The 57,671-nt window shown below is 35.5% G+C and carries 45 protein-coding genes, 1 other RNA gene, 1 pseudogene and 1 other annotated feature (1 of these 48 only partly in view); of the genes and pseudogenes, 22 read left to right on the plus strand and 25 right to left on the minus strand.

Annotated features, from left to right (window positions below; translation table 11 throughout):
* Nucleotides 1-44 precede the first annotated feature (44 nt).
* From gndA to JDW14_04705, 3 genes are all read left to right on the plus strand, one after another.
* Nucleotides 45-1,490: an NADP-dependent phosphogluconate dehydrogenase gene (gene gndA / locus JDW14_04695; protein QQD66399.1), complete on the plus strand. Its 1,446-nt coding sequence runs from the start codon at nt 45-47 to the stop codon at nt 1,488-1,490.
* Between the two features lie 212 nt (nt 1,491-1,702).
* Entirely contained in the window at nt 1,703-2,404 is a 702-nt protein-coding gene (locus JDW14_04700; GenBank protein ID QQD66400.1) for a response regulator transcription factor, read from the plus strand.
* A 2-nt stretch (nt 2,405-2,406) separates the two neighbouring features.
* Nucleotides 2,407-3,915, plus strand: coding sequence for a HAMP domain-containing histidine kinase (locus tag JDW14_04705; protein QQD66502.1), 1,509 nt, complete (start codon nt 2,407-2,409; stop codon nt 3,913-3,915).
* A gap of 49 nt (nt 3,916-3,964) precedes the next feature.
* Here the strand turns inward: JDW14_04705 and JDW14_04710 are convergent, their stop codons facing one another.
* Complete coding sequence (locus JDW14_04710) at nt 3,965-4,372, minus strand: DUF2871 family protein (protein QQD66401.1); 408 nt, start codon at nt 4,370-4,372, stop codon at nt 3,965-3,967.
* 262 nt (nt 4,373-4,634) lie between these two features.
* Between JDW14_04710 and JDW14_04715 the strand changes: the two genes are divergently transcribed.
* Both JDW14_04715 and JDW14_04720 read left to right on the plus strand, forming a co-directional pair.
* A complete protein-coding gene (locus JDW14_04715) occupies nt 4,635-7,088 on the plus strand; it encodes an ATP-dependent RecD-like DNA helicase (GenBank protein QQD66402.1) in 2,454 nt (817 codons plus the stop codon).
* A 248-nt stretch (nt 7,089-7,336) separates the two neighbouring features.
* A complete protein-coding gene (locus tag JDW14_04720) occupies nt 7,337-8,398 on the plus strand; it encodes a zinc-dependent alcohol dehydrogenase family protein (GenBank protein QQD66403.1) in 1,062 nt (353 codons plus the stop codon).
* A gap of 57 nt (nt 8,399-8,455) precedes the next feature.
* Here the strand turns inward: JDW14_04720 and JDW14_04725 are convergent, their stop codons facing one another.
* Nucleotides 8,456-9,406: a YegS/Rv2252/BmrU family lipid kinase gene (locus tag JDW14_04725; GenBank protein ID QQD66404.1), complete on the minus strand. Its 951-nt coding sequence runs from the start codon at nt 9,404-9,406 to the stop codon at nt 8,456-8,458.
* A gap of 264 nt (nt 9,407-9,670) precedes the next feature.
* Here JDW14_04725 and JDW14_04730 point away from each other — a divergent pair, with 264 nt between their 5' ends.
* The 11 genes from JDW14_04730 to pyrR all read left to right on the plus strand — a co-directional run bounded on the left by JDW14_04730 (nt 9,671) and on the right by pyrR (nt 22,609).
* Nucleotides 9,671-9,832, plus strand: a complete 162-nt coding sequence (locus JDW14_04730; protein QQD66405.1) for a hypothetical protein — start codon at nt 9,671-9,673, stop codon at nt 9,830-9,832.
* Between the two features lie 375 nt (nt 9,833-10,207).
* Nucleotides 10,208-13,762, plus strand: a complete 3,555-nt coding sequence (gene smc / locus JDW14_04735; GenBank protein QQD66406.1) for a chromosome segregation protein SMC — start codon at nt 10,208-10,210, stop codon at nt 13,760-13,762.
* A 99-nt stretch (nt 13,763-13,861) separates the two neighbouring features.
* On the plus strand, nt 13,862-15,265 hold the full coding sequence (rlmD, locus tag JDW14_04740; GenBank protein QQD66407.1) for a 23S rRNA (uracil(1939)-C(5))-methyltransferase RlmD: 1,404 nt from the start codon (nt 13,862-13,864) through the stop codon (nt 15,263-15,265).
* 1,010 nt (nt 15,266-16,275) lie between these two features.
* The gene (locus tag JDW14_04745; protein ID QQD66408.1) at nt 16,276-18,066 is read left to right on the plus strand and encodes a DUF262 domain-containing protein; all 1,791 of its coding nucleotides are present in this window, start codon (nt 16,276-16,278) and stop codon (nt 18,064-18,066) included.
* Nucleotides 18,067-18,211: 145 nt separating this feature from the next.
* Nucleotides 18,212-18,592, plus strand: a complete 381-nt coding sequence (locus tag JDW14_04750; protein ID QQD66503.1) for an SH3 domain-containing protein — start codon at nt 18,212-18,214, stop codon at nt 18,590-18,592.
* A gap of 375 nt (nt 18,593-18,967) precedes the next feature.
* Nucleotides 18,968-19,534 (plus strand): 5-formyltetrahydrofolate cyclo-ligase, encoded by a 567-nt coding sequence (locus tag JDW14_04755; protein QQD66409.1) that lies wholly within the window; start codon nt 18,968-18,970, stop codon nt 19,532-19,534.
* A 12-nt stretch (nt 19,535-19,546) separates the two neighbouring features.
* Nucleotides 19,547-20,248 (plus strand): rhomboid family intramembrane serine protease, encoded by a 702-nt coding sequence (locus JDW14_04760; protein QQD66410.1) that lies wholly within the window; start codon nt 19,547-19,549, stop codon nt 20,246-20,248.
* A gap of 21 nt (nt 20,249-20,269) precedes the next feature.
* Entirely contained in the window at nt 20,270-21,232 is a 963-nt protein-coding gene (locus tag JDW14_04765; protein QQD66411.1) for an ROK family glucokinase, read from the plus strand.
* Between the two features lie 21 nt (nt 21,233-21,253).
* A complete protein-coding gene (locus JDW14_04770; protein QQD66412.1) occupies nt 21,254-21,649 on the plus strand; it encodes a rhodanese-like domain-containing protein in 396 nt (131 codons plus the stop codon).
* 21 nt (nt 21,650-21,670) lie between these two features.
* Nucleotides 21,671-21,982, plus strand: a complete 312-nt coding sequence (locus tag JDW14_04775; protein QQD66413.1) for a DUF1904 family protein — start codon at nt 21,671-21,673, stop codon at nt 21,980-21,982.
* 84 nt (nt 21,983-22,066) lie between these two features.
* Nucleotides 22,067-22,609 carry a bifunctional pyr operon transcriptional regulator/uracil phosphoribosyltransferase PyrR gene (gene pyrR, locus JDW14_04780; protein QQD66414.1) on the plus strand — a complete coding sequence of 181 codons (543 nt, stop codon included), beginning with the start codon at nt 22,067-22,069 and terminating at the stop codon, nt 22,607-22,609.
* 75 nt (nt 22,610-22,684) lie between these two features.
* On the opposite strand, the gene JDW14_04785 is transcribed toward pyrR, so the two are convergent.
* Nucleotides 22,685-24,379, minus strand: a complete 1,695-nt coding sequence (locus JDW14_04785) for an NFACT family protein (protein QQD66415.1) — start codon at nt 24,377-24,379, stop codon at nt 22,685-22,687.
* A gap of 204 nt (nt 24,380-24,583) precedes the next feature.
* On the opposite strand from JDW14_04785, the gene JDW14_04790 reads away from it, so the two are divergent.
* The 4 genes from JDW14_04790 to JDW14_04805 all read left to right on the plus strand — a co-directional run bounded on the left by JDW14_04790 (nt 24,584) and on the right by JDW14_04805 (nt 28,002).
* The gene (locus tag JDW14_04790; protein QQD66416.1) at nt 24,584-25,768 is read left to right on the plus strand and encodes an MFS transporter; all 1,185 of its coding nucleotides are present in this window, start codon (nt 24,584-24,586) and stop codon (nt 25,766-25,768) included.
* On the plus strand, nt 25,740-26,282 hold the full coding sequence (rimM, locus tag JDW14_04795) for a ribosome maturation factor RimM (protein ID QQD66417.1): 543 nt from the start codon (nt 25,740-25,742) through the stop codon (nt 26,280-26,282). Before JDW14_04790 ends, rimM begins: the two co-directional genes overlap by 29 nt.
* Nucleotides 26,272-27,003 (plus strand): tRNA (guanosine(37)-N1)-methyltransferase TrmD, encoded by a 732-nt coding sequence (trmD, locus tag JDW14_04800; protein ID QQD66504.1) that lies wholly within the window; start codon nt 26,272-26,274, stop codon nt 27,001-27,003. The genes rimM and trmD overlap by 11 nt, the downstream gene beginning before the upstream one ends.
* A 66-nt stretch (nt 27,004-27,069) precedes the next feature.
* Nucleotides 27,070-28,002 (plus strand): manganese-dependent inorganic pyrophosphatase, encoded by a 933-nt coding sequence (locus JDW14_04805; GenBank protein ID QQD66418.1) that lies wholly within the window; start codon nt 27,070-27,072, stop codon nt 28,000-28,002.
* Nucleotides 28,003-28,400: 398 nt separating this feature from the next.
* Here JDW14_04805 and JDW14_04810 read toward each other — a convergent pair whose 3' ends face one another.
* From JDW14_04810 to JDW14_04905, 20 genes are all read right to left on the minus strand, one after another.
* Nucleotides 28,401-28,736: a type II toxin-antitoxin system PemK/MazF family toxin gene (locus JDW14_04810; GenBank protein ID QQD66419.1), complete on the minus strand. Its 336-nt coding sequence runs from the start codon at nt 28,734-28,736 to the stop codon at nt 28,401-28,403.
* Nucleotides 28,730-28,996, minus strand: a complete 267-nt coding sequence (locus tag JDW14_04815) for an AbrB/MazE/SpoVT family DNA-binding domain-containing protein (protein QQD66420.1) — start codon at nt 28,994-28,996, stop codon at nt 28,730-28,732. The genes JDW14_04810 and JDW14_04815 overlap by 7 nt, the downstream gene beginning before the upstream one ends.
* 163 nt (nt 28,997-29,159) lie before the next feature.
* Complete coding sequence (gene pflA, locus JDW14_04820) at nt 29,160-29,930, minus strand: pyruvate formate lyase-activating protein (protein QQD66421.1); 771 nt, start codon at nt 29,928-29,930, stop codon at nt 29,160-29,162.
* A 182-nt stretch (nt 29,931-30,112) separates the two neighbouring features.
* Nucleotides 30,113-30,625: a GNAT family N-acetyltransferase gene (locus JDW14_04825; GenBank protein ID QQD66422.1), complete on the minus strand. Its 513-nt coding sequence runs from the start codon at nt 30,623-30,625 to the stop codon at nt 30,113-30,115.
* A 1-nt stretch (nt 30,626) separates the two neighbouring features.
* Nucleotides 30,627-32,369, minus strand: a complete 1,743-nt coding sequence (locus JDW14_04830) for a M3 family oligoendopeptidase (GenBank protein ID QQD66423.1) — start codon at nt 32,367-32,369, stop codon at nt 30,627-30,629.
* Nucleotides 32,370-32,598: 229 nt separating this feature from the next.
* Entirely contained in the window at nt 32,599-36,483 is a 3,885-nt protein-coding gene (addA, locus tag JDW14_04835) for a helicase-exonuclease AddAB subunit AddA (protein ID QQD66424.1), read from the minus strand.
* The gene (locus tag JDW14_04840) at nt 36,476-40,015 is read right to left on the minus strand and encodes a PD-(D/E)XK nuclease family protein (GenBank protein QQD66425.1); all 3,540 of its coding nucleotides are present in this window, start codon (nt 40,013-40,015) and stop codon (nt 36,476-36,478) included. The genes addA and JDW14_04840 overlap by 8 nt, the downstream gene beginning before the upstream one ends.
* Nucleotides 40,016-40,211: 196 nt before the next feature.
* The gene (locus JDW14_04845; protein ID QQD66426.1) at nt 40,212-42,176 is read right to left on the minus strand and encodes a PTS sugar transporter subunit IIA; all 1,965 of its coding nucleotides are present in this window, start codon (nt 42,174-42,176) and stop codon (nt 40,212-40,214) included.
* A complete protein-coding gene (gene pfkB / locus JDW14_04850) occupies nt 42,173-43,084 on the minus strand; it encodes a 1-phosphofructokinase (GenBank protein ID QQD66427.1) in 912 nt (303 codons plus the stop codon). The genes JDW14_04845 and pfkB overlap by 4 nt, the downstream gene beginning before the upstream one ends.
* Nucleotides 43,081-43,893 carry a DeoR/GlpR transcriptional regulator gene (locus JDW14_04855; protein QQD66428.1) on the minus strand — a complete coding sequence of 271 codons (813 nt, stop codon included), beginning with the start codon at nt 43,891-43,893 and terminating at the stop codon, nt 43,081-43,083. The genes pfkB and JDW14_04855 overlap by 4 nt, the downstream gene beginning before the upstream one ends.
* A gap of 108 nt (nt 43,894-44,001) precedes the next feature.
* Nucleotides 44,002-45,162: a 5-methyltetrahydropteroyltriglutamate--homocysteine S-methyltransferase gene (locus JDW14_04860; GenBank protein QQD66429.1), complete on the minus strand. Its 1,161-nt coding sequence runs from the start codon at nt 45,160-45,162 to the stop codon at nt 44,002-44,004.
* Nucleotides 45,163-45,412: 250 nt separating this feature from the next.
* Entirely contained in the window at nt 45,413-46,573 is a 1,161-nt protein-coding gene (locus JDW14_04865; GenBank protein QQD66430.1) for a 5-methyltetrahydropteroyltriglutamate--homocysteine S-methyltransferase, read from the minus strand.
* Between the two features lie 178 nt (nt 46,574-46,751).
* Nucleotides 46,752-47,369 carry a DUF937 domain-containing protein gene (locus JDW14_04870; GenBank protein ID QQD66431.1) on the minus strand — a complete coding sequence of 206 codons (618 nt, stop codon included), beginning with the start codon at nt 47,367-47,369 and terminating at the stop codon, nt 46,752-46,754.
* A gap of 185 nt (nt 47,370-47,554) precedes the next feature.
* Complete coding sequence (locus tag JDW14_04875; protein ID QQD66432.1) at nt 47,555-49,300, minus strand: ABC transporter ATP-binding protein; 1,746 nt, start codon at nt 49,298-49,300, stop codon at nt 47,555-47,557.
* The gene (locus JDW14_04880) at nt 49,297-51,027 is read right to left on the minus strand and encodes an ABC transporter ATP-binding protein (protein QQD66433.1); all 1,731 of its coding nucleotides are present in this window, start codon (nt 51,025-51,027) and stop codon (nt 49,297-49,299) included. The genes JDW14_04875 and JDW14_04880 overlap by 4 nt, the downstream gene beginning before the upstream one ends.
* A gap of 312 nt (nt 51,028-51,339) precedes the next feature.
* Nucleotides 51,340-52,041, minus strand: coding sequence for a ribonuclease III (gene rnc / locus JDW14_04885; protein QQD66434.1), 702 nt, complete (start codon nt 52,039-52,041; stop codon nt 51,340-51,342).
* Between the two features lie 214 nt (nt 52,042-52,255).
* Complete coding sequence (locus tag JDW14_04890) at nt 52,256-53,437, minus strand: M20 family metallopeptidase (protein ID QQD66435.1); 1,182 nt, start codon at nt 53,435-53,437, stop codon at nt 52,256-52,258.
* Between the two features lie 62 nt (nt 53,438-53,499).
* The gene (locus tag JDW14_04895) at nt 53,500-54,354 is read right to left on the minus strand and encodes a transporter substrate-binding domain-containing protein (protein QQD66436.1); all 855 of its coding nucleotides are present in this window, start codon (nt 54,352-54,354) and stop codon (nt 53,500-53,502) included.
* 23 nt (nt 54,355-54,377) lie between these two features.
* A complete protein-coding gene (locus tag JDW14_04900) occupies nt 54,378-55,112 on the minus strand; it encodes an amino acid ABC transporter ATP-binding protein (protein QQD66437.1) in 735 nt (244 codons plus the stop codon).
* On the minus strand, nt 55,105-55,815 hold the full coding sequence (locus JDW14_04905) for an amino acid ABC transporter permease (protein QQD66438.1): 711 nt from the start codon (nt 55,813-55,815) through the stop codon (nt 55,105-55,107). Before JDW14_04905 ends, JDW14_04900 begins: the two co-directional genes overlap by 8 nt.
* A 69-nt stretch (nt 55,816-55,884) precedes the next feature.
* Nucleotides 55,885-56,121 (minus strand) — a binding site (T-box leader).
* Between the two features lie 229 nt (nt 56,122-56,350).
* On the opposite strand from JDW14_04905, the gene JDW14_04910 reads away from it, so the two are divergent.
* Both JDW14_04910 and JDW14_04915 read left to right on the plus strand, forming a co-directional pair.
* The gene (locus JDW14_04910; protein ID QQD66439.1) at nt 56,351-56,638 is read left to right on the plus strand and encodes a type II toxin-antitoxin system RelB/DinJ family antitoxin; all 288 of its coding nucleotides are present in this window, start codon (nt 56,351-56,353) and stop codon (nt 56,636-56,638) included.
* Between the two features lies 1 nt (nt 56,639).
* Nucleotides 56,640-56,913 (plus strand): annotated as a pseudogene (locus JDW14_04915) (type II toxin-antitoxin system YafQ family toxin).
* Between the two features lie 227 nt (nt 56,914-57,140).
* Here the strand turns inward: JDW14_04915 and ssrA are convergent.
* Both ssrA and recO read right to left on the minus strand, forming a co-directional pair.
* Nucleotides 57,141-57,507, minus strand: a transfer-messenger RNA (tmRNA) gene (ssrA, locus tag JDW14_04920).
* 80 nt (nt 57,508-57,587) lie between these two features.
* Nucleotides 57,588-57,671, minus strand: partial view of a DNA repair protein RecO gene (gene recO, locus JDW14_04925; GenBank protein ID QQD66440.1) — the final stretch only. The gene runs 735 nt beyond the window's last position; only the last 84 of its 819 coding nucleotides appear in the window; its start codon lies beyond the right edge, outside the window; it ends in the stop codon at nt 57,588-57,590.

Here is a 57,671-nt window from a genome sequence, read left to right on the forward strand (position 1 = left end):
AGTAGGGGATTAGAAAATCCTTAAAAATTAGGAGGCTTATCATCATGTCAAAACAACAGATTGGTGTTGTCGGAATGGCTGTAATGGGACGCAATATTGCGTTAAATATTGAAAGTCGTGGTTATTCAGTTGCATTGTATAACCGTACTGGTTCAAAAACAACATCAGTAATCGAAGAAAATCCAGGTAAAAATTTAAAAGCGACGTATTCAGTAGAAGAGTTTGTTGATTCATTGGAAGTACCACGCAAAATTTTATTAATGGTACAAGCTGGTAAAGGAACAGATTTGACGATTGAAGCGTTATTGCCACATTTAGACAAGGGCGATATTTTAATTGACGGTGGAAATACTTTTTATAAAGATACCATTCGTCGTAGCGAATATTTAGCAAACTCAGGTATTAACTTCATCGGTACAGGTGTTTCTGGTGGTGAAGAGGGAGCTTTATTAGGGCCGTCAATTATGCCAGGTGGGCAAAAAGAAGCGTATGAATTAGTAGCACCAATTTTAGAACAAATTGCTGCTAAAGCAAGTGAAGACGGTAAACCATGTGTGACTTACATTGGACCTAATGGTGCAGGACACTATGTTAAAATGGTTCACAATGGAATTGAGTATGGCGATATGCAATTAATCGCTGAATCTTATGATATTTTACATCGTGGTTTAGGTTTATCAGCACAAGAAATCGGTGAAATTTTCACTGAGTGGAATAATGGTGAGTTAGATAGTTTCTTAATGGAAATCTCTGCTCAAATTTTAAAAACAAATGACCCTGAAACAGGTAAACCAATGGTTGAAGTGATTATGGACCGTGCTGGTAATAAAGGGACAGGTAAATGGACTTCTCAAAGTGCGTTAGACTTAGGTGAACCATTGTCATTAATTACAGAATCAGTATTTGCACGTTATATTTCAAGTCAAAAAGAGCAACGTGTTAAAGCAAGTGAAGTAATTCCAAATGTTGATGCTAAAGTAACGGTTGAGGGCGAAGAACGTACACAACTTATCGAAGCAATTCGTCAAGCATTATACTTCAGTAAAATTATGAGTTATGCTCAAGGATTTGCGCAAATGCGTGAAGCAAGTGATGTCTATGGTTGGGATTTACCGTATGGTGAAATTGCAAGTATTTTCCGTGCAGGTTGTATCATTCGTGCGAAATTCTTACAAAAAATTACCGATGCGTATGAAAAAGATGCGAATTTAGCAAACTTAATGTTAGATGATTATTTCTTAGACATCGTATCAACGCATCATCAAGCTGTTCGACACGTTGTATCAGTTGCGATTGCGGCAGGTATTCCAGTACCAACATTCTCAGCTGCGATTGCTTACTACGATTCTTATCGTTCAGCAGTCTTACCAGCTAATTTAATTCAAGCACAACGTGACTTCTTTGGTGCTCACACTTATAATCGTGTTGACAAACCAGGAACATTCCACTTCCACTGGAATGATGTTCGTGAAGAGCAATTAGAAGATTAATCAAGCAATAAAAACGGGGTGAGAGCCTCGTTTTTTCGTTTCTAATTAAAGAATCATATTTTTATGCAAATATTTTATTGAAAATAGCCTAAATTAAGCAATTATGGTAGCTTTCTCATTAAAAATTGTGTAATATAAGAATGAAAGCATTTAAAGTTTAATGAAACAATTAAGTTTGTCGGTTTTAAATCATTTTATGGAGGGTACATTCAATGAATGAAAATAAAAATTATCGTGTATTGATTATCGAAGATGAGAAAAATTTAGCACGATTCGTTGATTTAGAATTACAACATGAAGGCTATGAAACCCATATTTGTAATGACGGTCGCAGTGGCTTAGAAGCTGCATTAAATCACAATTGGGATGTTATTTTATTAGATTTAATGTTACCAGAGTTAAATGGACTTGAAGTGTGTCGCCGTATTCGTCCAATTAAAGATACACCAATTATTATTATGACAGCACGTGATTCGGTAATGGATCGTGTATCAGGATTAGATCAAGGTGCAGATGACTACATTGTTAAGCCTTTTGCAATTGAAGAATTATTAGCTCGTTTACGTGCTTTATTCCGTCGTATTGAGACAGAAGAGGAGCAACGAACACCGCAACAGCCAATCGTTAAATATCGTGATTTAGTCGTGGAAAAAGCTAGTCGTATTGTGCGTCGTAATGATGAAGTGATAGATTTAACCAAGCGTGAATACGAATTATTACTTTACTTAATGGAAAACTTAAATAAAGTGATGTCTCGTGAAGTATTATTAGACGAAGTATGGGAATATAAATCTGAAGTTGAAACAAATGTTGTCGATGTTTATATTCGTTATTTACGCAATAAAATTGATTTACCAAATCAAGAAAGCTATATCCAAACAGTTCGTGGTACTGGATATGTAATGAGAACGTAATGATGAAGATGCAATGGTTTAAAAGAGAACAACCCATTTCCCTAAAATGGAAATGGGGAGTTTTGTTATTTACAGTATTTTTTGTTGTTGGTGTCGGTGGGCTGTTATTATATCATAACCATTTACGCAATGCACAACGTGAAGCATTGATGAGTGTGTATCAAGAACAATTTGATGCCGTAGTGGATTATCTTGAAAGTTTTGATACTTTACATCAATTTAATTCGAGCGATATTGAATTGGAGCAGTTGCCGGAAGAAATTTTATTGACGATGAACAATGATGTGTTGAAATTTTTAGAATCTCAAACACATGATGAAGTGATTTTTCGTATTTTCAATCGCAATAATCGTTTAATTTATTTTACGAAACATATTCAATTACCTAAAATTGAAATGACCCAGCCATTGAAATTGATTGAAATTGATAAGGTAGTGCATTTAGTTGCGTCTGCACCGATTATGTCTAAACAATCCAATCGTCATGAGGGAACAATTCAGTTCATCATTCAAGCAACGTCACTAATGAATCGTGAACACAATCAAGTGCGTGTCTTTTTAATTGCACTAAGTATCTTACTTGTTGTGTCAATTTTGTTAGCGATTATTGTGACATCACAATTTTTACGGCCTTTGAATTACTTAAACAATGCTTTAGATTTAGTAGAAGAAGAGAGTTTATCGGAGCTACGTATGCGTAAACCACGCTCAGTTGATGAGTGGAGTGATTTAACCTTACATATTAATCGAATGCTAGATAAAATTGATTTGTACGTTAAAAACCAAAAACAATTCGTCGAAGATGTTTCGCATGAATTACGTACTCCCGTTGCGATTGTCGAGGGACATTTGACCATGTTAAATCGCTGGGGAAAAAATGACCCAGAAGTGCTAGAAGAATCTATTTCTGCGTCATTACAAGAGATTAGTCGTATGAAAGGTTTAGTTCAAGAAATGCTTGATTTAATGCGAGCCGACCATGCTGAAGTTGATTATAAAGATGAAATTACGAATGTTTATAGTACAACACGTCAAGTTTATAATAATTTCGTTATGCTGTATCCAGAGTTTCAGTTTTATTTAGATGCTGATAAAAAGGAAGATGAATTGTATATTCGAATGTTCCGTAATCATTTTGAGCAAGTGCTAATTATTTTGCTGGATAATGCGGTGAAATATAGTACTGACCGTAAAGAAATTCATTTATCGGTCAGCACGACACTTTCCGAAATTGAAATTGCGATTCAAGATTTTGGTGAGGGAATGACAGAAGAAGATAAGGAACGTGTCTTTGGACGTTTCTATCGAGTGGATAAAGCTCGTTCACGAGATAAGGGTGGTAATGGGCTTGGACTAAGTATTGCACAACAACTAGTTCAAAGCTATAAAGGTGCTATTCGTGTCGAAAGTGTCTTGAATCATGGCTCAATCTTTTATATTAGCTTTCCAATATTGGATAATTCTCGCCAAATTTATAAGAGTAAACAAAAGGCGATTAAGAAAAATCTATAATGATGCAAAAAACGCTCTGAGAAATGTGGAATCTCAGAGCGTTTATTTTTTAGTTTTCTTTTGTCATTAATTGATTGATGATGAGGAAGAATAATACACCGGCTACTAAGGTAACAGTGTGACTCATACCTGTCATCGCAGCTAATAAACTACTTCTTTGACCACCTGTTACAGTAATCATGCCTTTGCCTAACATAACTAATGAAGATAAAATAATGCCACAGTTCAAAATCCAATAAAAAATATTAAATAATTTGTGTTGAGATAATGTAAATAATTTCTCTAATACTGCTAATAATAAATGGAAAACTGTTCCTAAAGCAAAAATAAATAAATAAAGAGATGACAATAATGAAGTGCCCTCAAAATGATGTTGTTTAGTAAATGCCAAATAGAAGACAGCTGCAGCTGTTCCTAGTACGGCATAGACTGTTGATGTTCTAACTAATTTTTTCACAAATAATTCCCCCTATTGTTTACGTTTGGCAGCCACAATGTCCACTTTAAAAAATTCTATGTGCGATACTCGTACTTCGATATTTTCTTCCAGTGGGTTGGGACTAAACGCCTTGCTCACACTATGTTTTAATTGTTGTTAATTTTTGAACAACGTGATAATTATAGCAAAATATTTCATTAATTGCGAGTGATTTGTGCTATAATAGACGCAAGAAATGGACGTCAAGGCAATTCGGACGAACCATAGGAGGTGAACGTTTTTGAGTGAAGTGCTTATTGTAGGACAGTTAGATGCGATTTATTTTGAAAATCCGACCAACTTATATAAGGTAATTCGTGTCATGGTTGATGATGAGTTGACGGAAGTTTTAACTCATTCGGAAATTGTTTGTACAGGGCAATTTGCCACCTTGCATTATGATACAATGTATGAATTTTATGGCAATTTTACAACACATCCTAAATTTGGTGAGCAATTTTCAGTGACACGCTATCAACAAATGGCTCCCACTTCTGAAAAAGGTTTAGTCGATTATTTATCAAGTGACCGTTTTAAAGGGATTGGGGGAGTCTTAGCACAACGTATCGTTGACCAATTAGGAATGGACGCAATTGAACTGATTATTCAAGACGGCGATGTATTAAAGTCGATAAAAGGTATAACCAGTCAAAAGCAACAGGATTTACGTGAGGCTCTACTGAAGTTTCAAGGAACTGAACGTGTTTTTATGCAGTTGAGCGAATGGGGATTCACTCCAAAGTTTGCTGATAAAATTTATCAAAAGTATAAGAGTGCGGCGATTGAGAAAATTAAAGAAAATCCATATCAATTAATTGAAGACGTAGAGGGGATTGGTTTTTCTAAGGCAGATTTGTTAGCAGAAATGCTAGGCATTGAACCGGATTCACTCGACCGTATAGTAGCAGCTTATTATACGGTGATTTTAGAGCATTGTTATCAAAATGGTGATACTTATTTATTGGAATCTATTAGTCGTCAGCAAACACAAAAATTATTAGAGAGTGCACGACCGTATTTGATTAGTGATGAGTTGATGAATTTGGCTTTGGATAAGGCGATTATGGAGAAGAAACTCGTTCGGATACTCGAGGGTTTGATGATTCCAAGTCTATATTTCGCTGAAATTGGGATTGCAGAACGTTTATATAAGCACATTCAATACGCACAAATTGAACAATTTGAAGAAAGTGTTATCGATGAGGCAATTCAAGAAGTTATCGAAACCACAGGTATTCAATATGACCAACAACAGCAGCAGGCATTGAAATTTGCAATGCAGTCACCTTGTTCGATTATTACTGGTGGACCAGGTACAGGGAAGACTACTTTAGTAAAAGGATTAATTGCCTTACACTCGATTTTACATGAATATGAGCTATCTTCTATAACGAAATATGGCGATTTTCAGCCGATATTATTGGCTGCACCTACTGGACGAGCAGCAAAACGTATGAATGAGATGACTGATTTACCAGCTCAGACGATTCATCGAATGTTAGGCTATACTCGAGATAGTAATGTGGAAGAATTTTCTAGCAGTGTTGAACTTGAGGGAAATTTATTAATTGTCGATGAGATGTCAATGGTCGATACTTGGTTAATGAACTGGTTAATTCAAGCGATTCCGTATCAAATGCAAGTGGTATTTGTAGGCGACCGAGACCAATTGCCGTCAGTTGGCCCAGGAAAAGTGTTTAATGATTTAATTGCCAGTCAAAGTATTCCGACGATTAAATTGGAGAAAGTCTATCGTCAGGGACAAGATAGTTCCATTATTTCCTTAGCACACGAAATCCGACAAGGAAAAATTCCAGCTGACTTATTAGACAAACAAATAGACCGTAGCTTTATTCCTTGTGCACCGAACCAAGTAGTTGATGTCGTGCGTCAAATTGTGGAGCAAGCTAAAAAGAAACAATATGACAGCACTAATATGCAAGTGTTAGCACCGATGTATAAAGGCCCTGCTGGGATTAATCAGCTGAATGAGCAGTTACAAGTTATTATGAATCCAGCGAAAAAAGGATTACGAGAAATTACTTATTTTGAGCAGACATTCCGAGTAGGGGATAAAGTATTACAATTGGTTAATAATGCTGAAGCTGATGTTTATAATGGTGACATTGGTAAAATTGTAGCGATTTTTAATAAAAATGAAACAGAATCGAATGTTGAAGAAGTACTGGTTGAATTTGAGCAGCGAGAATTAACATATAAACGTTCCGATTTAGACCAGTTGACTTTGGCTTATTGTTGTTCGGTACATAAAGCACAGGGGAGTGAGTATCCTTTAGTTATTTTGCCACTGGTTGATTTACATTCACGATTATTGCGTAAAGATTTATTATATACGGCAGTCACAAGAGCGAAACAGCGACTTGTATTAGTAGGAAATCCGAATAGCTTTGTAAAAGCAGCAACGAGCGCTACTGAACCACGTGCGACATTTTTAAAAGATATGATTCAACTGAAGATGAAGAACCAAGTTAAAAAAGGTGTTGAATTTGTAGCTGAAAATGAGCCGATAGCTGATGAAACAGTTTCGGAAGTAGCTGAAAGCAGTGTGGCTACTTTAGTGAAAACTGATGTTTCAGCTGAAAAAGAAACTATTGATGTCTTAACGGAAGATACAATTTGGTCGATTGACCCGATGATAGGTATGGACGGTATTTCGCCGTATGATTTTATGTAATTTTACTCTATTTTTTTATATTTCATAGTACCTCACTGAACAGACGTGATGTTTAATCTTACAGTCTTTTTGGTGAGGTTGTTGTTTTTCGCACCATTTATTTGTGAAATATTTATCTTTAAATAAAGTTGTAAATATAATATTTTTGACAAAAACAACAAAAAAATGTGAATTTTTTATCAAAAAGCTATATATTTTTTGAGAGATATATGGCATAATTTAGTTATAAAAAAGAAAGGCGGTTGCTTATGAAAGCGTATACTTATATTGGACCAGGAGATGCACAGTTTATTGAGAAAGAGAAACCAGTTATTTTAAAACCAACAGATGCAGTTGTTCGTATGACAAAAACAACTATTTGTGGTACTGATTTGCACATCATTAAAGGAGATGTTCCTGCTGTACAAAGTGGTACTATTTTAGGACACGAAGGTGTTGGTATTGTTGAAGAAGTTGGTGAAGCAGTTACAAACTTCAAAAAAGGTGATAAAGTTCTTATTTCATGCGTATGTTCTTGTAGTAAATGTTACTATTGTAAAAAAGGTATTTATGCACACTGTGAAGACGAAGGTGGTTGGATTTTCGGTCACTTAATCGACGGAACACAAGCAGAATACTTACGTGTACCACATGCAGATGCTACTTTATATCATACACCAGAAGGATTATCTGACGAAGCATTAACTATGTTATCAGATATTTTACCAACAGGATATGAAATCGGAGTTCTTAAAGGTAAAGTGACACCTGGTTGCAACGTTGTTATTGTTGGTTCTGGTCCAGTTGGTTTAGCAGCATTGTTAACTGCACAATTCTTCTCACCAGCGAAAATTATTATGATTGACCTTGATGATAACCGTTTAGAAACAGCATTATCATTTGGTGCAACTCATGCTATTAATTCTGCAAATGTTGAAGAAGCGATTCAAAAAGTATTTGAACTAACTGATAATCGTGGTGCTGACGTAGCGATTGAAGCAGTTGGTATTCCAGCAACATTTGACTTCTGTCAAAAAGTAATTGCGATTGACGGTACAATTGCGAATGCTGGTGTACACGGAAAACCGGTAGAATTTGACATTGATAGATTATGGATTCGCAACATCAATGTGACAACAGGTTTAGTATCTACAAATACAACACCACAATTATTACAAGCATTATCAGCAAATAAAATTCAACCAGAAAAATTAGTAACACACTACTTCAAACTAAGTGAAATTGAAAAAGCGTATGAAATTTTTGGTAAAGCAAGCGAGCATAATGCAATTAAAGTAATTATCGAAAACGATATTTCACCAGTTGAATAATATAAAGTAAAAAAATTACTCCAAGCCATTTAGTTGGCTTGGAGTTTTTGTGTTGTCTTATACTTCTTTAGGTAAATAAAAAGGATATTCGTCAACTGTAAATACTAGATGATTCGGATTTTTTTGACGCAATTCACCGTCAACTTGACTATAAATGGCTTGCTCAATCATAATTTCAGCATGTGTTCCGGAAAAATATTTAACATATTTCGAATTAGGCTCTTGTTTTTTTACAATGACTTGCCATAGGTATTTGATTAATTGCTTTAAACCAACTTGTTGGAAGACAAGAATACTGATTGTCTTATCTTCTGGTTTAATCTTTTGTGATAATTGAACACCACCACCGAAAAATGGGGAATTCATCACACAAACCAATTGGCAATCGTTTAACATTTCTTGTTGTTGATTGATCGTTAAGAGAGTATCGAAATTCTCTAATTTAAAAATACTCATGAACGCACAGAAAATATAAGAAAATTTTCCGTTCGCAAAACGTTTGAGTGGTGAGTGCTTTGGTAGTGATTTTGCATAATGAATCACTGTTCCGTCAAAACCAATACCAAGATTATTGATAACAATGTCTGATTTTTGCTGTTGAACATCTGTATAGCTAAAAATCGGAATTGATTGAATCGAATGATAAAGTAAATAAGAATCAATAATTTCACGTGTCGTCATGCCATGTTGCCATGTTCTTGCAAAGTCATTTCCCGTACCAGCTGGAATTACTGTTAATGCTGGTCGAATACCACATTGAATAAAAGTATTCACTACTTCATGTAATGTACCGTCACCACCGATAACAAATACATCAAAGCTATTCGGATTACTATTTTTGGCACAAATTTGTTTAACTATTTCAACGGCATGCCCAGCATATTCAGTAATAAACGAAATATGTGCAATATTTAATGAATTTAGAGTGAATTGTACTTCTTGTAATACTTCTTGCCCCTTACCAGAACCAGACATGGGATTGGCAATTAAATAAAGACGTTTATTCATAAGAAAACTCTCTTTCTAATTATTATTACATTCATTAGTTAGTATAACATGAAGTTTGTTTATATCGCTAGCATTAGGGGAGAAAAGGGCAGTGTCAAGGGAAAAAAGTTTTAAAAAAATAGTGAAGTGTTTACCTTGATATTTCCAATTGAATAAGATAGTATAAAAACATAGAAAGCGTTTTTACAGTTTGATGTTTGAGTAGGAAAAGTAAATGTACGGAATAAAAAATAGATGAAGTGAACTAGAATAGGAGGAGAGCAAATGGAATTGTCGACTGTTATTTTAATGTTGATTGTCGCGTCAAATTATCTTTTCGGTAATTATTTAAAAGCTAATATTCCAATTATGTGGCATTTATTAAATTGGCTATTGATAATTTTATTAGCTTATATGGCAGTGGATTATTTTAAGAAGAGAAAATAAAAAGATATTTATTAAGACTATATAACACCGGAATTTGCATGAATGGCTGGAATTCCGGTGTTATCTTGCGTAGATTGTGATATAATATGTAGCGTTGAATTAGAAGACACATTATGTGACACTAACATAGTGAGAGCGAGAGTGTTCTGGCTCGAATCACTGGAGCAAAAAGAGCCGGAGAGCGTCAGCACTCCAAACGATTTGCGAAGTGGACGTCGAGCCAACCCGAGCGAACCAGAATTAACATAGTGAGAGCGAGGGTGTTCTGGCTCGAATCACTGGAGCAAAAAAGCGTAGGAATGCGATAGCATTCAGAGCATGTTTGCGAAGTGGACGTCGAGTCAACCCAAGCGAACCAGAATAGGAGGTGATACGATGTATTTAGCACGTGTTGAGATGACAGGATTTAAGTCATTTGCAGATAAGACAGTTATTGAATTTGACCAAGGTATGACGGCTGTTGTTGGACCAAACGGAAGTGGAAAGAGTAACTTATCAGAAGCGATTCGTTGGGTGTTAGGTGAGCAATCTGCTAAAAGCTTGCGTGGGTCTAAAATGGAAGACGTCATTTTTAATGGGACGCAAGACCGTAAAGCCGTCAACTTGGCAAAAGTGACTTTGGTGCTGAATAATGAAGATCGCTACTTAGATTATGATTTTAGCGAGATTAGTATTACACGAAGCTATAATCGAAATGGCGAAAGTCATTACTATATCAATAATGAGTCAGTGCGTTTAAAGGACATCGTGGACTTATTACTTGACTCCGGTCTTGGAAAAAACAGTTTTGCGATGATTTCTCAAGGTAAAGTGGAAAGTATTTTCTTAAACAAACCAGAAGAAAGGCGAGCAATCTTTGAAGAGGCTGCTGGTGTACAAAAGTATCAGTATCGAAAAATTGAGGCCGAACGGAAATTGACTAAATCAAGTGACCATTTAAGTCGTGTCAAAGATATTATTCATGAATTAGAAACTCAATTAAAACCACTTAAAAAGCAACGTGAAACAGCGTTGAAATATCAAGAATTACAGGCAGAATTGTCAGATTTAGAGATTTCATTATATACGCATCAAATTACACAAAATCGACAATCTTGGATTAATGCGAAAGAGCAATTAGTGCAAGTGAACGAAGTGATTGATACATCGAAAGCAAAGGTGGCTGAAACGAGTTCAGCCATTTATGTCACACAGTCTAAATTAGACCAATTGCTAGAAACATTGGATTATGATAATGAAATGTATCAAGAGGCAGTGCGACATTTAGAGCAGACCAAAGCAAAATTACAAATGTTAGAGCAAGAGATACAGTATACTAAAGCAAATGCTGATGATAAGTCTGTACAATTTGAAGCACAGTTACAACAACACGAACAACTGCAAGAGCAATTATCCAAAATTGTAGCAGATATTTCAATTAGCGAAAAAGAAGTTGAGTCACTTCAATCGTCAATCAAGCAATTAAAATTGTCACAAAAAAGTATCGACGGCTTGAGTGATGAACAAATTGAGCAATTGCGTAATGATTTAATTGAGTTTTATCAGCAAGAAGCTCGTGCCAATAATCAAGCACAACAAGCGTTGAGTCAACAAACATATCATGAGAATCGTTTAAGTCAATCATTGGCAAAATATGAATTATCTAATGATACAGTTTCTAAGCGTCAAACACAATTAGAACAGACCGAAAAAGAGTTGGCACAACAAGAGACCTTGTTTCAAGCACATCAAGTCCAACATCAACAATTGACACAGCAATGGCAAGACATTCAACGTCAGCGTGAACAGTTACAACAAGCATTATTCCAACACGAACGTCAACAACATGCTTTAGAGGCAAAAGTTCAGTCATTAAAGCAAATGCAAGAAGATTATGCAGGTTATTTTGGTGGTGTGCGTGCCATTATGAAAAATGCCGATAGCATTAAAGGAATTGACGGAACGGTTGCTGATTTAATTCATGTCGAGCCAGTCTATCAAGTTGCGATTGATACGGCATTGGGTGGTGCGCTACAACATATTGTGGTAGCTGATGATGCAGCTGCACGTCGTAGTATTCAATTTTTGAAACAAGAGCGAGCAGGGAGAGCAACCTTTTTACCACGACCACATATTAAACCACGTTATTTAAATGACGCATTTTTAACTCAAGCACGTCAGTATGATGAATTTATTGGAACGGCAGTTGATATTGTATCCTTTGATGAACGTGACCGAGCGATTATTCAAAATTTACTTGGTTCTACGATTGTCATGAAGTCAGTAGAGCAAGCTCAAAAATTAGCTGTGCAATTAAATCATCAAGTGCGTATCGTGACATTAGACGGCGAAATTTTAATGCCAGGTGGTTCGATTAGTGGGGGTAGACAAAAGCAACAACAACATTCTATGCTAAGTCGTCAAACAGAGTTAGACCAAGCGATAAAAGCACTTGCAGCAGCAAATCAGTTAAAAGCCGAACAAGAAGCGAAATGGCAAAAAATTCAACAAGATGATGAACAGATTCGTCGTCAAGGTGAAGAAAGTCGTCAACAATTATCGCAGTATGAACAGACGATTTCTGTCTTGCAGCGTGAAGTGAATCAGTTGAGCCAAGAAGTTAAACAGGCTACCAATGAGCAAATTATTTTAAAAGATGAGATTAATCAATCGGAACAAGCGATAAAAGAATCATTGGCAGAACAACAGAATGCCAATGCACTAGCAGCGAAGATGAAGCAAGATATTGAGAATGCCAATCAATTATTAGAGCAATTGAATGTATCGCAATCAGATCGTAAGCAGCAATTGAATGAAATAACGCTGCAATTACAAAGTCTGACCACGCAAGAAGCTGTCAAAGCTACTGAATTACGTCAGTTACAAATGCAAAAAGGGCAGTTAACTGAACAATTACAGCAGCTATCAGATTTTATTCAGCATCATCAACAAACGAATGCGACTGATGTGCAACAATTATCACAATTAGAAGAAAATAAAGTAGCTTTAGAAGCAGCAATCGAGCAGTTGAGCTTGAATTTAACGACACAACAACAACAGATTGAACAACATCGCCAAAATCGTAGTGAAATGAATCATGCATTACGTGAATTGGAGTCCAACCAACAAGAAGAACAAGTTGTGGTTCAAGATTATTATCAAAGACAAGCGAAACTTCAAGCACAAATTGAAAAATTTGAAGAATTGATTGATAATCATTTAAATTATTTGAATGAAATGTATCAATTAAGCTATGAAGCAGCCATTGAAAAAGCAGTTGTTGTAGAATCATTCAAAGAAGTGAATGCTAAAGTCAAAACATTGCGTAAAGCCATTGATGCACTTGGCCCAATTAATTTATCAGCGATTGAAGATTATGATGCGTTAAACGAACGTTATCAATATTTATTGGAGCAACAAGAAGATTTATTATTGGCAATGGCACAATTGCAATCGACGATGGATGAAATGGACGCAGAAGTGATTAAACGTTTCAGCGAGGCCTTTAATCAAATTAATCAACAATTCAAGAAAACTTTTAAAGCATTATTCGCTGGAGGAGAGGCAGCACTTGAATTGACAGACCCTAATAATCTATTAACGACAGGTGTCGATATTATTGCACAACCACCAGGTAAACGAAAACAAAATTTAGCACTCTTATCCGGTGGAGAACGTGCCTTTACAGCAATTGCGTTGTTGTTTGCGATTTTAGAAACTAAGCCTGTACCATTTTGTATTTTAGATGAGGTGGAAGCAGCGTTGGATGATGCGAACGTATGGCGTTATGGTGAATATTTGCAGCATTTTACGGAGAATACGCAATTCATTGTGATTACGCACCGTAAAGGAACTATGGAACATGCGGATGTCTTATATGGTGTCACAATGGAACGTTCCGGTGTTTCCAAATTAGCATCAGTTCGATTGAGTGAAGCAAAAGAAATGTAAAAATGTTAACAACAATACGGTATGCAATTATTTTGGAATGCTTTTGCATATCGTATTCTTATATATTGGATAGAAAAAAGTAACTGATAGGAGTTGTTTATGAAACGAATTGAAACACCAACTGAAGTATTACAAGTACAAATTGAACGCATTAATGAAAAAGGTTTTGGCTATGCACATTACATTCATCCACCCAAAAGAGGGTCACAAGGTAAGCACCTGCACTTAAATATTCCATATACTGTTCCGGGAGATGTCGTACAAGTTACTGTTCCCAATGCCAGTGGTCGTAAAAAAGCGACATTAGATTATGATGCCATCATCAAACCAAGTCCGATACGGAATTTATCAATTCCAGAAGACGAAGAAGTAACTGGTGGGACGCCTTTAATTTATATGGATTATCAAGCCCAGTTAGAGTATAAGGAAAATCTTGTTAAAAACTTTTTAGCTGACAAAGGATTCGATACAGATGTGGTAAAACCAATTGTCGGAATGGATAATCCTAATCGCTATCGCAATAAAATGGAATTGAGCTTTGGGGCAAACAATGCATTAGGAATGCACCAACAAGGTAATTTTCGCAATGTTATTGATATGAAAGATTCCTATATTGCACCTGAAATTATGATTGAAGTCAAACAAATTATTCAATCATGGCAACACAAACATCAAATTTCAGGATATGAAAAAGAAACCCAAACTGGTGTCTTACGTCATTTATTGATGCGTCATTCGATTAAGACAAAAGAATTAATGATTGTGATTTATGCGACAGTCAGTCCGAGCGAATATGCTGACCAAATTGAAGAATTGAAACAGACATTAATTGCGACTTTTCCTAATTTGACCAGTCTACAATGGATTGTCAATGTCACATCGCTTGAACGTCTGTTTGCTGATGAAAAGCATTTGTTGCATGGTAGAGAGTATATGCTAGACCAGTTAAATGGTTTTGACTATCGTATTTGGCCAGATACTTTTTTCCAAGTGAATCCTGTTCAAGCTGAGAAAATGGTGCAAATTGCTATGGAAATGGCTGATGTTCAATCGGATATGCGTATACTTGATTTATATTGTGGTGTAGGAACATTTAGTTTACCACTGGCTAAGGCATGCGATGAATTAGCTGGTATTGAAATTGTCGAGTCTTCAATTCTATCGGCACGTCGTAATGCGTCGGATAATGCGATTGATAATACAACATTCTTTGTCAATGATGCCAAAAACGGTTTGCGTACATTGAATGATGATTGGGGTATGCCAGATATGTTATTAATCAACCCACCACGTAGTGGTGCTGGTGGTAAAGTTATGCGAGCAATTGGACGTTTTGGCACTGAAAAAATTATTTATGTATCATGCAGTCCGAAATCACTCGCTGAAGATTTGGTGAGTTTATTACCATTTGGGTATCAGTTGAAAGAAGTGGTGCCAGTGGATCAGTTTCCGCATACGAATCATGTGGAGTGTGTATGTTTGTTGACTAAAGCTCATAATTGATAGTTTGAAAATGTCTTGAAATAAGCGTGTATCCAAATTTTTAGCATTTAAATTCTAAGAAAAAGGGCTCTGTAAATATCCGAAAAAACAAGGAGGTTTTGTATTTGGATAGACAGAAGTGTTGACATCGGATGGAGTATACGGAAATGCTTATTCAAGATTTATGAAAAGAAATCAATAAAAAAGGTTAACAAACATATTTTATTACACAGCAAAATGAGTAGCCTATTTTAGAAAGGAAAGCTTCTTATGTCAGATAAAATAAGAGTGATACCAGCTAATACAAATGAGCTGGTGAAACACGTTGTTATTCATGCTCGTGTGAGTTGTAATAGTATGGAACAATTGGATAGACTCAAATTATAAATCTCCGGTCTTAAGAAGTTTGATTCAGAATAAAGAAATTGGAAACTTGTTGATGAAACTGGTCTTACAAGAAAAGCAGTTATCTAGATTCTTCAGGGGATTCAGCCTGCAACTTTCAATCAGTTCAAGAATAATCCAGAAGAATTCATCATTAAGGTATCAGCGCTAATCAATGTTGAAAAGGCAACTGCTATCACTCATAACATCACATACGATGTCATAGATGTATTTACTGACTCTACAATCAAAGGTCGCTTAGACGTAAATGTCATGAAGGAAAAGAAGACAAAGAAGCATATTGTTTATGATTCATCTAATGAGCAGGCATTTGCTACTGAATTAGATACAAACACAAACGTGGCAGTATATGTTTAATTATCAGATGGATTCTATATTTCAACTCCGGTTGTACATTACAATCCAGACTGGCGATTGTATTCTATGAAGGAACCGTTCAGCACCTCTATTTTGTTGCAGAAACACAAGGTTCTATGAATTTAATGCAGCTTCATTTAATTGAAGAATCAAAGATTCACTGTGCAAGAAAACACTTTAAGTCCATCAGCAATGGTGAGGTAGTTTACGATATTGTTGATAACTATAAGACTTGTCTTGATATGGTTGCGAAGTAAGGAGGAATATTTATGCCGACAACAATAGAAGTTAACAAACAAAGTGTGGAGGCTTTACTTGGTAGTGGAAGAGCTAAATCCTTTGTTATTCCAGAATATCAGCGCCCTTATGCTTGGACTGATGAACAGGTAGAAACACTGTTTGAAGATTTGTGGGAATTTACAGCTACCAGTGGAGGTACTGAACGTGAAGGTTCGTACTTCCTTGGCAGTGTTGTTGCCTATGAAAATGAAAATGGTGAACAAGAGATAATTGATGGTCAACAGCGTATTACGTCTTTATTCCTGTTGTTAAGAGCTATTTACACAAAATTAGTTGTTACTCCTATAGCAGAACGTACTGCAGAGGCTAATAACTTTATTGGTAAAATTGAGCCTGCGATTTGGCGCACAAACAAATTAACTGGAACAGTTGATTATCAAAATATACTCCTTACATCACGAGTAGTGAATAATGAAGGAAATGAGATTTTACGTAACATACTTGAAACAGGAAAAGCGGATGAAAACGCAAAAGACAATTATTCTAAGAATTATAGACATTTTCAAAAATTGTTTGATAAGCATTCAAACGAAAATCCATTAATGGTCTATCAGTTTATTTATGCTTTATTGAATCAAGCTATTCTTTTACCAATAACTGCAGACACACAGGATACAGCATTAACTATTTTCTCAACTTTGAATGATAGAGGCTTGCCGCTATCCGATGCGGATATATTTAAAGCGAAGATTTATAACCAGCTTGATGTAGAGGATAAAAAAATATTCATTGACCGTTGGAAAGACCTTGATGAACAGGCAACTGAAGCTAATGAGAGCATTCAACAGTTGTTCTATTACAATATGTTTTATCTTCGAGCTTTGGAGAAGGATACAAATACAACTACACCCGGTGTGAGAAAGTATTATGCTGCAAACAAGTTTGAGCGTTTGTATCAGCCGGGATTGTTAGACAAATTATTTGTTATTCTCGATTTGTGGAAAGTAATCAATAAGAACGATGTACTTGAAGATGAAGCGTGGTCTTCAAATATTAAGATTAAACAGACGTTAGATACTCTTACTTCATATCCTAATGAGTTCTGGAAGTATCCGGTTGTAATTTATTATGTAAGTTATCGTAAGGAAGCGGATTTTGAGACTAAGTTTGGCTTGTTTTTGAACAAACTGCTGGCTGAGCTGATGACAAAGTATATTTTGATTCCAACAATTAATGCTGTTAAACCGGATATTCTGAAATTGAATTCCGCAATAATCGCATCAAGTATACCTAAATTTGATTTTAAAGAATTAGATGCGAGTCAGTTAGAAGCACGTATTCAGAAACCTAATCGTAACATGGTTCGTATGTTGCTTAAAACTCTTGCATATGAACATCAAGATACATTACTGCCAAGTAAATGGGAGATTGAACATATCTTTCCACAGAAATGGCAGACAAACTATTTCCTTGATGTGCCAGAAAGTATTATTAAGGAGAAGATTGAACATATTGGGAATAAGCTTCCATTCGAGAAGAAGCTTAATATTGTTGCTGGTAACGGATATTTTGGGAAGAAGAAAAAAGAATATGCTGCATCTAAAATTGTAATTACAAAAGCAATAGGGACCTCTGATATTCAGGAATGGAATATGGATTTTATTATGAAAAGAGATATCAGGGTTTCGGATTCAATTACAGCTATTCTTAAGAAATGGAATAATGAATATCTTAATATTCCATCAGAAGCACCAGCCGATGAACCTACCGCTGAAGATTTGGCTCGTATAGAGGAATTCAAGAAAAAAGGCTGGATTTAAATTTTGATGAGCAGTATCACATGTAAAAAGTGAGGAAAAAATCATGCTTATGAAGTTTTAGGTGCAGTATATTCCGGAGGAAAAAAGGAAAACTGCTAATTGTATATATAAGCTTATTGATTGTCTCGCATGGAACATTCCATAAATCAGAAGTAGCTCAAATCATCCTACCCCTTCACATAATGTATCTTCAGGTTCAAACTATTCCTTGATTCGACAAAGTGGACAATTTTTCCCAAATCAAACGGTTGCGATTAAAAATAAACCGAGTTTAGGTGCTAGTTCCGTAGGATTTTATAAACCTGGTGAATCATTCGTTTATGATGGATATATTCATGCAGAAGGAATGGTATGGTTAAGCTATGTAGGAGGTTCAGGAATCCGTCGCTATGTGGCTTGGCGTAAGATAAATGGGAAAAAATGTGTTGTTATCAAACAGTTGATAACTCCTTCGTATCCTGAACAGGGTGGTTTTAATTTAGAGTTGACAAAAGATTCTAGCTTAAAACAATTTATGGAGGATTAACTAGATAAGCGATAAAGTCAACACAGACTTTATCGTTTTTTTACGCTAATTGTTCAGTCTAGTTCATGTCAGTTCAGTTACATTCAGTACCTTTAGTGTGGTATGATATAGTTGTTAAAAAAGAAAAATTTATAAAAAAGAAAATGAAATTTTCACTATAATTCATAATCCCGAATTAAAAATACCGATTTAACAACAATCTTATCATTCGATTTGTTAGAACTTTTGACTTTTTGTCCAGCCCCCACGTAATCAAATAATGCCTGCAATCAAAAATCTTCCCCCCTTTAACTTTTTTTCACAAAATACATTAATTTTCTAACTAAACGACTCCGAAATATGCTAAAATAGTGTCATAAGTGAGGTGGCACGTTGATGACACGATTAACAAAAAGATTATGCCGACAGGCAATATTACAAGAGCTATCGAATTTAGATATGTCATGGAGACAACAATGGGAGCATAACTTATATCAACAACTCATAAATCTCGTTGAACAGCACAATTATCAGTCGATTGCATGTATTTATAGCATGGAGCCTGAAATCAATTTTCACTCACTCATAAAGCAACTACATCAAATGCGGCGAAAAGTTTATTTACCTTGTATTGAACCAGAATATCAATTAACATTTAGGCAATATCAAGCTGGGGATTCATTAGAACGTGTCTTTAAAGGTGTTTATCAGCCACTCCGAACTGCCCCACAAATAGATGTAAATGAGATTGATTTATTAATTGTTCCTGGATTATTATTCAATCATTCAGGCTACCGTATTGGTTTTGGTGGTGGATATTATGACCGTCTGCTTGCTAGGAATCCCGATTTAAAGACAGTGTCATTAGCATTTCCGATACAAGTTTCTAATACAATTGATTCACTAATCGAATCGCATGATATACGAGTAAAAGAATTAATCATTGCTCAAAATTCACATTGAAAGGGTGTAGTAATGAATTTAATACACAAATTAAAAAATCCTATTTGGTGGCAACAAACACCTATTTTAACTTACTTATTAATCATAATAAACTTGTGTATCTATTTGATGATGATTGTCACTTGGGGGACAACTGAAACTTCAGAAGTTCTTTTACAAGCAGGGGCAATGTTTCGTCTGTCGATTATTCTCTTTGGGCAATGGTGGCGTCTATTTACAGCCGGTTTCATTCATATAGGGATTGAGCATTTACTGATGAATCTATTGTCTTTATATTTCGCAGGGATTGAACTTGAGCGAATCACTGGGCATTGGCGTTTTCTATGTATTTATTTATTGTCCATTGTCGGAGGAAATACTTTATCCTTTGCATTATCAGGTAACGGTGTTATATCAGCAGGGGCGAGTACAGGAATTTTTGGTCTATTTGCTGCCTATATCGTATTAGCGAAACTATTTCCGTCTTCTCGTTACTTAAAAGATCGTAGCCAAACATTTACTATGCTGATTGTGGTTAACTTAGGGCTCAATATCTTTTCAGGAACGATTGATATGTGGGGACATATTGGTGGAGCAATATTTGGAGCTTTGGCAACATTAATGGTTGGAATTCCTAATCAAGACAAGCAGTCGTGGTTAAAACGAATCCTAGTTATCATTGCTATCATCACATTGTTCATGTTATTAATTTTTGTAGGATTTAAAAAAATTTAATATAGAAACGAGGAATTATAAATGTCAAAAAAAATTATTGGTATTGATTTAGGTGGAACTTCTGCTAAATTAGCTATTTTAACACCTGAGGGAGATATTCAAAAAAAATGGAGTGTTGAAACGAATATTTTAAATGGCGGCGTGGCAATTGTGCCAAACATCATTGAATCAATTCAAGAGCAATTAAATTTATTGAATTTAACACCCGAAGATTTTTACGGAATTGGTATGGGTTCGCCTGGTAAAGTAGATGCTAAAGAAAAAACAGTTATTGGGGCTTATAATCTCAATTGGAGTGAATTACAATTAGTTGGTCAACAGTTTGAGACAGCTTTTGGTATTCCATTTTATATTGATAATGATGCGAATGTTGCAGCCCTTGGTGAACAATGGAAAGGTGCTGGAAATGGTGAGCCAGATGTTGTCATGTTTACGCTTGGAACAGGTGTTGGTGGTGGTGTCGTGATTAATCACCAATTAGTTCGTGGAGCAGGGGGTACAGCTGGAGAAGTCGGACATATTTTTGTAGACGAGAAACATCGTTTTGATTGTACTTGCGGTAATGCTGGTTGCTTAGAAACTGTTGCATCAGCTACTGGGATTGTTAAATTAGCACGTCAATATTCAAATGAGTTTGCTGGCTCAAGTGAAATTAAAGAACGCATTGACAGTGGAGAAGCTGTCACAGCACGTGATATTTTTGATGCAGCAAAAGATGAAGATACTTTCAGTGAACATGTTGTCGAAGAATTTGCTCGCTATTTAGGCATTGCGACTTCACATATTGCGAATATTTTGAATCCACAAATTATCGTATTAGGTGGTGGTGTGTCAGCTGCTGGTAAATATTTACTAGAAAAAGTTGAGAAATACCACAAGGAATTTTCATTCCCACAAGTGCGTGATGTGACAAAATTAGAGTTAGCACAAATCGGAAATGATGCCGGTGTGATTGGAGCAGCTAGATTAGTGCCAACTAAATAAGAAAGATAGTAGGAGGAAGAAATGGATTTATTAATTTTTATTTTTGCTGTTTTAGTATTAACAATTGTTGCTTATGGTGCTTATTTATTGTATTTGTGGTTGATACGCAAATACTCTGCCACATTAATTGAGGCTGAAGAACTTGAAGAAAAGCGTGCAGGTGCTCAAATTATTGACTTACGTGAAGCGGCAGAATTTGATGCACGTCACATTTTAGGGGCACGTAATTTGCCAATGTCACAGTTTTCTCAACGATATAAAGAAGTCCGTAAAGATAAACCAGTTTATTTATACGATGATAATATGAATTTAGCACCACGTGCAGCTCGTACATTGAAGAAAAATGGTTATGATAATATCTATGTATTAAAAAATGGATTTTCAACATGGGGTGGCAAAGTACGCTCGTCAAAATAAATTAATTAGGAGTTGATTCTTGTGCCACAATTAATTTTTAAAGGGGTTAAAGCTGAAGAAGTAGCACAACTTAGTGCAAGTTTACCGACTGAATTAAGTCGTTTGACGGATACACCGGAAGATTATTTTACCTTTGAATTGGTGACATCTTTATTTTTCAATCAAGGAAATCAAGTAGCAATGTATCCATTGATTGAAATTAAACAATTTAATCGTGGCTTGACAGTTGAACAAGCAATGGCAAAGTTGATACAAGCAGCGATTTGCGAATTGGGTTATCAAGAATGTGAAGTTTACTTTACGCATATTGATAAAGAAAATTATTATGAATAATCAATAGGGTTTGGGTTTGGGTTTAGGTTGAATAAGTCTATACCTAAGCCTTTATTTTTAAGAAAAAAGAAAGGATAGAGATATATGTCAGAAAATTTATTATTAGATGCTGCAGCCATTAATCGAACATTAAAACGAATCGGACACGAAATTATTGAGCGTAATAAGTCAGTGCAAGAAGTCATATTAGTTGGAATCAAAACACGTGGTGAATTTTTGGCACAACGTATTGCTGAAAAAATATATGAAATTGAACAAGAGCAAATACCGGTTGAAGTGGTTGATATTACATTTTATCGGGATGATTTATCTCACGCAACGGTATCGGAATTTCCTGAAGTGTTAAAAGCTGAATTTAATTTGGATTTAACGGATAAACGTGTTGTCATTGTAGATGATGTTTTATATACTGGAAGAACTGTTCGTGCTGCTATGGAGGCAATACTGGCTCAAAGTCGTCCGTCTCATATCCAGTTAGCTGTTTTAGTTGATAGGGGGCATCGTGAATTGCCGATTCGTGCTGATTTTGTCGGAAAAAATGTTCCAACAGCTAAAACAGAGCGTATTGATGTTCGTTTAGAGGAAGTTGATGCACAAGCAGACCAAGTTGTCATTGTTAAGCCGTAAGGATAATTTCGCAAGTTTCATTAAAAACCGACGATGTATCATCATTAACTTAGATACATTGTCGGTTTCATTTATTTACTTTACTTCGTACTGACTTATTCGATTTTCATCTGGTGTTACATAGACCGTATGTTGACCTTCGTAGATGACGTAACCTGGTTTAGCTCCATTGGGTTTGCGTAAATGTTTTACTTGCAATAAGTCAACTGGCACTTGGCCAGAGTGACTGAATTTTGAATAGTAAGCTGCTAATTCAGCTGCTAAAGTAATCGTTTCATCACTTGGTTTGTCACTTTCAATAATTACATGAGAACCTGGAATATTTTTTGCGTGTAACCACCAATGATTTTTGGTTGCTTTTTTCAGACTTAATTCATCATTTTGTTGATTATTTCGTCCAACATAAATTCGAACACCGTCTTCGCTTTGATAAATACGTGGCGATGAAGACGATTTAGCACGTTTCTTGATTGATGACTTACGTTGCGAAACATAGCCTTCTTCAGATAGTTCTGCTTTAATGTCTTCAATATCTTCAATATCTGCTTGCTTCAATTGAACAAGTATCCCTTCTAAATAATCATTTTCTTGAGCAGTTACTTCCACTTGTTCATCAATATAATGCAAGGAATCTCGGTATTTCGTATAGCGTTTAAAATAATTTTGACTATTTTCAATCGGAGTTAAGCGTGGGTCTAGCTCAATTGTAATAGGTTGATTGTTATCGTAATAATTATCTACTGTAATAGTGTCTACACCTTTTTCAATTTGGTAAGCATAAGTCGTCAATAATTCTCCCTTAATCCGATACATATCAGCTGCCGTTGCTACTTTACGGTCTTCTTCTAATTTCATTAATTTCGTTTGATTTCGTTGAATAATCTGTTCTAATTTTTGAGTCAAATCACCTGAGAGTTGTTTGATACGGTCTTGATGAATTTTTTGACGGAAAAAGACTTGTATTAATTCTGATAATGTATTGAATTGTGTTTGAACACCGTCTAAATGTGGCAATGTTATATAGTAAAAATTCAGTTTTGAGTCCGATTCATACAAAGTAGGGGACGCTGTGTTCGTTGCTGCCATTAGTTTTTGTAGGGCTGCCTTAGGCGATAAATTTTCTGTCACAATCCATTCAGCAATCTGTCTGCTACCTAATACACCTAAACCTTCAATTATTCGATGTGCCTGCCCATTTACCAGTTCATCTTGATGCCATGCCCATGATTCTAAATTCTCTAATGAAAAAATATTAGTTTGCTGCTGATTTTTCGGTGGGGCAATATATAAAGCACCCGGTTGCAAGCCACGATAAGTATTTAAACTAGGGGCAACGTGTTTAATACAATCAATAATAGTTTCTTTTTTAGGATTAACTAATAAAATATTACTATGACGTCCCATCATTTCAAAAATAAGACGATATGTTTGTTGGTCACCTAATTCATCTAGCCCACTTAATTCCATTTCAATAATACGGTCATTATCTACTTGTCTTAAATCTAAAATAACCGCATTTTCTAAATGTTTACGCATCAACATACAAAACATCGGTGCGTGCGTTGGATTACTTGGTCGTTCATCGGTTAAACCGATATGATAATAGGTAGGGTGAATTGATGCTGCTAAGCGATAATTTTGTCGTTGATTACGAATAACTAGCTGCAACTCACGTTCGAATGGTTGATATATTTTAGAAATTCTGCCACCAATTAATTGTTCAGCTAATTCATTTACTAATGCTCGTGTAAAAAATCCGTCAAAAGTCATGTGAAACCGTCCTTTCTCAAAAAGAGTTCAGCTATGTCATTATCATTCAATATCTAAAAATAAGCTGAATCTTAATTCTCTATTAATATTTTAACGGATTATGAAACAAAGTGAAAGCAAACCAATCAAAATTAAGAAAATAATTAGCGAATTGTATCAGAATGCCGTATAATAGGACTGTTAGAATAAAATTGTGAGGTTTATATGATTCATTTACTATTAGTGACTATCTATTTGGCTTTCATCAGTCTTGGATTACCGGACTCATTGTTAGGGTCTGCTTGGCCGATTATGAATCCGATGATGAATGTTCCATTATCATTTGCCGGTATTGTGTCGATGATTATCTCATGTGGTACGATTATTTCTAGTTTACAAAGTGACCGTGTCACTAAACGTTTTGGAGCAGGGAAGGTAACAGTTTTTAGCGTATTATTAACGGCGATTGCACTCTTCGGCTTTTCGGTTAGTTCGTCCTTTTGGCAGCTATGCCTATGGGCTATTCCATACGGATTAGGGGCAGGCAGTATTGATGCGTCATTAAATAATTTTGTCGCTCTCCATTATAAAAGTCATCACATGAGTTGGTTACATTGTATGTGGGGCTTAGGTGCAGCAATAGGTCCATATATTATGACATATGCTTTAACTCATGAATTAGGTTGGCAAGGTGGTTATTGGATTATTGGAATTATTCAAGCTGTATTGACGTTTATTTTATTTATGAGCCTACCTTTATGGAAAAGTCATCATGCCATTGTAACGAAAGAAATGAATACCGATTATCACCCACTATCTTTAAAGCAAATTATGGCGATAAAGGGTACAAAGGAAATCATGATCAGTTTCTTAGCCTATTGTGCTATCGAATCAATTGTCGGTCTATGGGCTAGCAGCTACTTTGTATTGTATAAAGGAATACCAGAGGGTATTGCAGCATCGTATGCAGCTTTATTTTATATCGGTATTACGGTTGGGAGAGCATTAAGTGGTTTCTTAACGTTTAAATTTTCTGATGAGCAGATGATTAAGATTGGCAGTAGTGTGATTTTTCTTGGTATTTTCGGTTTATTAGTACCTAAAACACCCGATATTGTTTCATTAATTAGTGTAATTATTATCGGTTTTGGTTGTGCACCGATTTATCCAAGTATTATTCATATGTCACCACGCTATTTTGGAAAAGGGCGTTCTCAAGCGATTATCGGTGTTCAAATGGCTAGTGCCTATTTGGGAACATTAGTGATGCCTCCAATATTCGGTTGGCTAGGGCAAGGTGTCGGTATGTGGATACTGCCATTCTTTATTTTAGTAATTGCCATTATCATGGTGATTATGATTCAACGTTTTATTCAATTATATGAAAGTGAGGATACAACACATGTTTAAAATTGGACGAATTGTCAATACATTCGGTATTCGTGGTCAAGTAAAAGTGATTGCTGATACGGATTTTCCAGAAGAACGCTTTAAAGCAGGCTCAACACTTTATCTTTTAAAGGACGAACAAGTAGTCGAAACTTTAACGGTTGCAGCAGCACAATTGCATAAAGGAACTTACTTAGTTTCATTTGAAAATTATACGAATATTAATCAAGTGGAGTCATTTAAAAATTTATGGTTAGCGATTGATGCGTCGCAACAACAGCCTTTAGAAGATGATGAATTTTATCATCACCAAATTATCGGGCTTGATGTCGTCACTACTGACGGTAAAATGCTAGGGAAAGTAAAAGAAATCTTATCATTAGGTTCTAATGATGTCTGGGTTGTTAAACGCAATAAAGCGAATTTAAAAGATGCATTGATTCCATACATTGATGATGTGGTGAAATCTGTTAATTTAGCTGATAATACAGCTACAATTGAATTAATGGAAGGGTTAATTGACGATGAAAATTGATGTGTTGACTTTGTTTCCAGAAATGTTCGCACCCTTAAACGAATCATTGATGAAAGAGGCACAAAGCAAAGGTAAATTATCCTTACATTTACATAATTTTAGACAATTTGCTGTAAATAAGCATGGACATGTTGATGATTATCCATACGGTGGGGGAGCTGGCATGTTATTGCGTGTCGAACCCATTGTTCAAACACTGGAATCAATTGATAAGAATGAACGCACACGAATTGTCTTAGTTGACCCAACCGGTGTTCCATTTACGCAGCAAATGGCCAATGATTGGGCAAAAGAAGAGCATTTGATTTTTATTTGTGGGCATTACGAGGGATTTGATGAACGGATTCGTGATTATGTAACAGAAGAAGTATCGTTAGGTGATTATGTTTTAACCAATGGCGAGCTGCCAACAATGGTAATGATTGATTCTACTGTACGTCTAATTCCAGATGTGGTTGGAAATGCTCATTCAATAGTAGAAGAATCACATCAACGACATCTATTAGAACATCCACAATATACACGACCAAGAGAATTTCGTGGGAAAGTAGTGCCAGACGTCTTATTAAGTGGACATCATGATAATATTGCGAAATGGCAAGCTAAAGAGGCAATTCGTAAAACTTACGAACGGCGACCAGATTTACTTGAAAAAGCTGAGCTAACATCGCAAGAACACGAATGGTTACAAGAAATTATTAAAGAAAATGAGTTGAAATGATTTCATAAAGGATAAAATATGCTACAATATAAGCATAAAGGACAAATTATTAGGAGGAATTAATTAATGTCTAAATATTTAGTGTTTGGTCATAAAAATCCCGACACCGATACGGTTGCATCAGCAATCGCAATGAGTTTCTTTTTAGAACGTACAGGTTACGATGCAGAACCTGTTATTTTAGGGTCAGTCAACGAAGAAACAGCTTTTGCTTTGGATTCATTCAATGTCGAAGCACCACGTATTGTGGAAACAGTTGCAAATGAAGTAGAGCGTGTCGCATTAGTTGACCACAATGAGCCACAACAATCTGTTGCCGATTTAGAATCTGTAACGGTTGATTATGTTGTCGATCACCACCGTATTGCTGGTTTTGAAACAGCTCAACCATTGTATTATCGTGCAGAACCAATTGGATGTACAGCAACTATTTTATTTAAAATGTTTAAAGAAAATGAAATTGATATTCCAAGTTCAATTGCTGGTTTAATGCTTTCAGCGATTATTTCAGATACATTATTATTCAAATCACCAACATGTACTAAGCAAGATGAATTTGCGGCACGTGAATTAGCAAAATATGCTGAAGTTGATATTGAAGAATATGGTCTAGCATTATTAAAAGCAGGTACTAATTTATCAACGAAATCTGTTGAAGAATTATTAAATTTAGATGCTAAAACATTTGAAATGAATGGTCGTAAAGTCCGTATCGCACAAGTAAATGCGATTGGCTTTGCTGAAATGAAAGAACGTAAAGAATCTTTATTAGAGGCTATGGAACTTGCGAATACAAGTGAACAATATGATTTATTCTTATTAATTGTGACAGATGTTTTAGAAAGCAATTCATTTGCATTAGTTGCAGGTGAAGATTTAAAAGCAGTAAAACGTGCATTTGATACAATTATTACGAATCAAGAATTTGAACTTCCAGGTGTTGTATCTCGTAAAAAACAAGTAGTACCACAATTAACTGAAAGTTACGAAGCATTATAATAATACTAAGGGGCTGTAAGGAAATTACAGTCCTTTTGTTGTAAATTAGAATTTATCTTTATTAATAGAATAAGTGACTAAATCAATTTTAATTAATTTATTTAAGAATAAGTTTAAGTTTATTAGTGGTGTTGAGTGTAATATTGGATGTTAATCATTTTATTTAGTAGAAAGAAAAATTTATTAGGTAAAATCATTATTGCATTCTTCTGCGTATAACAATTTATAATATGTATTATGTAAACTCATAAGAATAAAAGTAACAGCTTTTAACTTATTTTACACTGCTCGTTTATCGTATTTCAAACAAACTTACCATTTTTACATTGATAGCCTTATTAAGAGATTTTTGCTACATACAAAATGCTTAATAAGGCTATTTTTAATACATATTCTCTTTAAACTAAATCAAATAAAAGCTTGTACTTATCTATAATATCTTTAAGTTCAGCTTTATCTAGTGATTCTTCAACCTTTGTAACTCTACGGGCTTTTAAATCAAGTGCAATCGTCTGGTCAAGCATTACCTTTCCTTTGATTACCTTTGTACTTGCTAGTGTGTGATATGTTGGATAATTCCGTTCTGTAGTTGAAATAGGTGCAACGATAGTTAAACCACCAAATTGAGCTACTAAATCATGACTAAGTGCAATGGCTGGACGTCGATGTTTCTGTTCATGTCCCATACTTGGATTAAAGTCTACGTAGAAAATATCTCCTTGTGAAATTACCATGAGATTTCGTTCCCTTCAGCTTGTCCCCAGTCTAGTTCTTGAGAACGGTAACCGTCATCTTCCCAACCAGAAAATAATTCATGAATACTTGTTGGTTTTTGAATTTCTGGTGTCAAAACAATTGACTGGTCTTTTACCGAAACTAAAAATTTTTGATTGACATCGATGTTTAGCTTCTTTAAGACATTTGCCGGTATTCTGGTCGCTTTCGAGTTTCCCCATTGTGATAGTGTTGTGTATTCTTTGATTACTTGTTCCATAATAATACCTCCGTAAAAAAAGTATATCTTTAGTATATCCTTGTGTCAAGTGATACAAGGATATACTAAAGAATATTCAATAACATAAATCGTTAAATTTATTTGGGGCAACTTTCCCCCTAACACAAACAGGGGCAGCACACTATGCCAACCCTATGTGATACTATACGTCCAAGTATCCTTTATAAGAATCCGTATCTAAGATACGTCGTGCATTTTCAACTCGTTCAGCAGTTGGTGGTTCAATCCCCTCTAAACGATATTTAATGCCTAATACTTCATACTTATAAACCCCTAGCTTATGATATGGTAAAATTTCAAATTTCAAGACATTTTTAAGTGTTTTTACAAATGCACCTAAACGAATTAAGTATTCATCATAATCGGTACGCTCTGGCACTAATACGTGACGAATCCAAACATTTTGACCAATATCCGATAAATATTGTGCCATATCTAAAATATTATCATTTGGGTGTCCTGTTAGCTTGCGATGACCTTCGCTATCGATATGTTTTAAGTCAAACAATAGCAAATCAGTATATTTCATTAATTCTTGGAAACGGCTAAAGAAAGGCTCTTTACGTGTAAATGGTGCTCCACAAGTATCCAATGTCGTGTTAACCCCATTTGCTTTACAAATTTTGAAGTATTCAATTAGAAAATCAATCTGTAATAATGGTTCGCCACCACTAACAGTTACCCCACCTTTATCGCCCCAAAAAGCACGATATTGAATGGCAGTATCAAACAATTCCTGTGGTGTATAGGGTTTTCCACCTTGAGTATTCCATGTATCTGGGTTGTGGCAAAATTCGCATCGCATACGACACCCTTGCATAAAACTAATAAATCGAATACCAGGGCCGTCGACAGAACCAAAACTTTCGGTAGAATGCACATAACCAATTACTGGTGCAGCTACTTCTGTCATTATAATTCCCCCTCTTATATTAAAAATTTTTTAACGCTTTCATATATGTTAATTATAACACATTATAGCACTGCATCAAGCAATAATTAGCAAAATATAACAGAAATTTATATCTGTTATAGTCAAAATAAATACTCCTACAAGTCTAAGGCATGATAACCTTGTTCTTGTAGGAGTATAATTTATAATTTTTTCTCCATTATCCAATCAATATCTATTTGGTCCCCAGCTGGAAAAGCATGTTCACTAATTTTTACAAATCCTTCGCTTTGGTAAAACGCTTGTGCACCAAAGTTTTTCTCCCAAACTCCTAACCAAATTGAATTTTTCTGTAATTCATTCGCTCTGTTATAGGCTATATCTAGTAACTGTTTACCGATACCTTTGCGTTTGAACGCTTGACGGACATAAATACGTTGAATTTCTAACGCATCTTCCCCCATTGCCTCGGTTTGAGCAGTTGCCCAATTGATTTTTAAATAGGCTGCCAATTCATCTTCATAAAATGCTAAATAGATTTCAGAATTGTTATCATTTAACTCAGACTCAAGCTGTTTCAAATCATATGCCTCTTGAATGTACTGTGACATATTCGGCTCTAAAATACTTTCAGCAAATGTATCACGAAAGGTTTCAGCAGCAATTGACTGTAAACTTAACAAATCATCATGTTGACATAAACGAATTTCTAACATCTTATACCTCGCTAGTCAATTCGATGAATGCGTCAATTTCTTTTTCATATTCAGCTAAAGCTGTTGCCCAAAATTCTTTTGTTGTGACATCTACACCCATTTTTTTAGCCGTTTCTTCGACCGTTGAAACGGTTGTTGCACGTAACATTTCTTGATATTTTTCAACAAATCCGTCTGGTTCTTGCATATAAAGTGCGTATAATCCTTTTGAGAATAATCCACCAAATGCATATGGGAAATTATAGAAACTTAAATGTGGATAGTAATAATGTCCTTTACATAACCACATATAAGGATGCTTAACTTCTGGGTCTAAGCCGTCACCATACGCTTTTTCTTGTGCATCTAACATTAATGCCTCTAAGTCTTTAGAGAATAAGAACTTCTCTTTACGTTGCTCAAATAAAGCTGATTCGAATAAATAACGTGAATAAATATCGACAATAATTTGTGTTGTATCTTGTAATGATGATTCAATTAAAGCGATTTTTTCTTCGTTGTTAGATTGTGCAATCGCAGTATTCATCACAATATTTTCATTGAAAGTTGACGCTGTTTCAGCCACTGGCATTGTGTAAGAACGGTTTAATACTAAATGATCTTCGATATGTAAACCATGATAAGCATGCCCTAACTCATGTGCCATTGTTACAACATTACGCAATGTACCGTCAAAGTTCATTAAAATGCGTGATTGTTTTAAAAATGGCAAGTTCATACAGAATGCACCCCCTACTTTACCTTTGCGAGGGAACATATCAACGTATTGCTTATCATAAATTTCTTGGGTTAACTCAGCCAAATCAGGTGAAAATTTTGAGAAAATGTCGACTAAATAATCACGAGATTCTTCAACAGTAAATTTGCGTGATGCAGTTTTGCCGATTGGGGCAAATAAATCATAAAATGGTAAGCCATTTTGATGCCCTAATAATGATGCTTTATGTTTTAAATAGCGTCTAAAAGCTGGTAAGGCATCTTCAATTGCTCCCATTAAAGCATCTAATGTTGCTTTTGACATGCGTGATGCGTCAAGCGTAATATCAATCGCACTGTCATAGCCACGCAAGCGAGCAATATCATTGAATTGTGATTTTATATTATTGATAGCAAATGCTACTGGCTCTTTTACAGTCTGATACATTTCTAATTCTGTTTCATACGCACGTTTACGCACATCTGCATCATCTGAATAAGCTAAATTACGAATATCACTTAAGGTGACGGTTTTATCATCAAAAGTTCCCTCTACTGTTGACGTTAAGAAACTATGCAATTGATTCCATGCATCTCCAGCACTTAAATTCATTGTTGAAATGACTTCTTCAACTTCGTCTGATAATAAATGACTGGCTACTTGATGTAATTCTTCAAAATAGAATGAATATTGACTCAAATGCTCGTCTTGTGAAATATCGGTTTTAATATTTCCTAAAAAGCGATTAATTTTCGCTGAAATTTTGGCATTTTCAGACACTAATTTACTTAACTTGGCAAGTGCCGTCAAACTCGGCTCATGCGTTGTATTAGTTGATAATTGCAAATTAGAATAAGCTGATAAACGATAAGATAAATTTGCAATGGTTTCGTTTAATTCAACTACTTGTTTAATCGTTGGTAATGTATCGACTAATTCAATTTCATTCAATTTTGCATAGCTATTACGTAAAGTTTCAAAATCTGCTTGATAAGCAGAGCTTTCATAAGATTCATATAATTCTGTTAATAACCATTCATGGCTCATATAATCACTCCTTATTCTGGTTCGTTCGGGTTGGCTTGACATCCACTTCGCAAATCGCTTGGAGCGCTGACGCACTCCGGCACTTTTTGCTCCAGTGATTCAAGCCAGACCACCCTTACTCACACTATATTTTAATCAATCAGTTAGACTAACTACCGATTTTTATATTTTCACATTATTTTCTCATTATACCCTATTTTTAATCTTTTTGAAATTAAAAACAATTAACCTATTGTTCAAATTGATACAACTCATCGTAAGTGTAAACTTCATCAAAATCCAGTAAGACAAGACTGGCAGAAACGACAGGTTTGCCTGTCGCTACGGTCAAGGCTTTAGTATATAAACTAATTTGGAATTTATATTTTTCAACAATTGTTGCGATTTGTTCGGTACGTGTTTGCGTGCCATAAGGACGGTAGCGGTCTGTTTTATAGTCAAGTAGCACAATGCCCTTCTCTGTTTCATAATAGGTATCAATGACCCCATGAATAAGTAATTGATTATCGGCTAATTGATGTATCGTTTCATCAGTTAATTGAGCTTTAAATAGCCAATGAGCCGGTAGTAAATAAGAAAATGCTTGCTCTCTTTTGACAGATGCAGTATATTTAACTAATGCTTGTCCTGCATCGGACGCTAGAAAACGAGCAATTTTATCCAATTGAATCATCTTACGCTGCTCGTCCGATAACAAATCTTCGGACACCATTCGTTCTAATTCACTCTGCACCCACTCCACTAAGGGTTCGCTAATTGATGAAAAGTTTAAATGCTGCATAACAAAGTGAGTTAATGTACCGATTTCAGCGTAAGACATAACTTTTTCTTGCATAAAGCGTGGCGGCTCAAAAGTGTCTTGTGTGTATCGAATACTTTGAATTTTGTGAGCAGACGAGTCTTCGACTGATTTCGCTGTGACTTTTGTGATACTACGGTCTTCAAAATGGCTCAATTGCTGATGACTTGGTTCTTCATACATACGTTTTAATTCGGACACCGACTGATAGCTTGATGTATTACTAGCTAAACGATACGCATATTGTGGATTAGCTAATTCATCCATTAAGGTTAATAATGGAGAATCTACTGTTCCTTCTGATGAAATGTTCTCTATTGCTTGCAAGGTGTGTTCTAACCACTGATTTGTATCAAGACTTGTTTGCTGTGTAGTCATTCTACGGCGTCTTTCTTCAATTAATGCAGTCGCAAAAAATTTAGTTGTTACTTGATCAATCTTAAATTGTGCGACTTGTTTTTCTAATGTATCTGACACAGCCAATGCTTGTCGAATCCAGTCTAACCAACTTCTCGCTTGTTGACGCTCTTGTAATGCAATTTGTTTTTGCTGCGTTGACGTTAATTCTCGTGTTAAATCAGTTTGCTCTTGCCATGTTACTTGATTTTTAATACTACCTACTAAAATTAACTGTTGTTCACATCGGGTTAAAGCAACGTATAATTTTCGCATCTCTTCTGCTTTTAGTAGCAATGATTTTTCAACTTTCATGGCTGCTTTCACCAATGACGGATAACGCAATAATTGTTCATAGTCATATAAATCTGTTCCTAAACCAAAATGTTTTGACAGTAGATAACGTTTCTGATTAACGTCTTGCATATTAAACGACTTATTCAAATTCATCAAATAGACGACTGGAAACTCCAAGCCCTTGCTCGCATGGACGGTCATCATGCGAACAAAATTTTGGTCATCTGACAATAAGACCGGTTCAGCCAAATCTTGTTGATGTTGCGTCACTTCTTCAATGTAGCGAACGAAACCAAATACGCCTTTAAAGGACGATTGCTCAAAATTAGCAGCATATTCATATAAGGCATGTAAATTCGCTTGACGCTGCTTACCATTAGATAAGCCACCGACATAATCTAAAAAGTAAGTTTCTTGATAAATTAACCAAATTAATTCAACTAAACGACGTTCATTTGCTTGATTTTGCCAATGGGTCAATTTTTTAAAGAAATCTTGCAAACTTTGGCTAATTTCATTTTCTTGCATACTAAGATAGTGAATACACGCATCATAGTAGCTGCCATTTTTCTGTTCAATGCGTATTTTACTCAATGCTTCATCATCTAATCCGACAAAGAATGAGCGTAATATTGCCACTAATGGTAAATCTTGTCTTGGATTATCGATTAATTTTAATAAAGCTAACATCAGCTGCACTTCTTGCCGTTGAAAATAAGTATCTACTTTCTGAGCATTGATTGGTATTTGATACTGTTGAAATGCTTGTTGTACGGCTAAAAATGGCCCACGTGTTGACGTCAATAGCACAATATCACGAAATTCCAACGGGCGTTCTACCTTTAATTGTTTGTCATAAATCATCGTGCCACGCTCTATTTTGCCTAAAATATCTTGGGCGATTAAATGTGCCTGTGCTTCTACGGACGCATCAAATGGATTATCTGCATCGTCTTCAGTCAAATCTTCCTCGTCGCTATCTTTTTCATGCAATAATAATTCAATATTAAAATCAGCATGGGGAGCTTCAGGTATAAAAGACCAGTTACCAGTTTTGAGTGCTTCTTTTTCGGCATAAGGCATTTCACCAAATTGTTCATCCATTAGTCGTTCAAAGATGAAATTGGTAAATTGTAAGACTTCATCACGTGAACGATAATTTTTATCGAGTACAATTAATTCACCACCATTATGATTTTGATAATGGCGATATTTTTCCATAAATAGACTCGGTTCTGCCATACGAAAACCATAAATCGATTGCTTAACATCCCCTACCATGAATAAGTTACCTAATAAATCATCACGATGCTCATGTGATAACCATGCTAAAATCGTTGCCTGAATCTCGTTAATGTCTTGATACTCATCTACTAGTACTTCTTTAAAAAGTTCTTGATAATAGCTTGCAGCAATACTTGCCTCACGACGTTTAGTAGATTCATTATAGGGTGCTAAAATATCAAGGGTTAAATGTTCCAAATCATTATAGTCAATTAAGTTTTTTGAGCGTTTATGATGCGTTAATTGATTTTTAAACAGACGAGTTAACTTCCCTAATTGTTCAATAATAGGAGCAATTTTTTGTTCTGTTTCAGTATAGTGAGCATAATCTAAGCGAATAATACCACTCAATTGTTTAACAACTCGTTCTTTAGCTTGGTCACGCAATGATTTAATGCTATCGATTAATTCGCCCTCTTCAGTTTTACGTGGTTTTGTTGGCCATTTTTTAAATTCAATTACACCAATCGCGTGACTGAGTACATCTAATTGACCTTGATAAATTGCTTCGAGTAATTGAGCAACTTGATTTTGTTCCTGTGATAATGTGGCAACATATTTTTGTTGAATCTCATCACTAGCACCTTGTAGTTGATTGAGTGCCGTTTCCAATAATTGATAAGCTGTCTGTGCTGATGATTCCAAAGATGGTTTTAAATGTTTGGCATATAAATCAGATTTACCAAAATGTTCAAAGTCTAAGCTATTATTCGCTAAATTTTCTAACCAAATCATCGGTTCTGGGTGTGAAGATGAAAAATGATGTAAATCAAGCACTAATTGATATAAGCCCTTATCATCACGTGGATTCGAGTAACGACGCATTAAATCACGTAGTATTTCAGGTGATAAATCGTTAACTTTTCCAGTTAAAATATCACTTAATACTTGCTCCCATACTTCTTGGTACATCAATTGTTTTTGGGTTTCGTCCGTTAACAGTGAAAAGCTAGGATTGAAGTCAATCAGATAGAAAAATTGTTGAATGACTTGCAAGCAAAAACTATGCAGCGTTCGGATATGAGCCAACGGTAATTTTTGAATTTGATTTAATAACAAGCGTTGTGTTTCTGGCTGCAAGCCGTCTTTAATCGCTTCTTTTAACTTCGATTCCATTCGTTCTTTCATTTCATTCGCAGCCGATTCGGTAAAGGTCACGACTAGCAATTCATCAATCTCGGCATATTGCTTTTTAATATGGGTCAAAATACGCTCAATTAAGACCGTTGTTTTTCCAGAACCAGCTGAGGCTGCAACGAGTAGATTAGATCCTGTTTGTTGAATGGCTTGCCATTGTTCATCGTTAAAGGTACTATTTAACGGTTTTGGTTCAATCATTTTTTGTTGCCTCCTCTTCTTCTAATAAAGATAATACTTCTTTTGATTTAATATTACGATGACGATATAAGTGATAATGTTCTGTTGCATCAAATCCTGAAATTACTCGATATTGTGGCTGTAAAGCTGTCGTATAAGGATAGTCTTTGTATGGGACTAGCTGTATTTCGCCAGATTGCATCGCTTCAGCCGCTTGAATAAAGCGTTGATTGGTCATTTTAAGTAATCGTGCTAAATTATCATGGTCGATATAGACACTAGAACTCGAATAATTACCATTTTTTAGCTTACTAACTGGATAAATCAGACTATTCTTGTTATCAGAAAAAGCTGGCTCAATAGTCGCTAATTCATCAGGTGCTACGGTCACAAATCCTTTGAGGACATGCTCTTTTAATAAATATTCCGATGTCATTAAGTCATTCTCTGATAATAATTCTCGAGTAGCCTCTTGATACTGATGAATTAATGGCTGATAAAATGCTCCAACTGGAGTGAAATCAGCATAATTTTTTAATGCCACATTTAAGTAAGTTAAGATTTGCAAGTCTAATCCATAATATGCATCGCTCAAATCAAATTGTTTTTGTCCAGATTTGTAATCAATAACTTGTAATTTTTGCTGCGTAGGCACTATATCAATACGGTCAATTTTTCCGGTAATATATAATTTCCCACCATTTTTTAATGGATATTCAAATCCAGATAAGGAATCTTTAACACCAAAGATTGCCTCTGTTTGAAGCGTTTGAACTTGTGTTAATTGCTGTTGCCGTTGACTAAATTGAAGAAAATGCCATAATTGTTGATTCAATTGCAAACGAATTGCTTGCATTCGTGGGTGACTATCAAATAAATTAAATCGCCATTCCTGATTGATTGCTTGTAAGGCTTTATCTAAATAGTGTTGCAATGACTCTTTAGAAACTTCCGCGAGTTTTTGTTGGTCATCAATGAGTGAACGCATGACATAATCGAGAATAGAGTGAAAATAATCCCCTGTTTTCGCAGCATCCATAGTATATTGTTCTCGCTCTTTTAAACGTAATCCATAAACTAAATAATGACTAAATGGGTCCTGATAATATTGTTCGATTTTCGATACTGATGCGATAATATTACGACTGAATAATTGAATCGCAGTTTCTGCTGATAAATTCGTTGGCAATGCGTGAAAACGAAACAATTGCTTAATTAAATTATTCCATTGTTGCTTTTTAGCAATCGGTTGTTCCAATAAATAATGAACTAAATGTAATTGTGCCTTTGTCAATGCTTGACTTTGCTGGTAAGACGTTCGCATAAGTGCTAATACAGGTGACAATTGCATGGCAGCCTGACCGATTTGATTAGTATGGATTCTTTCTTGTTGGAATAATGGATGTTCTTCTTCATTAAATACTTCAAGCGGTTGTCGAATGACTTTACGCACACTATCTAATAAATGTGATAAAACACGTCCTTGACCATTAACCGTTGCAGCGTAAGAAAGATACAGTTGTTCAGTCGCATTTAATAAGAGCTGTTGTGTAATCAATAATTCCATTCGGTTGCGATTAACCGAAAAATCTTGAATTGATTGATATGGCAATAAGCGTTCTTGAATAGTAATACGATTTTCCTGTGTTAATAAGGAATCTGATTGAACATATCGTGGTAAAGTTAAATCGTCCATACCAATAGCAAAACAAATTTTAGCTGGTCTAACTCGTGGACTATCCAAACTCGTAATGGTCACTTGATCCATTGTCGGTGGAATAATATGATACGTTGCTTGTGTCAATCCAGTAGTCAATAACTCACTGAACAAGATAAAATCAATTACTTTGTCACCATAGAGTAAATGAAATTCATCTAAAGTATTCATTAATACTTGCCACACTTGTTCTAAGCGTTGAGAAGTTTCAATATGCCCTGTTTCAATTGCATTATCTCGCATCATCATTAATTGTTGTTTGATACCACTATGCTCTAATAATTGATAAAACCAACTACTTGCCTCTGTTCCATTGTTCTCTCGTTTCCATGTCTGAAGTGGTCGATAGAAAACTTCAATGAGCCACTGACGCCATTGCTTTATTAATGAACCAATAGATTGTTTATGAATAACACCATGATAATCTTGATACGGCTCATCTTGTTGTGGAAATTGCCATTTAAACTGCTCATCATAGAAACGATAACCGAAAAATCCATTTGCTAGTAAAATGTTTTCCAATAAACCTTTTTGGTGACGGACTTCTTCAATTGCAGCTTCTTTTAGCCATGGAGGTAATAATAAATCAGATTTTACAACTAACATCAAATCTTGATACTGCCAACGATATAAATGCAAACGAAAATAAGATTCTACCCATAAAACAAAAGGATGTTGCGACATACTTGCTTCGTGGTCATAAAAATAAGGTATTTGATTCATGTCAAAATAAGGCCCAACAATTTGCTGATAACGATCCATATCACGAGCGACTACTAAAATATCTTGATAACGATAGCCCTCTTTTGTCACCAAATAGTGAATTTGATTGCTGATATGTCGAATTTCATTTTGAATGGAGTCGAATTGCCAAAAATGATGCGTATGAGTAGTTGGACTCGGTTCATTGTGCCCGACGCCCATTAGAGATTGTGCGTCTTTAAACCATTTTGCCACTTCACGAATAGCTGGCGCATAGTCATATTCTGGCTGATGAATGTCCCAGTCTGGCATGATGTCAAATTGAAACAGGTTACCCAATTGATGTAAATACTGATAAGTTGCTTTTGGTACTGCAACAACAGGGTGCCAATCTAATTGCATTGCTTCATGATGAGTCAATGGCAACGTAATCCATACTTTATCAAATGCACGAATAAAATCAACGATTACACGATATTGTTGCGAATTAAAGAAATAATGGTGGTCAATGACTAAGTAATGATTCTCCAACTGTTCGTGCTCTTTAAAAAATTGCTCTAATTGATTAAAGGATTGATAGTTACCAATCTTTTGGGTATCAAGTTGCTCGCAAAATTTTTGATAGAGTAAACGCAACTCCCACAGCCGTTGATTTTCCATTTCTCCAGCCTTAAATTCACCCATTTTTACTGATTCATCTAATAAAGACTCCGGCGTGATATTACCTTGCAGTAACTCCTCAAATAATACTCGTAACTTCTCAACAAAACCTTGATGACGATGCTGTCCTTTATAGACAATTAATTGCTCTTTTTCTTGCTCTAATACTTGACGAATTAACATTGAAATCCCAATTTGTGATAGATTTTCTTGTTGTTTTCCTTGTTGTTGTAGTAGAAACCAGTTTAATCGTGTGAAACTGACGACTTGAATGTCCAATGTCGCTGCTTCTTGTGTTTTAAAATAGTCTTGCATTGCTGACAAAAGTGTCGTTTCCATGTCAAATTTAATATGTTCTGGAACTAGATAAAAAATCTTTGCACTGGGATTTTCGGCTTTAAGCGATAATAATTTTTCGATAATTGCTTTTTTCTTATTAACAAATAAATTACCTGTGATGATTTGAAGTGCCATTTTACTCCCCCTTTTCCGACTTAGTTCGGACTGTATGATATTTTGCAATCATAATCAATAATATTTTACCAAAATTAAGACTGATTGACGAATAGAAGTTGAGAAATTGAATGACAAAAAACCAACAGCATGATAACTGTTGGCTCTTAATATGACTAAATGTGCTGTAAAATACGTTCTCACTCACACTATGTAATTACTTTGTTTTTCTTAAATATCCGAATACATATGCGGATACAAATGCTCCGATTAAGATAAATAGGATATATAAAATAGGATTACTTGTTAAGGCAATTACGAAGATACCACCGTGTGGTGCCATTAATTTAATGCCTGCTAATCCGACTAATGCTCCTGCAATAGCTGAACCTAGCATAAAGCTTGGAATCGCACGTGCTGGGTCAGCAGCAGCATAAGGAATCGCTCCCTCAGTGATAAATGATAATCCCATAATAATGTTTGTTAAACCAGAATTACGTTCTTCTTCAGTAAATTTATCTTTAAATAATAATGTCGCAATAAAGACTGCGATTGGTGGAACCATACCACCTGCCATAACGGCTGCCATGACAATTGAACCACCGTCAGCCACTGTTGCAGCTAAAGTACCTGTACCAAAAACATAGGCTGCTTTGTTAACAGGTCCACCCATGTCCACTGCCATCATACCACCTAATACTAAGCCCATTAAAATAGCTGAGCCACCAGATAATCCTTCTAAGAAATTATTTAATCCAGTATTGATAATAGCCATTGGCGTATTGATAAATAACATTGCTAAACCAGTAAATAATGTTCCTAATAATGGTAACAATAGAATTGAACGAATACCTTCTAATGAACGTGGCATACCTGCTAATAATTTGCGTAATACTAAGATGACACCACCGGCAACAAAACCACCGACTAATGCACCTAAGAAACCAGATGATACAGACGCTGCCACGTCACCAGTTGCTGCTCCGTATGAAATACTACTATAAGTTAAACCACTACTAGCGATTGCTCCAGCTACAAATCCGGCTACTAAACCTGGTTTTTCAGCAATTGAAAAAGCAATAAAACCAGCTAAGATTGGTAACATAAAGCCAAAAGCTGCTTGACCAATGCTCATAAATGTAGCAGCAATTTGATTGTATGAACCTAAACTACCTAATTTATCCGTTGGAACACCTAATAAGTTATCCAATAGGAATGCAATAGCAATTAAAATACCACCACCGATAACGAATGGTAACATTTGAGATACTCCACTCATTAAGTGCTTATAGAATTTTCCACCTAAACTTGTTGTATCTTGACTCGCTACTTGTTTAGAATCAGTTGTTGCCGTATAAGTTTCAGCTTTATCTTCTAAAATAATATTAATAAGTTCTTCTGTCTTTTTAATACCGTCAGCTACTGGACGAGATACTAAGGCTTTACCATTAAAACGTGGCATTTCAACTGCTTTATCAGCTGCAATAATAACCCCTTTAGCACGAGCAATATCAGCATCATTTAAACGATTACCTACACCAGACGCACCATTTGTTTCAACTTTAATGTCAACACCCATTGCAGCTGCTTGTTTTTTCAATGCTTCTTCTGCCATATAGGTATGAGCGATACCCGTTGTACATGCTGTAACAGCAACGATGAAAGGACGCTCGCTATTAGTTGTGTCAACACTTACTTCTTCCACTATTTCTTCTGCCTTTTCAGCTTTTTCTGCTTCAGCATCAAAAGTCGCAATTACTTCTTCAGGTGTTGTCGCTTGTCTTAAACGGTCAGCAAAACCGTCTTTCATTAAATATTGTGATAATTCTGCTAAAGCTGCTAAATGAGTATCATTTGCTCCTTCTGGTGCAGCAATCATAAAGAATAAATCAGTTGGCTGTCCGTCTAGTGACTCATAATCTAAACCAGTTGCAGATTTTGCGAATAAAACAGTTGCTTCATTTACTGCAGTGTTTTTAGCATGTGGCATCGCAATTCCGTCACCTAAACCAGTTGTAGTAAGTGCTTCACGATTTAAAATACCGGTTCTAAAAGTTTCAAAATCACTTACATAACCTGTTTCAACTAATTTTGTTACCATTTCATCGATAACATCTGCTTTAGATGTCGATGTTAAATTTAAAATCATGGCATCTTTACGTAATACATCTTGGATTTTCATATTTTTTCTACCTCCACTTGTTGATATAATTGATTAATATAACTTGCATCTGCCAAATCTTCTGAAAATGCTGTTGCAGAGCCACAAGCAACACCCCATTTGAATGCCTCAAGTGCATCACCCGTTTTACTCATGATACCAGTAAAACCAGCTACCATTGAATCGCCTGCTCCAACAGAATTTTTTACTGTACATTTGATTGGTTTAGCAAAATAATTACCGTCTTTTGTAATCAATAATGCACCCTCGCCTGCCATGGATACAATCGCATGTTTGGCACCTTGTGCTAATAATTTTTCACCATAGCTCACGATTTCCTCGATTGAATTTAATTCCACTTGATAAATAGCAGCTAACTCATGATGATTTGGCTTGACTAATAATGGCTGATGTTGGAGTGAATCCACTAAGGTTTGCCCCTCGAAATCACACACGACTTCAGCACCATTTTGTTTCGCAATTGGAATAAGCTCTTGATAAATACGGTTTGTTAAATTAATCGGTGCAGAGCCAGCAAATACTACAATATCTTCTTTAGTCGTATTAGCTAAAATGGATTCTAATGCTTTTAATTGGTCATCAGAAATGGTTGGGCCGACACCATTAATTTCAGTTTCTTCATCTGATTTCAATTTTATATTAATACGTGAATCAGTTGACACCGATACAAATTGTGTTGCAACATCTTCATCAGCTAAGCTATCTAAGATAAATTGTCCCGTAAAACCACCAATAAATCCAGTTGCTTTAGTCGGTAAGTCCAAACGTTTCAAAATACGTGAAACATTGATACCTTTTCCACCAGGGTACTTAAATTCTGCTCCAATCCGATTGACAGCTCCCATTGTCAAAGAGTCCACTTTGACAATATAGTCGATTGACGGATTGAGTGTTACAGTATAAATCATACTTCAATCACCTCTATTCTTTCTTTTAATGATTGCACGAATGGCGACACCGATTTAGTTGTAATCAATGTCAAGTCTTCTACTTTACTGACATTAGCAAAAGTACGCCAGCCAAATTTTGATTCATCTGCTAAAATATAGACCTTTTCTCCATGTTGAATAATGGCTTGCTTAACTGCAGCTTCTTCAATATCCGGTGTGGTCAAATAATCAAGCGTCATCGCATTGACACCCATAAAGACTTTATCGAAATTATAAAGTTTTATCTGTTCCACTGCTGTATTGCCGATAGCAGCATCGGTACTTTGCTTAACAAAGCCACCAATCATACAGGTGCGTATACCTTTGGATAGTAATGTTTCAGCATGATGAATCGAATTTGTTACTACTGTAATTGTTTTATTGTCAATTAATTCAACTAACGCTTGCGTTGAAGTTCCAGGGTCAATAAAAATGACATCACCATTTTCAATCAACGACACTGCCTTTTCAGCAATGATTCGTTTTTCTTGAATGTTTTTGACTGATTTTTGTCGATTCGTTAATTCAGCTTGAAGTGGACGCAAACGTTCTGCTCCCCCATGCACACGGCGACATTCACCCTCATGTTCCAACTCATCTAAATCACGGCGAATTGTAGACTCCGAAGATTCCAATTCATGCACTAATGATTCAAGTGTCACAAAGGTTTGATTTTTCAGTTTTTCTATAATGATGCGTTTTCGCTCTTTTTTTAGCAAATAATCACCTCGCAATCTTACACTCTCATTATACCTAATCAAATAAATTAGGCAAGCATTATTTGTCATTTTCTTCCAAAAACTGTCATAAATTATAATGTTATTCAATTAATTTTGTCAAAAGATAAAAAAATACCACCATAGAGTAAAAACACTCCATGGTGGCAGTAAACTGCTTTATCCCCAAACTTCTTCAGCAATTTCATTGATTAGTTTAATTTTAGCCCATTGTTGTTCTTCTGATAACTTATTACCCTCTTCTGTTGATGCAAAACCACATTGTGGGCTTAAATGTAAGTTTTCTAATGGCACATATTGTGCTGCTTCTTTTATACGAGCAATAATAGTTTCCTTGTCTTCCAACTCACCAAATTTAGATGTAATTAAACCAAGGACAACTTTTTTACCGTCCGTTACTTTTGCTAAAGGTGTAAAGTCACCAGCACGGTCTGTATCGTACTCTAAGTAGTAACCATTGACATTTTCTTCACCAAACAATTTATCTGCCACTGAATCGTAACCACCTTGCGATACCCATGTTGAACGGAAATTACCACGACACACATGCGTATTAACTACTAAATCTTCAGGTAAATCGGTTAAAATGCCATTATTTAATGTAATCATGTCTGTCGCTAGAGCTGTTCGAATTTCATCATGTGTTTGAGTGTGTCCACCAGCTGCAGCAAATAATTCAATTAATTTATTGTCAATAATTGCACCCCAAGTACAGTCATCAATCTGTAAATTGCGTAAACCAGCGTCATATAAATCTTGAATGACTGTCTTATATGCTGCAATAATGTCTTTAAATAATGAATCTTTATCTTCATAAATAGAATAAGTTTGTGTTACATGTTCTTCATCATGAATTAATTCAAAATAAAATTGTGCTGGTGCCGGAATTGACTGACGAGCAACTGCTCTATCACCTACTACTTCTTTTAAGAATAGATAATCCTTAACGAATGGATGATTTTCACCAGAGATTTTAGCTACTACATCACAGCTATCTGCTTTCGTTACTTCATCGTGAAATTGTAATCCCTCTTTCGCCTGAGTATGCTCAACTCCATTTAAGCCCCAGAAGAAGTCTAAGTGCCAGTATGCACGACGGAACTCGCCGTCCGTTATACCTTTTAATCCAACCTCAATTTGCTTATCTACTAATTCTTTAATTAATTCATCTTCGACTTCACGTAAGGCTTCACGAGTTAGTTCACCTTTATTGAAAGCCTCTCTCGCTTTAACTAAACGTTCTGGACGTAAAAATGACCCGACATGGTCTACACGGAAAGGTGCAGTAGAATGGTTGTGACATTGACAATTTGTTGACATAAAAATATTCCTCCTAAAATGAAAACTATTATCTTTTCAGAACAATTGAACTATGTTGATTTTCATTATAGGAGAAATATAATTCGAACGCAATAGATAGGCTATTCTAGTTTTTTATGAATAAGTATAGTTACTACCTATTACGCTGTTGTGTTTAGCTTATCTGCTAAGTTTGATTAAGCACTCACTTGAATAAGCCAAAAAACACCACCATAGAGTTCAAATACTCCATGGTGGCATATTTATTGAATTATCCCCAAACTTCTTCGGCGATTTCGTTGATTAGTTTAATTTTAGCCCATTGTTGTTCTTCTGTTAAAATATTTCCTTCTTCAGTTGAGGCAAAACCACATTGTGGACTTAAGTATAAGTTTTCTAACGGCACGTATTGTGCTGCTTCTTTAATACGAGCGATAATCGTTTCCTTATCTTCTAATTCGCCGAATTTTGAAGTTAATAATCCAAGGACAACTTTTTTACCGTCCGTTACTTTTGCTAAAGGTGTAAAGTCACCAGCACGGTCTGTATCGTACTCTAAGTAGTAAGCATTAACATTTTCTTCTCCGAATAATGTATCAGCTACTGCATCATAGCCACCTTGTGACGCCCATGTTGAGTGGAAATTACCTCGACATACGTGTGTATTAACAACTAAATCTTCCGGTAAATCTGTTAAAATACCATTATTCAAAGTTAAGAAATCTGCTGCAAAATCTGCACGAACTTCTTCAGGGCTTTGTGTATGACCGCCAGCAGCTGCAAAGATGTCAATTAAATGATTGTCAACAATCGCACCCCAAGTACAGTCATCAATTTGTAAATTGCGTACGCCAGCTTCATATAATTCCTTAATCACTGTCTTATAAGCTGCAATAATATCGGCGAATAATGCTTCTTTACTTTCATAAACAGAGTAAACTTGTTCGATATGTTCTTCATCACGAATCAATTCAAAATAAAATTGTGCTGGAGCTGGAATAGTTTGACGTGCAACTGCTCTATCTCCTACCACTTCTTTTAAGAATAGAAAATCTTTTACAAATGGGTGATTCTCACCTGTAATTTTCCCAAAAACATCACAGCTATCTGCTTTAGTTGTTTCATCATGGAATTGATACCCAATTTTAGCTTGAGTATGTTCAACACCATTCAAACCCCAGAAAAAGTCTAAGTGCCAGTACGCACGGCGGAACTCTCCGTCTGTTACTCCTTTTAATCCAGCTTCAATTTGCTTATCTACTAATTCTTTGATTAATTCATCTTCAACTTCACGTAATGCTTCACGAGTTAGTTCACCTTTATTGAAAGTCTCTCTTGCTTTAACTAAACGTTCTGGACGTAAAAATGACCCGACATGGTCTACACGAAAAGGTGCAGTAGAATGGTTGTGACATTGACAATTTGTTGACATAAAAATATTCCCCCTAAAATGAAAACTATCATTTACTCAATACCTTTTCAAAAAAATTTATTTGAAAAAATTGAACTATGTGATGTTCATTATAGGAGAAATATAATTCGAAAGCAATAGATAGGCTATTCTAGTTTTTTATGAAGAAATATAACTTTTACCTATTACAATAAACCTTTTATTTTAATAAATCAAAAATTGATTCTAATAATCCTTTATCTGCTGTAGGTGATTGATGAGTTTGACCAGTCATCTGATTGAATACACCCTCTAACAAGCCACCTAATAAACCACCATTATGCGTTTCTTGCTCAACAGCTCGTTGCTCAGCTGCTGTTTGTTGACGAATTTGTTCTGGTGTTAATTGCTGGTTATTTTTTGCTTTAGCTAAATAATGAATTAATAATGGTGCTACTAAAACTAAGGTATTGCGAACTCCCTCTGGAGTTAAACCTAAGGTATCAGCAATTTTTTCAATAATCCCTTGTTGATTTGGGATTATATGGTCTAACATTTTAGAGCCGTCACTCATATCTACATTATTGACGTGTTCAGCAACCGTTGGATAGGACGGGTCATTCGCATGTTCTGTTAAAGCATTATCAAATGATTGTAAGCCCTCATCTGTTTGGGTATTATTATTGATTGCTTTTAAAATTAAAGGCAATGCCAAACTAATAATCGAATTAGCCTGTTGTGAGTTAATTCCGGCACGATTCGAGATTGCTTGAACATCGGATTCATTGCCTTGCGAGAATAACTCGATTAAACTACCTACATTTTCAAAAATTGACATAATATTGAACTCCTCATTATTTTGATAATTATATTATATCATATTTTCAGACATGATTATAATAATATGATTTATGGTTGAATAGACAAAAAATGTGGACTGGCAAAAAGATTAGGCATTTTAACAAATGGATTAAAGATAATACCCTTTTGCCAATCCAACTGTTTCTCGCTCACACTATTTGACTATCCCATAGTATGTTGCATTTTATGCATGTTTGCATAACGACCATTCAATTCCAATAAGGATTGATGTGTTCCTCGCTCCACAATTTCACCTTCGTGTAATACTAAAATTTGGTCAGCGTCACGAATAGTTGACAATCGGTGGGCGATAATAAAGGTAGTTCGCCCCTCTTTGACCACAGCCATAGCTTGTTGAATAATGGCTTCTGTTTCTGTATCAATATGTGAAGTCGCTTCATCTAGGATAAGAATCTTCGGATTGCTTGCTAATGTACGTGCAAAGGAAATTAATTGACGTTCACCACTTGAAAAAGCATTACCTTTTTCCACGACAGGCTCATAAATTCCTTTATCCAAACGTTTTAACAAATCGCCTGCTCCTACCTTATGTAAAGCATCAATAATCGTTTCTTCCGACATCGTTTCATCGTCCATTGCCACATTTGACGCAATCGTTCCAGTAAATAAATACGGATCTTGAAGAACAATTCCCATTGATTGACGCACACTTTCGCGATTATATTGTGCAACCGGTTGACCGTCGATACAAATATCACCTTGTTGAGGGTCATAAAATCGGAATAATAAATTAATCATTGAACTTTTACCAGAGCCTGTATGTCCTACTAATGCGACAGTTTGACCTGGTTTAGCAGTAAAATGAATATCTTTTAATACTGGACTCTTTTCATCATAGCCAAATGTCACATGATTGAACGTTACTTCACCATTTGATACAACTAATTGAGCATCTTGTTTTTCTTCTTGGGGTGAATCTAATAATTCCATAAGACGACGACCGGTGGTAAGTGAACGTTGTAATTGTGGAAACATCCGTACTAAGCCCCCCATATTATTAAACAGACGGTCAATATAATTAATATAGGTTAACAATAATCCTGCTGAAATTGTTAGATATCCACCTAAAAATTGATAACCAACATAAGTTAAAATCGCTAAAAATACTGTTCGCTTAAATACTTCGACTAGACTCCACGAAATAGTAGCATGAACTTTATTCATTTTGACATCTGCTTGGTACATTTGCTCTACAACATTATCAAAACGTTTAATCGTATCATCTTCTTGTTTAAATAATTGAATTATCGCACTACCAGTCATCATCTCATTAACATGCGTATTAACTTCACTTTGCATTTCATAATAAAGCGTCAATTGTTTATCAGTACGATAATGCCATAAGCGTTGCCAAACGTAAAATACTGGAAATAATACTAATAATGCCAAACCAATTTTATAGTTCAAAATAAAAATAATAGCATAAACACTTAGAATACTAACAACTGTCACTAAAATATTAGATAGTAAACTACCATAAAATTGTGAACGCAATGTTTCCGTATCGTTAACAATACGAGCAGAAATTTTTCCAGCAGGTTTATCATCAAAATAAGAAATCGGCAAATTTTGCATTGTTTGATACGCTTCATTACGTAAATGTTCAGCAATCCGATTAGCACAATGCACCAACATACGAACAGATACATAACCAACTAAACTCCCAATAATAGAAGTGCCCATATAAATGCTGAGCCACTTAAATAGCTCACCATAATCAAGTGGTGCCCCTTTTGTAGCTGGCGTTAAAATTTGGTCAATAATGTGCTGGACAAATAATGGAGCGACTTGTAGTGACCCTGTTGTTAATAAAAGTAAGGTTAAGCCTGCAATAAATAATGGTAAAACTATTTTTAAATAGCTTAATAATCTTATGACTAATTTCATGCGTCGCCCTCCTCTTGTGTTAGTTGTTTTTGATATTGTTCTGCATACCAACCATTTGATTGTTGTAATTGCGTCGGTGTTCCTTCTTCGACAATTTTCCCTTCATCTAATACAATCACCCAATCAGCATGACTGACTGCCGATAGACGGTGCGTCACAATAATCGTCATTTTTCCTTGTCGTAAGGCTTGAATATTTTCGATGATAATGCGTTCTGTTTTCGCATCAACTGCCGATAGCGAATCATCTAAAATTAAAATATTCGGGTCTTTAATCGCTGCTCGTGCAATGGAAATCCGTTGTTTTTGTCCACCGGAAATTGATACACCTTTTTCTCCTACCAATGTATCATAACCTTTTTCCATTCGCTCTAAATCCTGTGTAAAGGCTGCGACTGCAACAGCATAATCTAATTCTTTTTGCGATGCTTCACTTTTGCCTACACGAATATTTTCAGCAACCGTTCGTGAAAATAAAACATGTTCTTGAGGCACATAGCCGATTTGACGTTCGATTGAATCTCGACGATAGTCTTGAATTGGTACATCATTAATCAATATTTTTCCTTGTCCGACTGGATATTGTCTTAATAATTGACGGATAAAAGTAGTTTTTCCGCTTCCTGTTTTTCCGACAATTCCCAATGTTTGTCCTTTTTCAATCGTGACATTAATTTTCTCTAAACCTTGATATTCACTGCCAGCATATTGAAATTGGTAGTCACGAAATTCAATTTTTTCTGGGAAAGCAAGTATTTCCTTGCCGTTAGCTTCTAAATCATCGTCCGTTTCTAATAATTCATGTAATTTACCAAATGAAATAGCTGCTGTTTTATATATTAAAATAAAATCCGTTAACATCCACATTGGCTCTAGAAGTATCCATGAATACATTTGCAGTGCTACAACATCCCCTACGGATAATTGCCCTAATGAAATTGCATGTCCACCAAAGCCAAGAACTGTTGCTGCACTCAGTGCTAGTAAGACATTAGAAAATCGACCATACATCGCTTGATAAAACATAATTTGGTCAGCACGCTGACGTAATGATTGTGTTCTTTTAGCAAAACGAGCAGCACCTAAGGCTGAATTACCGTAAGCTCTCGTTACACGAATACCTTCAACTACTTCTAATACTTCATTACTCAAACTCGCAACGGCTTCACGGTTAGCGTCTACCATATCATCTTGTTTCCGACCAATAAAATCGACAATAATTCCTAAAATAATAATCGGTACCATACTGATGAGTGATATCCACCATGAAATAATAAACATTTGTGGAATAATGATAACGATTGTCCCAAACCCATAAAATAAACTCATCGTTCCATAACCGAGTAATTCAGATAAACTACTAATATCACTAGTAAAACGAGTCATCATATCTCCACTACGAAATTTATCGTAAAATGGGATACGCATAAAACTTAATTTTCGGAACAATGATTTTTTTAACTCTCTCTCATAAAATGCTTGAGATGAAAATAACCACTGCACCCAAAAATATCCAACAACATAAGCGATAAGTGTTGTTACAATTAAGATAACTAATTGTTGATATAAACTCTCCGCCGTCAAATGATTTGCTGCGATTTCATTGATAATACGTTGCGTCACACGTGTTGGAAAAACACTCATACCGTACTCGACCAACACACCAATTAAAACAGCAAAATAAATCCATTTCTTTTTCAGAATAAATTGCCATAATTCTTTAATCATATAAGACCTCTTCTTTTCTTTTAAAATATTTTATCATGCTACATTGATTGCTTACTTTTAGTCATAACAAAAACCCCCTTTCATCTACAGAAAGCGGGTATAATGACACTATTATTAATACTATACTAATGCATCTAATTCATTAGTATAAATAAATAAGCTTTCGAAGATGTTTGATTTAATTGATTATTTGCATAATTAATTGTGTTCATGATACATTCTCCTTTCTTATTTATTTTACAATGTGAAGTGTAACACATTTTGAAAATGATTACAAGTACTTATTGATTTTTTTTATTATTCTATTAAAGACTAATGAGATATAACAAAACCTTTTTCATCAATAAAGTTTAAAGCAATTTCAGCAGCACGCATTTCAGCTTGTTTTTTACTACGGCCAGTTGCTTTCGCCACTTTCTCTCCGTCAACTGATACAGCAATCGTAAAGCGTGTATCATGTGCTGGGCCTGTTTGGTCAATTACTTCATATTGAATTTTGATTGAACCACGCTGTTGCACCAGTTCTTGTAAACGTGTCTTATAATCTTGACTAATAGATGCTAGCATTTGTTCGTGTTGATTCAACATTGTTTTAGTAACAAATCGACGTGCAAAATCCAACCCTAAATCTTTAAAGATAGCACCTAGGATAGCCTCATAAGCATCAGCTAAAATGGAATCACGCTCATTTCCACCTGTTGCTAATTCCCCTTTTCCAAGTTTAATTGCCTCATTTAGCTTTAGCTGACGTGCTAAATATGCCAAACTTTGTTCTTGAACCAGTTGAGCACGCATTGTAGTCAATTGTCCCTCTGGGTGATTAGGATAAGTATTGAATAAAAATTCACTTACCACTACTTCCAATACAGCATCTCCTAAAAATTCAAGACGTTCATTCGATTTTAATTTTTCCCAAGGCTTTTCATTGACAAATGTCGTATGTTGCAGTGCCTCTTGGTACAACATCACATTTTTTATTGGTTGTTCGATGATACTTTCAATCGTTTGAATCATTAGTGCACTCCTTTATTTAGCTCCAATGCGTTGAAATATTCCCCTACTTCTATGGGGTTTTAGTAATTCATTTCAAAACACTCATTGTTTCCTATTAATTCTCTCTAAAATTATAACAAAACACCTAGCATTGAGCAAAACCTTTTTGACAGACCAACATAAAACACTTTCAGAAATAAGGCTTTATCCACCTAATTTTCTGAAAGTATGTAAGTTATTGTTGATTGATTTTAGCCAATGTTTCGTCTTGTTCGAGCTTAACTTGTGCTAATGTTGTTGGATTTTCTAATAAGTACAAGGCTGTTAAAGCAATCCCTTGAGCAGCTTTGATAAGTCCATTTCTACCTTGTTCTGAAAGAGTGGCATCAGCCATTTCTTTACTATGAGCTTGAACATGCTCATCAGCAATTTTGATAAAGCCTTGAATGGTCGGACATTTATAGCTTACAGCTCCAACATCGGTTGAGCCAGTCGCAATCTCGTCCACTGGTTCAATATCCGTTACACCAATTGACTGATATTGTTCTGTTAAGAGTTCAGCTAGACGATAGTTAATGACAGTATCTTCGTACGGACATTCATAGACAGACGTTTCAAAGGTAGTGCCATTAGCTGCACAAACGCCTTCCACCATTTCAACAGCTTTTGCTGCAACTTCTTTGGCATAGGAAATAGTCGGTGCTCTAAAATAATATTCCATAGCTGCATAACCTGGAATGACATTCGCTGCTTTTCCACCGTCTGAAATAACACCATGAATATAAGTATGTGGTGCTACAAATTGACGTAATAAATTGATTTGGACATAACTCATTACAGCTGCGTCTAAAGCTGATGCTCCTTCTGCCGGTCGACAAGCATGTGCATTTTTGCCAAAAAATTCAAATTTCAGTGGATAAAGTGCATTGCTGCGACCACCGACCCCATTGCGAGTACCTGGGTGCACCATTAAAGCCACATCAACTTCATCAAACACACCCGCATTCGCTAAAGATACTTTTCCACCAAAATTTTCTTCTGCTGGTGTCCCCACTACTAATACTTTTCCACCATATTGATCAATAACTGATTTTAAAGCCTCACCAGCTGCAACACCAATCGCTGCAATCAGATTGTGCCCACAACCATGCCCCACTTCTGGTAATGCATCATATTCGCACATAAATGCAATGGTTGGCCCTGGTTTATGCGTATCATAAGTAGCTAAAAAGGCAGTCGGTAATATATAAGCAGCCTGGGTATCAAATCCTGCTTTCGTCAAATAGTCGACTAATACAGCCATTGATTCAAACTCTTCATTGCCAATTTCCGGATTGTCATACAATGTTTTGACAATTTGCATATAGTCGTCGACATGAGCATCAACAGATTGTAAAATTATTTCTCTTGCCTGCATCTTTCATTCTCCTCGTTTGAATTGACTTCCACTTAAGAAGTCCAAAGCACTCACACCCTGTTTTATTCTACTTCTAATGCCTTAGTTGACAAAGCTTTAGCCTCTGTCTCCCATTTTTCCATTGTGCCGTCTTTAATAGCAGTTTCAATGACTTCATTGATGACTTTTAACAAATCAGCATTATCATGATTTTTCGGTAAGCCGATAACATTATTGGCATATTTATTTTCTGGATCTAAGTCAAACGCATCACGTGGTAAAATCGTTAAATTGTCAAATGCAGCCACTAATGGTTCTGCTGAAGAAGTAGACACAACCATTGCTTGAATATCCCCAGCATTTAGAGCGAGTACAGCTGCATCTAATGTACCGTATTGTTTTACATTGGTCGGTTTAGTTGCTTGCAAGGCTAACTCATATTGAATTGAACCACCTTGTGCTCCAATCGTTAAATTCGCAGCTTTTAATTCATCGAGTGTTTTAAATTTATCAGCCGTTTCTTTACTTACTAATAGACCTTGATAGCCATTATCACCTGTTTCTTGTGAATAGCCAACTGAGAAATCCATAACTTCTTCTCTAGCTTGCGTCCATGAAAAACCTGAAATTCCTAAATCAACAGTACCTGTTTGAATATTGGCAATTACACCATTGAAGTCTGTCGTCACTAATTCTAATTTTACACCAATTTTATCAGCAATCGCCTTAGCTAATGCAATATCGCTACCAACGATTTCTTTTTCGCCTTTATCATTAATAATATAAAATTCACGTGGTGGAAAATCTGGTGAAGTCCCTACTACTAAGGTTCCTTTTTCTTTAATTTTTTCTAATTGATTATCTGCTGCTTGAGCACTTGGTGCTAATACTGCTAAACTTACTAGCAATGCTAAAAATAAAGTCATTAATTTTTTCATAATATATTTCCCCTTTCATAGTCCTAATAATTGATTTGGTCTAAAAATTGTTTTGTTCTTTCATGCTGTGGTGCATTGAAAATTTGTTCAGCTGTTCCTTGTTCGATAATTTGACCGTCTGCTAAAAACAGAACACGTGTTGCGACACGTTTAGCAAAGTTCATCTCATGCGTTACAATTACAATCGTCATACCGTCTTGTGCTAGTGACTGAATTACGTTTAGCACTTCTTTAACCATTTCGGGATCGAGTGCTGAAGTCGGCTCATCGAATAACATCACTTCTGGCTCCATAGCTAATGCTCTAGCAATAGCAACCCTTTGTTTTTGCCCTCCAGACAATTTGGCTGGATAGACATCTTTTTTATCGAGTAGTCCAACTTTGTCTAATAAAATCGCTGCCTTTTCCTTAGCTTGTACTTCCGACACTTTATTTAATTTTATCGGTGCTAAAGTAATATTTTCTTCCACTGTCAAATGTGGGAATAAGTTAAAATGTTGGAATACCATACCGATTGACTGACGTAATTGATTGACTTTATCTTCATCAATTTTAGTGTCATTCAGTAACACATCTTTAAATAATACTTCGCCACCAGTTGGTATCTCCATTAAATTCAAGCAGCGAATTAAGGTGGATTTACCCGAACCCGACGGGCCAATTAAGGCAACAACTTCCCCTTGTTCGATTTGTAAATCAATGCCTTTTAAAACATTTAACTCGCCATACGATTTTTTTAAATTATTGACTTTAATCATAAGCACTTAACCTCTTTTCTGCGTACTTCATTAATTTTGTTAGAGCAAATGTCAATACAAAATAAATAGCCCCAATCAATACTAATGGTTCAAAAATGGAATATGTCGCTGCTTTGACAATATTTTGTACATACATCACATCGAACACCCCAATAGTTGAAACGATTGATGATTCCTTAATCATCGTAATGAACTCATTTCCTAAGCCTGGTAAAACAACACGTGTTGCTTGCGGAATGATAATTGAAAATAATGTTTGGCGACGACTAAGCCCTAAAGCACGACCAGCTTCCATTTGTCCTTTATCAATTGCCTCTAATCCTCCCCTAAATATCTCACAAATGTAAGCACCGGAGTTGACCGACAAAGCAATAACTGCCGTTAAAAATTCTCTTGAACCGTAGACACTACCAAACGATTCGACAGTTGGAATTGTAATGCCGAATAATGGTAATCCATACAACCATAAAAATAATTGCAGTAACATCGGTGTACCACGAATGATTTGTGTGTACGCATTAGCAATCATACGAATCCATTTCTTTTCTGATTGTTGCATGATGGTTGCAAAAAGACCTATAACTGTTCCTAATAATACCGTTGAAAAGGATAGGACAATTGTGACCATTGTTCCTTCCCAAAACGACGGTAGCCATGGACCTAATTTTTTAAAGTCCACTGCCATAGCCATAATATTTAACACTTTATCTCCACCTTTCAATTAACGTTAATATACAAAAAAACTCGTCTCTACATACTTTTATACAAAGCATATAGAGACGAGCTATTGAATTTTATAAACCCGCGGTACCACTCTAGTTAACGAGAAATCTACATAATGATTTCTGATTCACTCAATTTGATAACGCTCAGACAGCGAAGTAAGCTACTGTTAGTTCACTCACTTATCTCATAAGGGCGGTTCAATTAATCAGTCACAATAGGCTTACACTCTACCCTATCTCGCTGAGATTCCCAATTAATCTACTCTCTTATTCATCGATTTGTTATTAACTTGTGATTACTATACCACTTAAATTTTTAAAATGCAACAGTTTTATGAAAAATAAATTAAAAAAGTAAAAAGTAAAAACCTAAAGTAAGTTTAGATAGTTAGAAATTTACTCTAGGTATTTTTAATAGATATTTGAGTGTCTATATGCCCTACCTATCCATATCAAAAAGTTGCATTTGTTTCACTTTAGTTATACAATTTAATCAATAAGGAGGTATATATTATGGCTAAAACAGCAAACATCAATTTAAGAATAGACCCTGTGAAAAAACAACAAGCTGAATCTTTATTTTCCAGTTTCGGTATTTCGGTAACAGATGCAATTAATATCTTCCTACACGCTTCTATTATGGAAGGTGGTTTTCCTTTCCAAATTAAACAACCACGCTATAATAAAGAAACAGAACTAGCTATGGAAGAGGCAAGACAAATTGCTCTTGGAAATATTCAAACAAAATCGTATTCATCAGTTGAAGAATTATTGATTGATTTAAATAACGAGGAAAATTAATATGTTGCAGTTAGTAACAACCTCTCAATTTCGCAAAGATTTAAAGCGTATGAAAAAAAAGAAATGCCGATTTAAAGAAACTTCAAGTTGTTCTAGATAAATTAATGCATGAAATACCTCTTGAAGACTCTTATCGAGACCATGCTTTAGTCGGTAACTATATTGGATTTAGAGAATGTCATATTGAACCTGACTGGCTGCTCGTTTATTCTATAAATAAAAATCTTTTGATTCTTACAGCCTCTAGAACAGGCTCACATTCCGATTTATTTTAGTCACTCTTATGAGTGGCTTTTTTTATTAATAACATAATTCACATTTAAGCATAGATGAGAAAAGAACATGGACGTTTGGAATGATGTTCTTCTTTTGAGATATAAAAAAAATCCTCGGTGGAATTACTCCGTCGAGGTAGTCAATGCTTACTTTTTTCTACGCAACTACAACTCTTAATGGGGAGAAAAGTCCCTGATAAAAATTGTGCCGCAATTTTACACAGCTAAAATGGAGATGAGGGGAGTCGAACCCCTGTCCAAATACCTCGCCACAAACGAGTCTACGTCAATAGTTTATCTACTAAAATTTAGCTACTGCTTAGCCGATAAACAGGCATCTGCGATTGCGAGTCTGGTCGTCTCTTACTTACATTACAGACGGAAATGTAAGGCGTATCCCACTAAATTTGAGACCACGATCTGAGCACATGGGCGATGCCAGGGTGATCTTCGCCCGCAGGGATTAAGCTGCTAAAGCGAAAGAATTGTTTTGATTGTTTGCAGTTATATTTAACTGTAGCGTTTTTAGGAAGTCGCTGCCTTCCTGACGCATCATAAGCTCGAACAATACCTGTCGAAACCAATGACATCCCCTAATTAAGCATATTATAACATTTGTAAGGCAAAAAATCAAATTTAGTCAGAGATAAATTATATCAAACTCATTCTACACCCTACTCTTGTTCCGTATTTTTCTGAATACGTTTAGTCAGTAACGCTTGATATTTAGCATCAACACTCCCTAATTGCTCGAGATA

The organism is Aerococcaceae bacterium zg-252, from assembly GCA_016237705.1.
Classification (GTDB): domain Bacteria; phylum Bacillota; class Bacilli; order Lactobacillales; family Aerococcaceae; genus Globicatella; species Globicatella yangjingiae.

Coding starts and splice junctions, on each gene's coding strand:
- gndA (QQD66399.1), top strand. CDS start 45: ATGTCAAAACAACAGATTGGTGTTGTCGGAATGGCTGTAATGGGACGC.
- JDW14_04700 (QQD66400.1), top strand. CDS start 1,703: ATGAATGAAAATAAAAATTATCGTGTATTGATTATCGAAGATGAGAAA.
- JDW14_04705 (QQD66502.1), top strand. CDS start 2,407: ATGAAGATGCAATGGTTTAAAAGAGAACAACCCATTTCCCTAAAATGG.
- JDW14_04720 (QQD66403.1), top strand. CDS start 7,337: ATGAAAGCGTATACTTATATTGGACCAGGAGATGCACAGTTTATTGAG.
- JDW14_04725 (QQD66404.1), bottom strand. CDS start 9,406: ATGAATAAACGTCTTTATTTAATTGCCAATCCCATGTCTGGTTCTGGT.
- JDW14_04730 (QQD66405.1), top strand. CDS start 9,671: ATGGAATTGTCGACTGTTATTTTAATGTTGATTGTCGCGTCAAATTAT.
- smc (QQD66406.1), top strand. CDS start 10,208: ATGTATTTAGCACGTGTTGAGATGACAGGATTTAAGTCATTTGCAGAT.
- rlmD (QQD66407.1), top strand. CDS start 13,862: ATGAAACGAATTGAAACACCAACTGAAGTATTACAAGTACAAATTGAA.
- JDW14_04745 (QQD66408.1), top strand. CDS start 16,276: ATGCCGACAACAATAGAAGTTAACAAACAAAGTGTGGAGGCTTTACTT.
- JDW14_04755 (QQD66409.1), top strand. CDS start 18,968: ATGACACGATTAACAAAAAGATTATGCCGACAGGCAATATTACAAGAG.
- JDW14_04760 (QQD66410.1), top strand. CDS start 19,547: ATGAATTTAATACACAAATTAAAAAATCCTATTTGGTGGCAACAAACA.
- JDW14_04765 (QQD66411.1), top strand. CDS start 20,270: ATGTCAAAAAAAATTATTGGTATTGATTTAGGTGGAACTTCTGCTAAA.
- JDW14_04770 (QQD66412.1), top strand. CDS start 21,254: ATGGATTTATTAATTTTTATTTTTGCTGTTTTAGTATTAACAATTGTT.
- pyrR (QQD66414.1), top strand. CDS start 22,067: ATGTCAGAAAATTTATTATTAGATGCTGCAGCCATTAATCGAACATTA.
- JDW14_04785 (QQD66415.1), bottom strand. CDS start 24,379: ATGACTTTTGACGGATTTTTTACACGAGCATTAGTAAATGAATTAGCT.
- JDW14_04790 (QQD66416.1), top strand. CDS start 24,584: ATGATTCATTTACTATTAGTGACTATCTATTTGGCTTTCATCAGTCTT.
- rimM (QQD66417.1), top strand. CDS start 25,740: ATGAAAGTGAGGATACAACACATGTTTAAAATTGGACGAATTGTCAAT.
- trmD (QQD66504.1), top strand. CDS start 26,272: ATGAAAATTGATGTGTTGACTTTGTTTCCAGAAATGTTCGCACCCTTA.
- JDW14_04805 (QQD66418.1), top strand. CDS start 27,070: ATGTCTAAATATTTAGTGTTTGGTCATAAAAATCCCGACACCGATACG.
- JDW14_04810 (QQD66419.1), bottom strand. CDS start 28,736: ATGGTAATTTCACAAGGAGATATTTTCTACGTAGACTTTAATCCAAGT.
- JDW14_04815 (QQD66420.1), bottom strand. CDS start 28,996: ATGGAACAAGTAATCAAAGAATACACAACACTATCACAATGGGGAAAC.
- pflA (QQD66421.1), bottom strand. CDS start 29,930: ATGACAGAAGTAGCTGCACCAGTAATTGGTTATGTGCATTCTACCGAA.
- JDW14_04825 (QQD66422.1), bottom strand. CDS start 30,625: ATGTTAGAAATTCGTTTATGTCAACATGATGATTTGTTAAGTTTACAG.
- JDW14_04830 (QQD66423.1), bottom strand. CDS start 32,369: ATGAGCCATGAATGGTTATTAACAGAATTATATGAATCTTATGAAAGC.
- addA (QQD66424.1), bottom strand. CDS start 36,483: ATGATTGAACCAAAACCGTTAAATAGTACCTTTAACGATGAACAATGG.
- JDW14_04840 (QQD66425.1), bottom strand. CDS start 40,015: ATGGCACTTCAAATCATCACAGGTAATTTATTTGTTAATAAGAAAAAA.
- JDW14_04845 (QQD66426.1), bottom strand. CDS start 42,176: ATGAAAATCCAAGATGTATTACGTAAAGATGCCATGATTTTAAATTTA.
- pfkB (QQD66427.1), bottom strand. CDS start 43,084: ATGATTTATACTGTAACACTCAATCCGTCAATCGACTATATTGTCAAA.
- JDW14_04855 (QQD66428.1), bottom strand. CDS start 43,893: ATGACAAATAATGCTTGCCTAATTTATTTGATTAGGTATAATGAGAGT.
- JDW14_04860 (QQD66429.1), bottom strand. CDS start 45,162: ATGTCAACAAATTGTCAATGTCACAACCATTCTACTGCACCTTTCCGT.
- JDW14_04865 (QQD66430.1), bottom strand. CDS start 46,573: ATGTCAACAAATTGTCAATGTCACAACCATTCTACTGCACCTTTTCGT.
- JDW14_04870 (QQD66431.1), bottom strand. CDS start 47,369: ATGTCAATTTTTGAAAATGTAGGTAGTTTAATCGAGTTATTCTCGCAA.
- JDW14_04875 (QQD66432.1), bottom strand. CDS start 49,300: ATGAAATTAGTCATAAGATTATTAAGCTATTTAAAAATAGTTTTACCA.
- JDW14_04880 (QQD66433.1), bottom strand. CDS start 51,027: ATGATTAAAGAATTATGGCAATTTATTCTGAAAAAGAAATGGATTTAT.
- rnc (QQD66434.1), bottom strand. CDS start 52,041: ATGATTCAAACGATTGAAAGTATCATCGAACAACCAATAAAAAATGTG.
- JDW14_04890 (QQD66435.1), bottom strand. CDS start 53,437: ATGCAGGCAAGAGAAATAATTTTACAATCTGTTGATGCTCATGTCGAC.
- JDW14_04895 (QQD66436.1), bottom strand. CDS start 54,354: ATGAAAAAATTAATGACTTTATTTTTAGCATTGCTAGTAAGTTTAGCA.
- JDW14_04900 (QQD66437.1), bottom strand. CDS start 55,112: ATGATTAAAGTCAATAATTTAAAAAAATCGTATGGCGAGTTAAATGTT.
- JDW14_04910 (QQD66439.1), top strand. CDS start 56,351: ATGGCTAAAACAGCAAACATCAATTTAAGAATAGACCCTGTGAAAAAA.